Here is a 57671-nt window from a genome sequence, read left to right as displayed (position 1 = left end):
ATGGTGGAATCGTTAAACAACGACCAGCTACACAGTCTTTCGGCGTCGGCCAAACCGTTCTGATCGCGGGACAGGTCGATTGCAGAATCCAGAGAATCACCGCTAAGGAATGCCAACGGCTTCCATGACCCATCAGCTATCCTTGGCCTCCCTTTATGAAAGTTAACGCAATGCGTCAGCCACAAGAAGACCAACAACGCGCAGGTTCGTTCAGAAGCGATGGAAGTCAGCGCCGACGCCCCTTCAAATAAAAATCCATGAACTTCGACCTGGACCGCAAAGGATTTGGGCTTGGCTGTTGAGGATACCTCGACGCCCTCCCCAGCTGAGCTGCCTTTGTATACTAGGATCGAGCCCAGTGAGCCAAAGTCATGGGAAAGACCAGAGCCTTCGAATGAACCGCGAAAGAGTGGATATCGAAAGACGGCGACTCCAAGTCGATCTGAGAGCCTTTGCGATATCTTTCTCGCCGCATCATCGACATCAACCGAGAATTGTGCTCCGCCAGGAATCGGGGCCGGAAGAGGTCGCATCTCTGGAAAGATTTCCAACAGTGAATCTGCTATAAATCGATTCATATCCTCCAGATGGATTGTCCCGAGCAGTTCTGGACACTTATTCTTAATCTCATCCTCCAGGGCAACTTCAGTGGAGTGATCCGGCTCCCATCGGTCCCACCATGGATTTTCCAGTTTTTGCTTGACAAGTTTCTTGATCAGTCCTTGAAAGATCGGCGAATCAGTTAGTTTGTTTGGAGACTTTGTGGCCATCGCGGCTCCGATACTCTTGACTTGCGAACGAAGAACTTGGGGCAGAGCGCATCTTCCTCAAACGTTTGTAAGGCGACTTCCGCGGAAAACCCGTATCTGACGGCGACGCTATGGCTCAACGCGGGGGATAAGTCTGCAGTGCCGGTCGTGAAGGGTTCTGCCGCCTCTGGTCAACACTGAACCAGATTGATTCGGATCGGCTACGCCCGCGCCCCCCGGAGGAGTTTGGCCTCGGGTTCGCCAAAACGCGCTCCGGGCCCACCGCCCCTCCATCGCATAGAACCCCCGACACTGCTCCCGATACACCCGATGTATCTCCCCCAGATACCGAGCGTAGCCACCGACCGCATCGGCATCACCCCGCTCGCTCGCCCAAATCACCCCCGCAGCCCGCACACCCGTATACAGCGCATTCGCAATCCCCTTCGAAGACAGCGGATCAAACGCCATCGCCGCATCACCCACCGCAAGCCAACGCTCCCCGCCGGCGTGATCAAGCTCCGTGCTGCTCGCATCAGCGCCCTGCACCGGCCCATGCGGCCGCCAGCCGTGCTCGGCACACAGCGCATGCAGCTGCGGCGCTAAGCGCAGCGAATCCCACAGGCCCTCACCGGTGAGCAACGCACCGCGCTCAGCTGCCCCGTCTTCACCGCTGAAGTCACTCAGATATGCGATCAGGCGTTCGCCTGAGGGCAGCAGCACGCTGTACCACCAGCCGTTCTCCACGGATTCGACCCAGGTGCGGCCGTCGCGGTCGGTGACGGCGCCGCCGATCAGGCGCTGGTGGAAGGCGAGCAGGCGGTCGTGGGCGATGCGTTGCGCGCCGAGGGCACGGGCGAGCGTGGCGCTGCGGCCGCTGGCGTCGATCAGCCAGCGTGCCTGCACGCGCTGCGGTGCGGCTTCGCCGATGCGCAGTTCGACCGTGTGCGGTGTGTACGCATCGCCGCGCGCCAGCAGGCGCAGGCGTGCGCATTCATGCACCTGTGCGCCGGCTGTGTGCGCGGCTGTGCGCAGGCCGGCATCGAAGCGCGCGCGGTCCAGCTGCAGGCCGTCGCCGTGCAGGCCGAACAGGCTGTCCTCGGTGTGCGGGCTGTCCGAGCCCCAGAAGGCGACGGTGCCCGGGCTGCGGCGGTGGCCCTCGGCCAGCACCTGATCGAGCACGCCGAGTTCGCGCAGCAGCGCGCGTGCAGACGGCGGCAGGCCTTCGCCGATGCGCGGCCAGCGGCCGGTGCCGGCGTCGGCCAGCAGCACGCGCTGGCCCTGCTTGGCCAAGGCAATCGCGGCAGCGGCGCCGCCCGGGCCGCCGCCGGCGATGGCGACATCGACCGTCGTCACCAAGGCTGGAACCTCAGCGGCGCTTCGGGCCGTGACGCACCGGCAACGGTGCGGCGGCGGCCTCTTCGTGGGTGGCGAAGTTGGCGCCGCGCGGCAGGGCGCGCGTGCCCAGCTTGGGGTGCGCTTCGGCCGCGGCGGCCTTGAGCATCGGCGGGTGCGCTTCCGCGTGCAGGCTGGTCGCATCCGCGGGCGCGACCTGCGGCCCGTAGCTGGCCACCATCATCGTGGACGGAAACGCCGGGTCGCCCTGCACGCCCTCGCGCACTTCCACCAGGCCCATCGAGCCGAAGATCTGCACCATCTGCTCCATCTGTCCGGCGGTGCTGCCGTGCAGGGGTTTGTTCCAGTTGGTGCGGTTGACGAAGGCCTCGATACGGCGCTCGCGCGGCTGCGCGCTGTCGATGACGACCGCGTAGTCCGCTTCGGTGAGCACGTGGTTGGGCACGCGCGCGGGCCAGAAGGTGGGCGCGAAGGGGTCGTAGGCGGTGTCGTAGCCGGCGCGGCAGAAGGCCGTGTCGGCCTGCCAAGGCAGGCCCATCCAGCGGTTGATGTCGCCGGGCGACTGTGCGTGCAGCGGGCCGTTGGCCGACAGCGTGGTGGCTTGATCGAGTGTGGCGCCGTAGTTCGGCGGCTGAACACCCGGCGCCCGGCGGCGGATGCGGAAGGGCCGCGCATACATCGTCAGATGCCGCATGGGCCAGGTCATCTCGCAGCCCGGGTGGAAAGCATCGGCCAGGCAGAACTCCAGCGTCGCGCGATCGAGCATGGCCGGCTGCTCGGCCAGCGGCACGTCATCGATGCTCGCAGGCGGCGCGGGCCGCGTGGCCCAGTCGTTGACGAAGTCGCCGGCCACCCAGCGCTGCAGCAGGTTGTACTGGGTCTGGCTGACGCTGGCGTTCTGGCGCGGGCTCTCGCCCGCGGGCACTTCCATCGCATCGCCGTACAGCCAGGGCCAGGGCATCTGGTTGCCGTCGGGCGGCGTCGGCGGGCGGAAGCTGTTGAAGATCTGGCGGCGGAATTCGGTGTTCGGGTCGAAGCTGTTGGGCGGCGGCAGGCTGCACAGCCGCTCGATCAGCGCGGGGTCTTCGAAGTCGAAGCGGCCGCCGTGGCCGAACAGGGTGGCGAAGCCCTGGTTCACCCACTGCAGGCCGCTCAGCCGCTGCAGGGTCGGGTACACGTCCTGCGTAAACGACACCGTTGCGGGCGGTGGCAGCCAGCCGGCCTGCACGTAGAGATCGTGCAGCAGGTCGTACATCGTGCGCTCGGCCTTGACCTGCGGCGCGTAGTTCGGCGGCGCGGTGACCACCCAGGCCGACTCCACCGGGATGGCGCGGCCTTCGATGCTGACCGTGGCCTCGACCGTGCCGTCGCAGGTGTCGTCGTACCAGCCGTCGGCGTTGATGAAGGAGTTGCCGTCGCTGGGGATGAAGATCGGCGTGCCGGTGGGCGAGGCCGACACGCCATGGCCGCCGAGCACCAGCAGCCGGCCTTCGGCATCCGTGCGCAGCTCGCCGATCTTGACGGGTACGCCAGTGAACATGCCGCTGCAGTCCACCGCGGCGGCATTGCGCCCATGGATGCGCTGCGGGCCGGCGTCGATCACCAGCGTGTTGCGCTCGGTCACCTTGGCGTTGCGCAGCGGCAGAACGGTCGTTGCGGCCTCGGGGATGTCCATCGCGATCTGCCACTGGTACCAGGCGGCCTTGCTGTTGGCGAGGTGCACGGTCCAGGCGATGTCGGCCCAGTCGGCGGTGAGCTCGCGCACCACCTCACCCGCGGCGTTGTAGCCGTAGATGCGGAACTGCGCGGCTTCGCGCTTCAAGGCGCCGGTGGCGTCGCGGTAGAAGCCCGGCGCCTGTGGCGGCGGCTCGGCGACCTGCGGGGCGAGGTAGAAGTCGTGCTCGCTGTTGCCGACGCGGGCGACGCCGATCGCCGGATGGATGGCCGCGCGCACGATGCGGGTGTCGACCGCGGCCGGATACGGCACACCCGGCGCGTACTCCCCAGGGCGCGGCACGGTGGGCTCGGCCAGCGGCACGCCGTTGGTGTTGCGGCGGTTCTCGGACGACGCGCGATAGACCACGGCGCGCGCATCGGAAATGCTGCCGATCGGGCGATGCTCGGGCAGCGCATGCCAGGGGTTGTAGGCGAGGTTCTCGCCGTAGCTCGACTGGCCGCGGGCGCCGGCGTCCTGCTGCGGCAGCTCCAGAATGCCGACCTGCACGGGCGCGCTGAGCGCTTCGCTCCAAGCCACGGTGGCGGCATCGAGCGGCATGGCGGCGTCGTCGGTGCGCAGCTGCACCAGGAAGCGGAAGCGCGCCGGGCCGCGGCGCAGGCGCGCGTGCAGATCGGCGCGCAGATAGAAGGGGTCGTTGAAGTCGGGCGGCGCGTCGGGGGCGGCGGCGTCCAAAGGTTCGAGCTTGTACTTCACGTAGCGGCCTTCGCCGAAGGCATAGGGCAGCACGCTCCAGTAGGGCGTGGTCAGCGCGGAGTCGACCACCTTTTCCATCGCATCCAGCACCTGCTGGGTGATGGGGTGGTCCTTGAGGTACTGGTCGCCCTTGCCGTGCAGCGAGGCGCAGGTGAACTCGCACATGTCGCGCGCGGTGTCGACGAAGAAGACGTCGTGGTTCTGCAGGATGAAGTCGTGGGTGAGCGCGTGCTGATCGGGCGCCAGCAGCTTCTCGCCCTCGACGCCGAACAGCTTGATGCCGATGCCGGTGGTGCCCTTGAGGTCAGGCGCGCCGGGCTGGACATCGGCCGAGAAGCGCACCCACACCGGGTACTCGCGTGCTGGCTTGAACACGCCCACCTGCAGTGACTCGGGCAGATCCGGATCGACGATGAAGCGCCCCTGCGCCGCGCCGTGCAGACGCAGGAACACCGGCCGCGTGGCGGGATCGCGGCCCGCAGCCATGCCGCGGCCCTGGAAGTAGTCAACGAAGAGTTGTTTGAGGCCCTGGATGGGGTCATCGCTGCAGCAACAGGGCTCGGGTGGCAGCACCGGCGGCAGGCGGATCGGCGTGGTGCAGCCTGAGTTTGACGAGGGTGTAGCGGGCGAGGCTGCGGATGGATCAGACGAGCTCGACATGGATCTTCCCCAGTAACGCGCCGGCAAGGCGTGGCATGACCGGGCATCGCCCCGGCGACGGCGCGACGGTCCAAGGCCGTCGCTGCGGGAAGAAAGGAATTGGCGTGCGCCCGATGCGCGTCAGACCTGCGGCGCCGATGGCTCAGCGCAGCCGCATGGGCCGTGCTGCGTGCGGACGCTGCCAAAGCTGCCGTTTGCGCTGACGAAGCAGCCCCTGCGTTGCGCCTTCGCGCCCCCTGTTCCCCGACCGCAGAGTGCGAGCCACATCACAGTCGGTCAACCTGTCAGATCTGTCAGGCCGGGGGCAGAGCGGCGGCTCTCCTGCCCCGCAAGCTGGCGCGTACTCGCGCCTCAGTGTGAATGCTTCTCCTGGCCCCAACGGGCAAGGCTTGCGCTGCTCTCAGCTTCGTGGGGCCCGGCCACGTGACGGCTGCTGCCTGCAGCAGCGAGCTCGCTCGCGACACGCTGGGTAAGCTCGAAACGCAGTCAGCGATCGCCTGCGGGCAGGCTTATGGACGCAGCGGAGACAGCCCGACGGCTTGGGGACAAGGCCGCGTCGCAGCGGCGCGTCGCTCCACGAATCCCGAATCCCCAATCGCGGCTCTTGCAGGAGAGAGACCGGGGGCGCATGCGCCCCCGGTGCCAATCCTCAGAATCGAATCCGCGCACGCGGCTTGCGGCAGCCAGCTCCGTGGAGCGTGATCAACCCGGTCGTCGCGCCGGCCACAGCGATGTCGTTGCAGCCATCGCCAGTGAAGTCCCCGACAGCGAGCCCGTCGGCGTCGATGCTGCTGGTGAACGGCAGGGGGACCAGCTGCTGAGGCGACAGGCTGCCGTCGGGGCGCTGCCAGTAGATGCCGATCGCGTTCCAGCTGCCGTGGGCGACCACGATGTCCTGGCGCCCGTTGCCATTGAGGTCGACGATTCGCACGGTGCCCGGGATATCCAGCGCCGGCAGACGCAGGGGCGCTGCCAATCCGCCCTTCTCGGTGCCGGCATAGACCAGCACGCAGGCCGTTTGTCCGTTGCCGCCGCCGGAGATCACCAGATCGTTGATCCGATCGCCGTTGACATCGCCAATGCCAACACCGCCGGCACTGCGGAAGCTCGTATCGCACGTGGCGCTCATGCTCTTCATCAGGTCAAGACCGCCGATGCCGTTGTTGCGATACAGGTGAACGTTGTCGCCCAGGCCCTGACCGCTGACGGCCGCCGCATCGGCGCGGCCGTCGCCATCCAGATCGCCGCTGGCCATGCTGTTGTACCCGCGAACGGTCGCATTCCAGGGCCAGGCGTGGAACACGCCGGTGGCCCGGGTCGGGTGGTAGATGCGCCCGCCATCGGACCAGCCGAGAGTGACGATCTCGGCTGCGCTGTCGCCGTTCAGATCCATGATCTCCAGCTCCATCGCCTGCTGCCCGCCGTCGGCCAGCCACGGGGCCGACAAGCCGCCGGCTGGCGTGGAGAGGAACACCGAAAGCCCCGAGGCGCCGCCCACCAGCAGATCGAGGCCGTTCTGTCCGTCGAGATCGAGGATGCCGATCGAGTTGCGGTTCGCCCGCTGGTTGGCTTCGTAGCTGAAGCGCTCGCGCGGGTGCAGGACGCCGTCCGGCCCCTGGCGGAACAGGTGCACCGAATAGTCGTTGATCGCATCGAAGTAGTAGCTCGTGCCCACCGCGATGTCCCGTCGGCCATCACCCGAAAGATCGCCGATGGCCACGGCCTCCGCCCATGAGCCGGTGGCATGGATGCGAGCCGCGGCAAACGAGAAGCCCTCGGACGCCTCCAAGGACCATTGCTCGGCGTTGGCGGGCACCACGTCGGCCGCACTGCCCGGGACCGTCCAGCGATTGGGACGGTCGCCGTCGAACAGCGGTCGTCCATAGATGTCGACCTGGGCATGAGCGGCCTGGGTCATCAGCAAGCTCAGAAGAGTCCATCGAAGGGGAATTGCAGGCATGGTTGAGAATCTCCAATGTCGGGCCAGCGCGCCCCCTGCACGATGCGCGGAGGCGTGACCCGGCGGGGAGTCTGAGCGATCGACAACAGGCCTGAAAGGGGCCGATCCGTGCTGATGAAGCGCATCGCCGGCGGCAGACGCAGGAGCCCGCGACGAAGCGGAGGGCACATGCTTCAGGCAGGGTGGATCAGGCCGCTCCCGGCCTTGATCCGGGCGCGCGAGCCCGGCCCAGGTCCGGGCTGCATGGGCCGCTCCGCGGTGACGTTCCTGGCGTGCTCGCTGGGCTTGGATCCAACTTCGCATGCTCGATCCGCGGGCGTGCCCGCCACGGCGCGCAGCACACGAACGCTTCGGCGCGGTCCTAGCGGCCGTCGATCGACGCCGATCCTTGCCGGGCCTGTTCCAGGCGTTCAGACGGACGCTGCCGAAAGCGCGCGACAAACGCGCGGGTGAATCCATCGACGCTGCTGAAGCCCACGGCATAGGCGATCTCGCTGACGCTGCCGGCGCGTTGATCCAGCAATCCCGCGGCACGAAGCAGGCGCGCTTCACGCAACAGTTCCGAAGGACTCTGCCCGGTCTCGTCCTTGAGTCGCCGGAACAGTCCGGTGCGGCCGATCGCCATGCGTTCGGCCAAGCATTCAACGCTGAAGCCGGGATCGTGAAGTTCCGCGTCAATGACATCGCGAAGCTTGCTCAGCCACGTGCCTTCGCTGGCGGCTGCGGGGGGCGCGGATGCCACCGGCCGCGCTTCGAAGGCGCGCCGCAAACGCAGCCGCAGCGCGAGCAGTGATTCGATCTGGGCCAGCAGTAGATCGATCCGGAAGGGCTTTTGCAGGTAGGCGACGGCCCCGGAATCCAGGCCGCGGATGCGATCGCCGATTTCAGCGCGCGCGCTGAGCACGATCGCGGGCAGCCCGTCGAACACTTCGCTGCGGCGCATGCGCTCTAGAAGTTCGATGCCGTCCATGTCGGGCATCATCCAGTCGGTGACGACAAGGTCGGGCAGATGCGCCTCCAGCGCGGCGAGCGCATCCCGGCCGCTGGCGGCGACGTCGACCACATAGCGCCCACTCAGGCTGTGTCGCAGCCACTCGCGCAGATCGGCGTTGTCATCGACGACAAGCACCCGCGGCCGATCGGCGGGATCCCATTCGTTGTGGGAAGGCGCCGGGGCCGGGGCCGGGATCACGGCCGGCTCCGAGGGCGCCTCGATATCCGGCTGCTGTGCGTCGCACGCGCTCGCGCGCGCCGGCCAGCGGGCGGTAAAGCAGGCGCCCCCGGACTCAGCGTTCCGCACGGTGAGGTCGCCGCCGTGCAGCAGCATCAACTCGCGCGCCAGGGCGAGTCCGATGCCGGTGCCCTCGATGGGGAATCCCTTGGGCATGGCCCGGTAGAAACGATCGAACAAGCGGGGCAGATGCTCGGCCTCGATGCCCGGTCCGGTGTCGACGACCTCAACGCTGGCGGTCTCACCCTCGCGCACGACCCTGACGTCCACGCGGTCACCCGGGCGGCAGTACTTGATCGCGTTCGACAGCAGGTTCCCCAGCACCTTCTCCATCTGGGGCGCGTCGAACCAGGCCATTGCGCCGTCGTCGGGAGCGCTTGTCAGAAGAGCGATGTCGCGCGATTGCGCGAGCGGCTGGAACAGCGATGCGACAGAACGGGTCCATTCGACCAGATCGTGCCGCTCGGGCTCGATCCTGAGGCTGCCGCCTTCGATGCGCTGCAGGTCGAGGATCTGCTCGACGAGACGGTTCAGGCGGCGCGCATTGCGTCGCATCAGCGGCCACTGCTCGATCATGGCCTGCGGGTCCTGTTGCCCTTGTTCCAGCGGCCCCAGCAGCAGGGTCAGTGGCGTGCGCAGTTCGTGGCTGATGTTGGCGAAGAACGAACGCTTTTCCTGATCCAGGGATTCCAGCCGCTCGGCCTGTCGTGCGATCTGGTCGCGCGCGCGCTCGGCTTCGGCGGTGGCCTCGGAGAGTTCGCGGGTGCGCGCGGCCACCTCCTGCTCGAGTCGAAGGCGGCTGCGCTGCTGGCGCTGCTCGCGCCAGCGCCAGCCGATCAGTGCCAGCAGCGCCAACAGCAGTGCGGAAAGCGACCGGAACGCCGTGGTTTCATGCAGCAAGGCCGGCACTTCCAGATCGAGGGAGGCGATCGGCCCGAAGTCATTCGGCCCGGTTCGGGCGCGCACCTCGAAGCGGTAGGCCCCATGCGACAGGTTGGTGTAATCGACTTCGCGACGGGTGCCGATGTCCTGCCAGTCCCTGTCCAGTCCGATCAGGCGCGTCTCGAACTGCACGCTGCCGCCCGCCAACAGGTCCGCGGCGGTGTAGCGCAGGCTGATGCTGCGCTCACCCGCGTCCAGCGCGACTGGCGCGTTCTCAAAGCGTTTGGCGCCATCGGCTGTGGTCAGGTGTTCGATGACGGCGATGGGGGGCGCGGGCGGCTGGGCCAGGCGTCCGATATCCAGCGCGACGGGCCCCTTCACGGTGGGAAACCACAGCCGGCCGTCCGGGGCAGCCGTTCCCGCCGACTGCACGCCACCGTTGGCTTCGCGGTCGGGCATGCCCTCGGTCTCGGTGAGCAGCCGTGCGACAACGCGGCCACCCTCGAAGGCGGCGTCCAGTGCGGCTGCGGCAACCGAGAACACGCCGCCATTGGTGCTCATCCAGAGGCGGCCTTCGCCGTCGGCGAGGATTTGATGGATGCCGTCATGGGGCAGGCCGTCGCGCCGATCAAGGCAGTGGACCTGGGCCGAGCGCAGCTCCGCTCCGGGTGATTCCATTCGGCACAGGCCGCGATCTTCGGTACCGATCAGCAGGCGGCCGCGTGCATCGAAGTGCAGTGCGCGAATCAATCGTCCGGGCAGCGTCGCGGCGGGCGTCTCAAAGCCGATGCCGTCGCGGAAGCGGAGCAGCCCGTTGCCGTTGCTACCCATGAAGATGGAATCGCCGCGTTCGACAATGACCCGCACGCGCCCGCTGCCCAAGCCCGGCGGCAGGGCGATCGACTGCCATCGGCCCTCGGTCAGGCGCCACACGCCCTCGTCATCGGTACCCACCCAGATCCGCTCAAGACGATCTCGGTAGAGCGCCCGGATGCTTGCGTCCTTCAATGGCCCCGGAACCCCTTGCTGATGCGCCTGCCCCTGATCGATTCGCCACAGGCCTTCGCCAGCCACCCAGCCGTTCTCGCCGTGCTCCGGCAACACCGAGTAGACGACTCGCGGTGCCGAATTGGCCGCAATGCGCTTGGCCTCCTTGCGCCCGGGCAACACCGCGTACACCCCGTTCTTGAGGGTGCCCACCCAGATCGCGCCGTCGCCAGCCGTCACGATGGGATAGGTCGCCGCCTCACGCAGTTCGAGCGGTCCGCTCGGTCGCTCGAAGGCATTGGGGCCAAGCCGATAGAGGCCATCGCCGGCCGTCGCGACCAGCAGGCTGCCGCTGGAATCGACGATCCAGTCGTTGATCGCGAGTCTGGGCCTGAGGATCAACTCGTCGTCGAGCTGCAGGCCGTCTTCGGTGTTCAGCCAGATTCCGCCAGGCCCATGCGCCGCCAGGCGCTCGCGTCCACTGCCAAGAGACCACCCGCCGAGTTCGGACGGATTTCCGTTCACCCGCCGCAAGATGCGCTCGGTGCCAGCGAGGTACAGCGATGGGCCCAACCGCACGATTCGCTGCACGGCCGAGCCAGGCATGAGCTCGACCAGAGCACCCCCGCCGGTCGACCGTGCCAGTCCCGCATGATGGGCAATCCAGACCCCGCCCTCGCCGTCGCCCTCCAACTGCCAGATGCGTCCGCCAGCCTCGGTGGTTGCGTGTCCGCCGTCAGGATCGAGATGAAGCAGACGCCCCGATTCCGCGCCCAGCCAGACCCCTGCGGCGCCTGCATCGAGGACCGCCGTGGTGGCTTCGCTCCACACGGGGGCGGGCAGGGCTTCGAACCGGGCGCCGGTCCACCGCGCGGCGCCGCGCGAGGTGCCCACCCAGACCGCCGTGTCGCGGACCGAGAGCGCGATGACCGACTCGTGCGGCAGGCCGTCTTCGCGCCCCAAGGTGCGGAATGCCCCCTCGTGGTAGCGCACAAGGCGCATGTCTTCCGTCGCCATCCACAGCGCGCCGTCGCCATCGCGCTTCAGCACCAACAGCCGATTGCCGGCCAGTCCGGGCGAGTTGAGGCTGTTGAACACCTCGAAGCGGAGGCCATCGAAGCGCACCAGACCGTCCATGGTCGCCAACCACAGAAAACCCTTGCCGTCCTGCAGCAAGGCGTTGATCGAGTTGACGGGCAGGCCGTCCTCGACGCCCCAGCGCTGAGCGGTCCAGCCTGGGTGGACGACAAGCTGCCGGATGCCGGAGGCCAGCGCAGGCCCGCTCGCCAGCAGCAGGCACAGGCCGAAAAGCTGAACTCGTATCCGCACCGCTGACGTTCCCCGGCCCCGATGGCAGGCCGACATGCTAGTCGATGACCGGCGCACCACAGTGCCCCAGGCCACGCGGAGAGTCCGCCGGGCTTTGATCGGTGGCCGCGAGGCCGTCGCATGCGCCGGCTCGCCCGGGCGGCACGGAGCACTCGCGGGCCCGATCCTGCGGAGCCTCGGTTTCACAGCCCGCGCTGAGGGCTTCCGCCACGCCAGGCACCGCATCGGGCCTGCATTCGCAACCTGCGGTCGGACATCCGCAACGCCCGGTCGAGTGCCACGAACGCGCGACAGGCAGCCTGTAGACATGAACGGCATGCCGCAAACACCCAGCCCCTCGCGGGCCCTGACTGACGAACTCGCCGCCCTGGAGGCGCAGGTCGCGGCAGGCGAGTGCGCCGGGCTGCGCCGGCCGGTCGCGATCACTACGGCCTGCGTTCACGCGCCTGCGATGGGACAAGGCCGTGACCCCCCGACCACTCCGGACCGGGTCAAGCCATGAGCCTCCCGATCCGCCTACCGTCGCAATGCCTACGTCCTCAAGAAGATCCCTCCCGGGAGTGCCCGATGAACACCGTATCCGCCCGCTCGCCAGCCCGCGTCTCCGACGCCAGTTCCACTCCCGGGTCACCGCTCGACCGCGCGCCACGCCTGCACGCCAAGCGTCGCCGATGGCTGGTACGGGCAGCCGCGATCGTGGCACTGGCGTTTGGACTGTCAAACGCCGTTCTCGCCGGCTTCCCGGCGACGCGATTGAACCTTGATACCGAGTTGAACGGCCGCAACGGATTCTTCTTGCTCGGCGGCGTGAATTCGGGCTTCGGTACGGGGGTGAGCGCCGCCGGCGATGTGAATGGCGACGGTTTGGAAGACCTCATCGTCGGTGCCAGCAGGGAACTCCCCCCGCCGCAGGGCGCCGACAGTGCGGGCCGGGTCTATGTGTTGTTCGGGCTCCGGGAGGGATTCCCCTCGGTATTCGACGCCTCGACGCTGGATGGCAGCAACGGCTTCCGTATGGATGGCGAGACCAACAACCTCGCCGGCAAGTGGGTGAGCGGGGTCGGTGATGTCAATGGGGATGGCTTGGATGACCTCATGATCGCGCCGGGGCACTGGTTCGTCGGCGCCGGAATCAGTCCCTATTTGACCCAACCGGCTTATGTGGTGTTCGGAAGGCGAGACGGCTTCCCGGCGGTGCTGCCGCTGGGCAGCCTGGATGGCAGCAACGGTTTCAAGATTCTGGCCGCCGGCTCGCAAAGCAATTGGAGGTTCACCGCAAGCGGAGCCGGTGACATCAACGGCGACGGACACGGTGATCTCGTTTTTGGAGAGTCGTACTTTGAGATTGAGGGGGTTGCGACCGGACGCGCCCATGTGGTCTTCGGCCGCGAGGGAAACTTTCCGCCGGTGCTGTCGCTGGCGGATCTGGACGGCAGCAACGGTTTTGCCATCGCAGCCACTGGCGACAATAGCCAGTTGGGCTGGGCGGTCGCCGCCGCCGGCGATGTCAATGGCGATGGCCTCGATGATGTGATCCTCGGCGCACCCGGAGAGGTCGTGCCGCCTCCCAATGAGCAGCTGAACGGTCTGGCCTACGTGATCTACGGCAGTCAGAACCCGTTCCCGGCGGTTCTCGAAACGTCCGCCCTGAACGGTGAAGACGGCTTCTCAATCTCCGCCGATCTTTGGTTCGGGAGGAGCGTGGGGGGTATCGGTGACTTCAACGGCGATGGCCTGGACGACCTCGTGATCGGAGCACCCTTGGCCCGCACGGACATGGCCGGGGGGCTGGAGGGAGCGGCCTATGTCCTGCTGGGAAGCGATCAGGGCTATCCGGCGACGCAGCCGAATTACGTGCATCTTGGCCTCCTCAACGCGGAGTACGCCTTCAAGATTCAAGGCGTCGAAAACGGCTCCGCAGAGGTGGGCCATGCGGTCAGCGGCGCGGGGGACCTCAATGGTGACGGCCTTGCGGACCTGGTGATCACGGGCAGGCGCGCTGGGGTAGGTTCGGGCACGGGGTCCGCATACATCCTGTTCGGCACCCGCGGCGAGCTGACTGAAATCTACGACGCGACGGACAATCCGGCGTTCTTTCCCCCGTTTGACGGGATGCGCGGCTTCGTCGCCCAGGGGTGTTACAACCTTGGATTTTGCGGCGAGGACGTGCGTGGCGCCGGCGACCTCAATGGCGATGGTGTCGACGATCTGGTGATTGGCGGTCCCGGTCAAGGCGCAAGCTCCAATGAGCGCGGCCGCGCTTTCGTGCTCTACGGCGGCCTCACCGGCTTGGGCGAACTGCCGGTCGCGACGCTTTCGCAGGCCTCGCTGGACTTGGGCGCCGTGCGGCTCGGCGAGACCTCGGCCACCCAGACCCTCACCGTGACCAACACCGGCTATGTCGTGGCGCTGGAGCTCGGTGCCTTGAGCCTCAGCGGCGCGCATGCCGCCGAGTTCAGGCTGAGCAACGACGGCTGCTCCCACCGGACCCTCGCCCAGGACGCGAGCTGCAGCTTCGATCTCAGCCTGACGCCGGCCGCGCTGGGGCCACGCAGCGCGACGGTGGGTGTCCCTTCCAATGCCCCCTCCGGTCCCGACGTGGTGGCCGTGGACGGTGTCGGCGTGCAGTCGGGGCTGGGCATGTCGGCGACTGCCGTGGACTTCGGCGAGGTGTTTTTAGGCCGCAGTTCGGAAGCGCAGACGCTCACCCTGGAAAACACCGGCGGTGCTCCGCTCATGCTGGGCACCTTGAGCCTCATGGGCCCGGATGCGGGCGACTTCGCACTGGGCGCCAACACCTGCTCGAACCAGACCGTGGCGCCGGGGGCAAGCTGCAGTCTGGGCATCACGATGACACCCGCCGCTCTGGGCGCGCGCGCCGCGCAGCTGATAGTGCCTTCGGACGCACCCACCAGCCCCGACGCCGTGACGCTCTCGGGAACCGGCGTGGTGTTGACCGATGAGGTGTTCTTGAACGGCTTCGAATGAGGCACGGGCCGCGCCCGTCCACGGACATCGTGCGCGCAATCGGAGGCAGCCGCGGCGGGTCGCGCGTCAAAAGCGGATTCGCCAGCCCGTCGACCTTGAAGAGATCGCCTGGTACAGCGTCTGAAACTGCAGGCTGGGTGGGCGTGCACGCGGCAGCACTCTGCCGGCCACAAGGTATTCCGCTTCGCGCAGCGAGCAGGCTGTTGGCAAACAGCCTGCTCGCTTGGCCAAGCGGAGCCGAGTCGCCACGGCGCGCGCGCCAGCGAGTACCGCGTCAGCAGGCGGCACGGACCTGTCCACGACCGCCGACTGGAAGAACGTCCAGAGGGGGAGATTTTCGACAGGCCGCTAGTCCACCTGCCCCGACCGGACGCGCCCCACTGCCGCATCCGACACATACGGATTGCTCATGCGCTCGCGGCCCAGCGTCGACACCGGGCCGTGACCCGGCACGAACTGCACGCGGTCGCCCAGCGCGAAGAGACGTTCGCGGATCGAACGGATCAGGTCGGCGTGGTTGCCGAGCGGGAAGTCGGTGCGGCCGATGCTGCCGGCGAAGATGACATCGCCGACGAAGGCGAGGCCGACTTCGCGCAGGAAGAACACCACATGGCCCGGCGTGTGGCCGGGACAGTGCAGCACTTCAAGTTCGAGCGCGCCCACCTGCACGCGTTCGCCCTGCGCGAGCCAGCGATCCGGCGTGAACACCTGCGCCGGCGGAAAGCCGTATTCTGCGGCGCGGGTGGGCAGCTGCTGGATCCAGAAGTCATCGTCCGGGTGCGGGCCTTCGACCGGCACGCCAAGCCGCTGCTGCAGCTCGGCCACGCCCGAGCAGTGGTCGAGATGACCGTGCGTCACCAGAACCTTCTCCAGCGTCGCGCCGTGACGGGCGACCGCGGCGAGCAGGCGGTCGACTTCGCCGCCGGGGTCGACCAGGGCGGCCTTCTTGGTGCGCTGGCAGACGATCAGCGAGCAGTTCTGCTGGAAGGGCGTGACCGGCAGCACTTCGACCGCGACGGGAGGGTTGGCTTGGGCGTTCATCTCAGAGCCTGTGAAAAGACCCAGACGCCGTAGCGAGGGCGTCTCTGGGCGTTAGTGGCAAAGCGCGGGACGTGAATTCAAGGGAGTTTGGCGAGCCAAATGACCGCGGAATTCGCGGAGCGCGCTGCCGACACGGGCGGCCAGAGACGGCCGCAGTAGGCGGATGGTTCTCGCATGCTCTCAGTCCTCCGGCGCCGAGGCGTCGTCGTCGCTGTCGGCGGGAAGCTGCAGCAGGTCGGGGGCGCCTTCCAGGGTTTCCACGCTGCGCAGTTTGCGTTCGATGGCGCGGGTGCGAACGCCGGCGGCACCGATGCTCTTGCTGACCGTGTCGATCTGCTTCTGGGTGCGCTCCAGCACTTCGCCGAACTTGCCGAACTCGTTCTTGACCGCGCCGAGGATCTGCCAGACCTCGCTGCTGCGCTGTTCGATCGCCAGCGTACGGAAACCCATCTGCAGGCTGTTGAGCAAGGCCGCCAGCGTGGTCGGCCCGGCAAGCGTGATGCGGTAGTCGCGCTGCAGGGCCTCGAACAGGCCGGGGCGGCGGATCAGCTCGGCGTACAGGCCTTCGGTGGGCAGGAACAGCAGGGCGAAGTCGGTAGTGTGCGGCGGGCCGATGTACTTCTCGCGGATGCGTTTGGCCTCGTCGCGGATGCGCCGTTCGAGCGCGAGTGCGGCCACGCCGGCGGCCTCGGCGTCGGCGCGGTCCTGCGCATCGAGCAGGCGCTCGTAGTCCTCGCGCGGAAACTTGGCGTCGATCGGCAGCCACACCGGCGCGCCCGGCGTGCTGCCCGGCAGGCGGATGGCGTATTCGACGCGCTCGCTGCTGCCCGGCAGGGTGGCGACATTGCTGGCGTACTGTTCGGCACTCAGGATCTGCTCCAGCAGGGCGCCGAGCTGCACTTCGCCGAAGGTGCCGCGGGTTTTGACGTTGCCGAGCACGCGCTTGAGATCACCCACGCCCTGCGCCAGCGTCTGCATTTCGCCCAGGCCGCGGTGCACCTGTTCGAGCCGCTCGGAGACCAGCTTGAAGCTCTCGCCCAGTCGGGTTTCCAGCGTGGTCTTGAGCTTCTCGTCGACCGTCTCGCGCATGCGCTCCAGCTGCGCCGCGTTGTCGGTCTGCAGTTCCTTGAGCTTGGCTTCGAGCGTGCCGCGCACTTCGTTCATGCGCTCGGCGTTGTGCTGGGTCAGCGTCAGCAGACGCGCATCCAGCGAGGCGCCGAACTGCTTGAGCGCGGCCACCGATTCCTCGCGACTCTTGCGCGCATCGTCCGACAGCGTCTGCCGCAGGGTTTCGATGCGCTGATCCGAGCGCAGGGCGGCGGCATCGAGGCCGCGGCCGAAGGTGTCGAGGCGCTCGGCCTGGGCACGGCTGCCCTCGGCCAGGGCGGCGCGCAGCTGGGTTTCGAACCGTGACTGCTGCTCGGCCGCCTCACTGCGCGCTTCGCGCAGCTCCTCGCGCAGGGCGCGCTCGGTGCGCTCGGCGGTGGCGGCCAATGCGGCGAGGCGTTCGAGCAAGGCGGGGTCGGTCTGCGTGCGCTTTGTTCTGTGCAGCAGGATGGCCAGAAGTGCGAGCGCGGCGAGCAGGGCCCCCCCGGCGGCGAGCAAGGCCCAGCCAGGCACGAGGGCGGCCGTGCTCGCCGCGATCGGGGGAATGCTGGTGGCGATGGAAATCAGCAGCGGCATGCAAAGCCAGAGCGTGGTGCGAGGGCCGACAGTCTAGTGCGCCAGGGTCGAGGGCTGGCGAAGGCGGTGCATCGCTCCGGCCCCGCTGGCTGTCGAATGGCGGCAGGCGCGAGGCGGGAAGATCGGGCATGACCGCGCGCCAGGCAGCCGCCACCGTCGATCAAGGCGCGGATGCACGTCATCCGTGTTGCCCTAGACTGCAGGCATGAGCGCGCCCCTGAACGAAATCCCCGCCGAAGACTTCGCCGCCCTGCTCGGCGAGGCCCTGCCCACCGAAGCTGCGGGCCAGCACTTCGCGCTGCGCGTCGAAGCCGTCGAGCCCAACCCGCATTCCAGCGCTCGGGGCCTGCCCGGCTTTTCGCTGCAGCTGCGCGGCCCCGCCGAGCTGAACCTCGGCCAGGGCGTCTACGCGATCACCCATCCGCGTCATGGCTGCCTGCAGGTGTTCATGACGCCGATCCGCCGCGATCCGCAGGGCCTGCTCTACGAGGCGGTCTTCAACTGAAACTGCCGCGGCGGCTCCGGGCCGATCAGCCCTGCGGCGCGCGGCGCATGAAGTGGTAGACGCCGCGGACTTCGAGTGTGTCGAAGCCCAGCCGTAGATACCAGGCGTGGGCAGGGTTGAAGGGTTCGACGTGCAGAGTGATCGGCAGGCTGCGCTCGGCGCTCCAGTCGAGCATCTGCCGCATCAGCTGGCGGGCGACGCCGCGGCCACGCCAATCGGGCAGCAGGGTGATTTCCATCAGCCGCAGCTCCTCGCGACCCCAGTGCAGGTAAAGCCGCCCGATGCCGGCGCCGGCGTGCTCGATCACGAAGAACACTGCGCCCGGATAGTGCTGGCGGTAGTGGCTGCGCTGGGCGTTGAACTGCTGGTCGATGAAGGCCTGCTGCTGGATGTCCGTCCAGCCGCTGCGCGCCAGCTCCTCGCTGCGCGTGCTGGCGTAGAGACTGCGCAGCAGCGCGAGGTCGTGCCCGGTCTCCTCGCGCAGCGTGAGCGCCGCGGGGCGTTCACGCCAGTCGCCCGCGAACAGCTGCCGCAGCGCGGCCGTGCGCGCGGTCGGTTCGGCGCAGACAGGCATCGACATCAAGCGCTGGCGGGCTCCGCCGCCTGCTGCAGACAGGCCAGGTCGGCGCGTCGGCACAGGTCCGGGCTGTCGGCTTCGGCGATCAGATGCAGGTGGAAACCGTCGACACCCTCCGGCAGGCCATGCACGCCTGCACCGCAGGCCAGCGCCGCCACGCAGGGCGTGTCGAGGCGGACCAGGTAGTCGCCCTCGGGCCAGTGCGCCACGTCGATGCGCAGGTAGCGCGGCAGCGCCTCGCCCTGCGCTTCGAGCCGGAACTCCAGGCCGAGGCCCGCAGCCGGCAGCACAAGGCTGCTGCTGCCGCTGTTGCCGTGGGCGCGCGCGCTCTCGAAGCGCCAGGCGCGATGGCGGGCTGCCGTGCCGCCTGCCTCTGCGAACAGGGCATCCAGGGTCAGAGACTGCAGCCTCGACTGCGCCGCCCGCTGCAGCCCCAGCAGGCGCAGCCGCTGCACGCCTTGTTCCGCGCCGGCCGCGAAACCCGCCTCGAAAGGCCGCCACAGGGCGGCCGGGCGGTCCAGCCTGAGCACTTGTGCGGCAGCGTCGCCGGCGCCGGCACGCAGCGGAAGGATAAGGGCCGCGGCGGCGATACCGCCGGTGCTGCCCGCGAGAAAAGCGCGACGATCCATGAGGAATCCTGTGTGGAGTCCGCGGCCCGCGAGCGGTCGCGGAGAGAGCGGCCGGGTTCAGCTGCGCGGCGGAAACACGCCCTGCAGGGCGATGCAGAAGCTGAGGGTGAGGTAGGGCTGCATGTTGTTGTGCGGCTGGTCACCGCCGGCGGGCACCAGCGATTCGCTGGCCATGTCCACCAGCGGGCCCGGCGCGGCGTAGAGCTGTCCGCCGGTGGAGCGCGCCAGTGCTGCCGTGGGATTGACCAGACGGTCCTCGCCGACGTCGTTGTAGACGCGCAGCGCATGCGAGTGGGAGGGAATTTCGGACTCCAGCAGGCTGACCGTCTCCGAGCCTCCGGTCTCACCGAGATCGTGCAGGCTCAGGCCCGGCCCCTGGCCGGGATGCATCGGCGCCGATCCCTGCAGATCCGGCAGTGCGAAGTTGCTCTGGCCATTGCCGCCGTAGGTGGTGCCGAGCAGAGAGAACAGCGCGGTGTTCTGCGAAATGGGCAGGATCTGCCCGTCGCAGAAGGCCCAGCCGCGCGGCGCGAAGTTGAACGGGAAGATGCGGATTTCGGCAACGAAGGGGTCGGCCACGACGGCTACCTCAGGTGGGGCTCGGGAAGATCCCGAACAGCGAGATGATGAAGTTCACGCACAGGTAGGGCTGCATGTTGTTGTGCGGCTGGCTGCCGCCCACCGGGCTGATCGAGTTGCCCGACAGGCTCAGATTCGGCGGGGCCGCGAACAGCGGTGTCGCCGACGCGGGCGTGCCGATCACGTTGAGCCTGGGCTCGGTGGTGGTGGCGGGATCGGTGGAGCCCAGCAGCGGATGGCTGTGCGAGGGGATCTGGTTGATGTTGAGGGTGACCTCCTCCACGCCGCCGGTTTCGGCCAGCACGAAGCCATTGCCCTGATGGATCGGAATGCGTCCGCGTAGATCGGGGAGGGCGAAGGTGCTCTGGCCATCGCCGCCGTAGGTCGTGCCGATGAGCTGGAACAGGGTCTCGTTCTCGGAGATGGACAGCAGCTGGCCCTCGCAGAACATCCAGCCGGCCGGGGCGAAGTTGCCGGCAAAGATGCGGAGCTCGCCCACATAGGGTTGTGCCATGTCGATGCCCTCAGGTGGGGGAAGGGAAGATGCCCTGCAGCGCGATGCAGAAGCTGATCGTCAGGAAGGGCTGCATGTTGAGGTGGGGCTGCGAGCCGCCGACGTTTGCCACCGAGCCCGGCTGCAGCGACACCAGGGCCTGTGGCGCGCGGTAGGCCTCATAGTTGTTCGACTTCGCGAGCGCCAGGTTGGCGGCGGGTACGGCGGCCGTGCCGGTGGTGCTGGTCGCACTCAGCACATGCGTGTGGGTCGGCATCTCGGCGATCGACAGCGTGTGCGTCTGTTCGCCGCCGCGCTCGCCGAGGGTGTGGCCATTGCCGACATGGATCGGGGTGCGCCCACGCAGGTCGGGCAGGGCGAAGTTGACCCTGCCGTCGCCACCGTAGGTGGTGCCCAGCAGGGAGAACAGCCCCTGGTTCTGGTTGATCGGCAGGAGCTGGCCGTTGCACAAGGCCCAGCCCCGGGGGGCGAAGACGAAGCTCATCAGCCGGATTTCGGACAGGAAGGGTTCTGCCATGGGGATCTCCCGAAGGGCTGGGCGGCAGCCGCCCAGCCGCAATGGTGGAAGGTTGAAGACTCAGAGCGGGGCGGGCAGACAGGTCCCGTTGGCGCTGGGGCTGAGGGTGCCGAGGACGCTGGTCACCGTGCCGGGCGGATGGTTGTCGTCGAGCACGGTCAGCGGGTCGCTGGAGCCCGAAACGCCGCGTTCGAGCTGCACGGTCGCCGGAGCCGCCTGGCGGGCGCGCAGGCCGAAGGGGCCAGTCACGCTGTTGCCGCGGATGTCGAAGCAGCCGCTGCCGCGGCGGGCGGTGACGTCGGCCGTGTTGCCGAGGCCGGCATCCACGCCGGTCACCACGTTGTTGACGATGCGTGCGGTGAAGCTTGGCGTGGTGCTGGCATCCGGGGTGTCGACCAGGAAGGGCCGGGTCGTGCCGCTGTTGCCCGGGTGGTCGATCGTGTTGTTCTCGACCAGCACGTTGGCGCGGCTGGTCTGGCCGATGGTGCTGGTCAGGAACACGATCAGCGAGTGGTTGGTGGCGGTGACCGGAGCATTGATGGTGTTGCCGCGGACGATGGCGGTGAGGCCGGTGTTGGCGCCGAGGTCGTTGGCATTGCCGGCGACCTGGCCGACGAACAGGCTGGCGCCACCGAACTGGTTGAGCCGGTTGTTGGTCAGCCGCGCAGTCAGCCGGGCGTTGCCGCCGTTCTGCAGCAGGAAGCCCTCGTTGCCTGCGGTGAGGCGCCGCGCGACGCTGCTGTCGATGCTGATCTCGGAGAGCGCGTTCTCCAGCACCGAGTGCTGCACCGCCTGCGAGGCGTTGTCGCGGAACAGGCAGCGCTGGATGCTGATGACCGACGTGGAGCTGCCGCGGGTTTCGATCTGGATGCCGTCGACGCCGGCGCCGTCGATGCGGCAGTCGGCGATGTCATCGGCCGCGCTGTTCGGGTTCGCGCCCTCGCTGACCGCGGCATCGCCGTCGATGGTCAGGTTCATGCTGCCGGACTGGTTGTAGAACTCGAGGTTGTGCTCGACGCCGCCGCTGACCCGCAGGTTGCGCAGCAGGCCGCTGCCCTGCAGGCCGTTGGCGCCGGTCACGAGACCGAAGTTGATCGGCCCTTCGACCACGCCGGTGTTGTCGCCAATGACGCCGCCCAGCACGCTGTCGCGCAGGGTGAATCCGCTGACGTTGCGGCCGACAATGCCCGAGTTGCTGAAGTCGTTGAGCTGCATCCAGCGCAGGGCGACGTTGGCGGTGTCGAGCAGGACGATGCCGTTGCCGGTGGTGAGGCCGTCGGCGCCACTCTTGTTGGCGATGGTGCCACCCGAGCCGGCGCTGCCGCTGCCGGTGACGTTGAGACCGCCGCTGGTGCCGGTGTTGTCGAGCAGGATGCCGACGTTGCTGCCCGCGCCCGAACTGATCCGCTCGAACACCAGGCCAGCCGCGCCGATGGTGGTGTCGACCATGTTCAGCGCCGTGCCGCCGGTGGTGGTGAGGGTGTTGCCGCTGCCGGTGATGCCGAGGGTGCCGCCGCTGGCTGCACTCGGGCCGGCGCCGGTGGCCAAGAGGGCCGTGCCGGTGCTGGTGCTGACCGCCAGGCCGCCGCCGCTGAACTCCAGGGTGGCGCCGCTGTTGTTGGTCAGCTGCAGGCCCGGGCTGCTGCCGCTGCCGCTGAACACCTTGCTGCTGCCGCTGAAGCTGTAGGTGCCGCCCGTGCGGTTCTCCACGATCAGGCCGGCCGAGCCCGAACCGCAGCTGCCGGTGCAGCTCAGGTTGCCGCTCAGGCTGAGACCGGCGGCACCCGGCAGGCTGACCCGCAGCAGCGGGCCGGCCGTGGTCTTGGTGAGGTTGCCGCCGTAGTTGACCTGGCCGCTGGCGCCGCCCTCCAGCACGAAGGCGGGACCGCTGGCGCCGGACAGGGCGCCACTGCCGAGCGTGAGGTTGCCGCTCAAGCTGGCCAGGCGGACGTTGCTGCTGCCGCTGCTCGAACTCACTTCGCTGAAGGCGCTGCCGCCGACTTCGGTGATGCTGCCGTTGGCAAGATCCAGGGCCTGGCCGCTGCCGACGATGCGGTTCTCGCCCAGGCTCAAACTGCCGACGCCCGTGCCGAGCAGGCCGACGCCGGTGGTATTGCCGATCTCGATGCCGCGCACGCTGTTGCCGCTGCCCAGGGTGATGCCAGCGGTGTTCGCCGCCACGGTGGTGATCTGCGGACGCGCACCGCCCAGGCTGGGCCGCGCGACCGCGGTCGTCGGCGGGCTGATGCCGAACACCGCGTCGAAGACGCCGCTGGCGCCCTGGCCGATCAGCTGCTGGCCGTTCTTCAGGGTCACACCGCCGCTGTAGGCGCCGCTGAACTGGAAGATCTTGGCGTTCGCGCTGGCCGCAGCCACCGCTGCCGAGAGGGTCTGGAAGGGACGCGCGAGCGTGCCGTCGCCGCTGGCAGGCGCGTCGTCATCGACGAACCAGATCGCCTCGCCGCTGAGCGCCACCGTGGCGGTTGCAGTGGTGCAGGCGGCCGGCGCCGGAACACCGGCATCGCAGACCTCGAAGTTGAAGCTGTCGGCGCTGCCTGTCTCGCTGGCCGGTGGCGCATAGCTCCAGCTGCCGTCGGCCGCGGTGCTGACGCGGCCGCCTTGGGCGGTCAGCGCATTGGTCTGCACGGTCACGCTGAAGGGCGCGCCGCCGGCGCCGTCGACATCGCTGACGTTGGCCAGCAGGCTGGCGGCGTTGGCGCTGCCGATCGCGATGCCGATGTGGCGGTGCACGGCCACATTGGTGGGCGGCGTCACCGTCGGCGGGTCGTTCAAGGGCGTCACGGTGATGCTGAAGTTGACCGTGGTCGAGGTGTCGACGCCGCCGTTGGCGGTGCCGCCGTTGTCCTGCAGCCGCACGCTCAGGTTGGCCACCCCGTTGGCGTTGGCCGCGGGCTGAAAGCTCAGGTTGCCGCTTGTCGCATTGATGCCCGGCGAGGCCGTGAACAGCCCGGGGTTGTCATTGCTCAGGATCACGAAGCTGAGCGTCTGACTGATGCCGGCGTCGCCATCATCGATCGCGGTGGCCCAGACGGCGTTGTATGGGGCGCTGTCCTCGCTCACCGTCACGTTGCCGCCGCCGCTGAAGACCGGGGCGTTGTTCACGAACAGCACTTCCAGGGTGAAGGTCTGCGCGGCGCTGGTGTCGATGCCGCCATTGGCGGTGCCGCCGTTGTCCTGCAGGCGCACGCTGACCGTGGCCACGCCGAAGCTGTCGGCGGCCGGCGTGTAGCTCAGGGTGCCGGTGGCCGGATCGATGGACGGCGGTGCGCTGAAGGCCAGGTTGCCGGTGCTGCCGGTGACGCTGAGCAGGAAGTTCACGGTCTGGCCCGCTTCGTCGGCCGGGCCTGGGCTCATGCCCGTGGCGAAGCCGGCGACGGTCTGTGCGCCCGCGTTCTCAACCACGCTGGGCGCGCTCGCGGGAATCGTGAAGCTCGGCGCGTCATTGCGGGCTTGCACTTCGATCACCAGGGGCACCGCGGGGCTGACATCACTGCCGCCGAAGGCGGTGCCGCCGCTGTCGCGGAGAACGACGCTGAAGCTGGCGCTGCCGTTGCTGTCCGCTGCCGGAGTGAAGCTGAGGACGCCGCTTGGGCTGATGCTGGGCGGCGTGCTGAAGCTGAGCCCGCCCGTGACCGCACCGGCGGTGAGTTCGAAGCTGAGGGTCTGGGTGCCACCGTCGTTGTCGGAGATCGCGGTGGCCCAGCTGGCGCTGTAGGCGCCGCTGTCTTCGCCCACCACCAGCGGACTGGCGCCCGGGGTGAAGCTGGGCGCGTCATTGACGTTGACCACTTCGATCGTAAACACCTGCGCGGCGCTGCTGGCAACACCGCCATTGGCGGTGCCGCCGTCATCGTTCAGCACCACGCTCACCGTGGCGGTGCCCGAGGTGCCGTTCTGCGCGGCGAAGCTCAGGTTGCCGGTGGCCGGATCGATCGCCGGCGCCTGCGCGAAGGCCAGGTTGCCGGTGCTGCCGGTGACGGTCAGGGCGAAGCTCAGCGCTTGCCCGGCCTCGTCGACAGGGCCGCGGCTGATGGCGGTGGCAAAGCCCGCCTGCACCGTGGGGCCGGCGTCCTGGAACACCGGCGTCGAGCTCGCCGGAATATTGAAGCTGGGCGCATCGTTCACCGCCGTCACGTCCAGCACCAGGCTGACCGGGGCGCTCTGGTCGATGCCGCCGTTGGCGGTGCCACCGTTGTCGCGCAGGGCAAGGCTGAGCGTGGCGACGCCGTTGGCGTTGGCGGCCGGGGTGAAGCTCAGTACGCCGGTCGGGCTGATGGCCGGGCCGGTGCTGAACAGGCCCGGGTTCGAGTTCGACAGCACCACGAAGCTGAGGGTCTGGATGCCGCCGTCGTTGTCGTTGAGGTTGCTGGCCCAGGCGGCGCTGTAGGCGCCACTGTCTTCCAGGACTGCGATCGGGCTGGGCCCCGGGGTGAAGCTGGGGGCGTCGTTGACGTTGTTGACCGCGATGGTGAAGCTCTGCGGCGCGCTGCTGTCGACGCCGCCATTGGCGGTGCCGCCGTTGTCGCTCAGCACCACGCTGACCGTGGCGGTGCCGCTGGTGCCGGCCTGCGGGGTGTAGCTCAGGGTGCCGTTGGGCGCCAGCGCCGGGGCTACGGCGAAGCTCAGGTTGCCGGTGCTGGCGGTGACGTTGGCGGCGAAGCTCAGGGTCTGTCCGGCTTCATCGGCCGGGCCGGCGCTGATGGCGGTGGCGAAGGCGGCCACGGTCTGCGGGCCGGCGCCTTCCAGCACCGGCGGGGCGCTGGCCGGAATCGTGAAGCCCGGGGCGTCGTTCACCGGCGTGGAGGTGATCCGGAAGCTGACGACGGGCGAGACATCGACGCCGCCGTTGGCGGTGCCGCCGTTGTCGCGCAGACGCACATCGAGATCGGCGCTGCCGTTGGCATTGGGCGCCAGGGTGAAGCTCAGCACGCCGGTCGGGCTGATCGCGGGTGGGGTGGCGAACACGCCGGGGTTGGAGTTGCCGCTGAACTCGAAGCTGAGCGTCTGCGTGCCGCCATCGCCATCGCTGATCGCCGTCGCCCAGTTCTGCGAGTAGGGCGCGCTGTCCTCCAGCACCACCACCGGACTCGGGCCGGCGCTGAAGCTGGGCGCGTCGTTGACGTTGTTGACCGTGATGCTCATCGCCGCCGCTGCGGTCAGCGCTGGCGCGCCGCCGTCGCTGACCTGCACCTGCAGGCTGTAGGGCGAAGCAGCCAGGTTCAGCGCCGCGGCGTTGGCCACGGTGATCTGGCCGCTGCTGGCGTTGATCGCGAACACCGTCTGGCCGCTGCCGCCGACGACGCTGTAGCCCAGTTGGCCGTTGGCGCCGGCGTCGACATCGGTGGCGACCACGCTGCCGACCACGGTCCCGCTGGCGGCGTTCTCGAACACGCTGAAGCTCTGCGCGGCGATCTGCGGGGCTTCGTTGCGGTCGTTCAGGGTCACCGTCACCGTGCGGTTGAGGCTGAAGCCGGGCGCGCCCTGCAGGGTGACCAGCACGTCGAGGCTGAAGCTCGGGCGGGTCTCGAAGTCGAGCTGGCTGCTGTCGGCGATGCGGATCTCACCGCTCGCGCTGTCGACGCTGAAGCCGGCGCTGGGGCTCTGCGCCGACAGGGCGAAGCGCAGCAGGCTCGACAGCCCGCCGGGCGCCGCGTTGATGCTGCCCACGACGGTGCCGTTGGCGCTGTTCTCGTCGACGCTGAAACTGCTGTTGAGGAAGGACGGTACCAGCACCGGCAGGCGCATCTCGGCGACGTCGAAGCGGAAGAACACCGAGTTGCCTTCGCTGGCGGCATAGACGCCGCGCAGATCGACCTGCGGCTCCGCTTGGGTGGTGTCGCCGGCCGGATCGGTCAGCAGCGCGGTCGCGTCCCAGTCACCGATTTCGCCGTCGAGGCGGTAACCGGCGGCCCAGGCGACGCCGGCGCTGGAGACGGCGCCGAGCATCAGCGCCGCCAGCATCAGGCCGGGATGGCGGCGCAGGGTCCAGGCGGCGGCGAGGCCCAGCGCCAGGCAGAGCAGGATCAGCGCGCCGGCACCGGCGGCCGGGATCACGGCAGGGCGCGGCACCGGCGGCGGCAGGCCGAGTCCGGTGCCGAGCACCGGCCCGGCGGCATCGGTTGCGCCCAGCAGTGGGCTGCTGGCGAGGAAGGTCAGTCGCCAGGTGCTGCCGAGGCGATCGCCCAGCAGGCCGCGCGCCACGCCGAGCTCGACCACATCGGTGGCGCCGGGGCCGCGGTCCACGCCCACCGGATGTCCGGCCGGCACGCTCTCCGGCGCGCCGAAGCTGCCGCCGCTGCAGCGGCTGACGCTCTGGCTCTGCACCTGCAGCGGATCGAAGCTCACGCTCGCGTCGAGCCGCGCATCGATACCCGTCACGCTGCCGTCGGGCGTGCTCACGCTGCAGCCGGTGGCCGGATCGTTGTCCGAGTCGATCAGGACCGAGTACGAGTAGGCGTGAGCGGCCAACGGCGCGCCGGCCAGGGCCAACAGGCTGGACAGCAGGACGCGCCGGCCGTGGCCGACGAGATCGATCTTCATGGTGGAATCCCCTCAGGAGGTGCGTGACACGGCAGACTCGGCGTCCCTGGACCGGACCGCGAAGCGGCTCACAGTCTCTGCCTTCTTTGTAAGCGTGAAAAGTGCCGAGCACCCCTCATCCGGTCGCGGCGCGCGCGCCGGGCCAGCAGGAGCAAGAGGGCATACTGTCGGATCTGACAGCCATTCCAGCGGCCATGCACGGACACGGTTTCCTCGCCGACGCCCTCGTCTTCCTGATCGCTGCGGTGATCGCGGTGCCGCTGTTCCGGCGGCTCGGCTTGGGCGCCGTGCTCGGCTACCTCGCAGCGGGCGTGGTGATCGGCCCGCACGTGCTGGGCTTCATCAGCGATCCTGAGTCGGTGCTGGCGGCCTCGGAGTTCGGCGTGGTGATGCTGCTTTTCATCATCGGCCTCGAGCTTTCGCCGGCGCGGCTGTGGGTGATGCGCCGCCAGGTGTTCGGCATCGGCAGCCTGCAGGTGGGGGTGTCGGCGGCGCTGATCGGCGGTGCGATCGCGCTGTGGGGCCTCGGCTGGAAGGCCTCGCTGGTGGTCGGCATGGGCCTGGCCCTGTCGTCCACGGCGGTCGGCCTGCAGCTGCTGGCCGAGCGCAAGGCGCTGACCGCCGACTATGGGCGCACGGCCTTCGCCATCCTGCTGTTCCAGGATGCTTTCGCGATTCCGCTGCTGGCGCTGATCCCGCTGCTGGGCGAGGCCAAGGCCGCGGCGCAGTCGGCCCCCGGCCTCGACGCGGTGTTGAAGGCGGTCGGTGTGATCCTCGCCATCGTCATCGGCGGCCGCTACCTGCTGCGGCCGCTGTTCCGCGTCGTCGCCCGCGCGCAGGCGGTGGAGGTGTTCACCGCCTCCGCGCTGATGGTCGTCGCCGGCTCGGCCTTTCTGGTGCAGCAGGCCGGGCTGTCGATGGCGCTGGGCGCCTTCCTGGCCGGGGTGCTGCTGGCCGAAAGCGAGTTCCGCCACGAGCTGGAATCGCATATCGAGCCCTTCAAGGGCCTGCTGCTCGGTCTGTTCTTCATGGCCGTGGGCATGAGCATCGACCTCGGCGTGATCGTCGCCCAGCCGGGCCAGGTGGTGATCGGCACCCTGGCGCTGCTGGCGCTGAAGTTCGTCGTGCTGTGGGTGGTCGGACGCCAGGCGGCGAAGCTCAAGACCGGCGCGCCGCTGCAGCTGGCGGCGGTGCTGTCGATGGGCGGTGAGTTCGCTTTCGTGGTGTTTTCCGAGGCCGGCAAGGCCGGCCTGCTGGCGCCGGCCGAATCGAGCCTGCTGGTGGTGATCGTCGGCATGTCGATGGCGGCGACGCCGCTGCTGCTGATGGCGGTGGATCGCCACTGCGGTCGGCTGGAGAGGGCAAAGGCCGCCGCGCCCGCCTTCGACACCATCGACGACGCGCACGAGCCCAAGGTGATCATTGCCGGCTTCGGCCGCATGGGGCAAATGATCGGCCGCATGCTGCGTGCCCAGCACATCCCGTTCACCGCACTGGAGAACAGCCCCGAGCAGGTCGAGCTGTCGCGGCGTTTCGGCAACACGCTCTACTTCGGCGACCCCAGCCGGTCCGAGCTGCTGCGGGCCGCGCGCGCCGACCGCGCCGAGGTGCTGGTGCTGACCACCGATGACCCCGAGGCCAACATCCGCACTGCGCGCATGATCAAGCGCCTGTACCCGCATCTGAAGGTGTATGCCCGCGCGCGCAACCGCCAGCACGCCTTCCGGTTGATGGATCTCAACATCGAAGGGATCACCCGCGAGACTTTTCCGGCGGCGCTGGAGATGACCCGCAGCGTGCTGCTGGCGCTGGGCCAGGATGCCGCGGTGGTCGAATCGCGCCTGCGCACTTTCCGCGAGCATGACGAGGCCCTGCTGCGCGAGCAGCACCTGGTCTACGACGACGAGGCCGCGCTGGTGCAGAGCTCGCGCGAGGCTTTCGCCGATCTCGAACGGCTGTTCGAAGCCGATGCGGCCTCGGAACGCGCCCGCGGCGCGCAGGGCTGAGAGCCTGTGAGAACCCTCCGACTGCTGCGGCCGCCTCTGGCCGCCCGTGGCGGCAGCGCGCTACGTGAATTCCGCGGTCACTAGCTCGCCAAACTCCCTTGAATTCGCGCACGGCGCTTTGCCACGAACGCCCAGAGACGCCCTCGCTGCGGCGTCTGGGTTCTTTCGCACGCTCTGAGGAAACGTCTTCGTTGCAGCGGGCCGACCGCGCTTGAAGGGATGCCCTTCGGCTTGGGATCGCGGCGGCCGCTGGCGCAGCCCGCGCGGGCCGCAGCGTGGCTCCTGCGCTGGTGGCCTTCAGTCCGCCGGCGAGCGCAGTAAGCGCGCCATCGACGGCGGCGGCTTGGGGCCTTCCAACTCGCGCGCGATGTCGACATAGCCGCGGGTCAGTGCCACCTCAGCGGCGCTGCGCGCAAGGCTGTCGCGGCGGGTGGGGTCGGCACCTGCGCGCAGCAGGCGCTGCACCAGCGGCAGCAGACCGTGCTGGGCGCTCCAGTGCAGGGCCGAGAAGCCGCGCTGGTCCTGGGCATCCGGATCCACGCCGATCTCCAGCAGGCGCTCAAGCTGCGGCAGCAGGGCTTCGGTGCGCAGCGGCGTGCCGGCGGGTTCGGCCGCGCCGAGCAGCAGCAGCAGCGGCGTCTCGCCCAGCGCATTGACCTGGCCGAGGGCGGCGGCGCTGGGTGCGAGCGCGGCCCACAGCGCCAGCGCAGGCGCGGCTTCGGTGCTGCGGCAGCCGCGGCGGGCGGCATGGTGCAGTACGGTGTTGCCCTCGGCGTCGATGGCTTCACGGGCGGCGCCGTGCGCCAGCAGCAGGTGTACGCAGCGCGTCTGCCCCAGCGCGGCGGCCAGCATCAGCGGGCGCAGCGCGCCGGGCAGGGTCTGCTCGACATGGGCGCCGCCGGCCAGCAGCAGTTCGACCACGTTGGCGTGGCCCTGGCTGATCGCCGCAGTCAGGGCGGTCATGCCGCTGTCGGCGGCGAGCGCGGGGTCGAGCCCGGCCTTGAGCAGCACCGCCACCACGTCGGCGTGGCCGCTGCCGGCGGCGCGCAGCAGGGCGCTGCAGCCGCGGGCATCGCGCACGCCGCGATCAAGCCCGAGTTCGAGCAGGCAGCCGACTGCGACCGCATCGCCGGCCACCGCCGCGGCGATCAGGTCGGTATCGCGCAGGGCGCGGCCCGGGTGCGGCCAGCGGCTCCAGTCCAGCCAGCGCAGCAGGGCGGGATCACCGGCATGGATGGCCTGGCCCAGCGGACACTGGCCGTCGGGTCCGCGCCGCTGCGGGCTCGCGCCGGCGCGCAGCAGGCTGCGCACGCAGGCGAGATCGCCGCGTTGGGCTGCAATCGACAGCGCCGTCTGCCCGGCCCGGCCCGGCCGCGTCGGGTCGGCGCCGCTGGCCAGCAGGGCATCGACCAGGGTCGACCAGCCGAGTTGGACGGCGAGCACCAGGGGTGCCTCGCCTTCGTCCTCGCCGAAGGCATCGGCGCCGGCCGCCAGCAGGCGCAGGGCGCGCTGCTCGTCGGCGCCGGCCGGCAGGCGGGCATCAAGGCAGGCCCGAAGGTAGCGCGCCAGACCGCCGCGCCCCGCCGGCGAGGTGCCGAGTTCGAGCAGGGCGTCCAGCGCCTGCGGCGCCACCGCCGCGCGATCGAGCGCGCGCGCCAGCTGCGCTTCGCGGCCGTGCTCGCCGGCCGCCGGCAGGGCCGCGGCGAGCAGGGCCAGGGCGCCGCGCGGCTGGCTCACACCAAGGCTATCGAACAGTTCGCAGATGAGGTCGGCCGGCGGCGCCAGCTCGCGCAGCAGGGCGGGCAGCAGATCCGGTCGGCCGCGACGCAGGGCGCGGGTCAGGCGCTCGCCGAGTTCGACGCGCTCCAGACTTGCATCGACCGCCGCCGTCGTGCCCGGTGCATCGTCGACCGCCGCCGGCAGCGGATGGTCCGGGTCCATGCGCCCGACCAGGTCCCAGCGCTGCGCCGCGCGGGCCAGCTCCAGCGCGGTCTGGCCGCTGGCGCAGGCCTGGTCGGGCCGTGCGCCCATCTGCAGCAGGCGGGTGATGACCTCGGCGTCGGCGCGCGCCGAGCCGCAGGCGATGTGCAGGGCGCTGCGTCCGGCCGAGTCGAGCGCATCGACCGCCGGCGACTTGCGGCGCAGAGCCTCGACGCAGGCCAGCGAACCGGCGCGGGCCGCTTCCATCAGTGGGGTGGCGCCGTGGTCGTCGGCGCGCGCGGGGTCGGCGCCGGCCTTGAGCAGCGCCGCCACGATCGCCGCGTTGCCGGCGAGACAGGCCTCGTGCAGGGCCGTGCGCCCGAGCCGGCCGCGGGCATCGACCTTGGCCTTGTGGCGCAGCAGCAGTTCGACGCCGGCGGCATCGTCTTCACCTGCGGCCGCCGCCAGCAGGGCCGGCTGGCCGCCGTCGGGCTCGCTGCGGGCATGACGTTCGAGCAGGAAGCGCGCCAGCCGCCAGCTGCCGGCCGCGCAGGCCTCGAACAGCGGGCTGCGGCCGCCGCGGTCGAGCGCGTTGAGCTCGGCGCCGGCATCCAGCAACTGTGCCGCGACCTCGGGGTCGCTGCTGCGCGCCGCGTAGTGCAGGGGGGTACGGCCCTCGCCGTCGGCCAGGCGCGGGTCGGCGCCGTTGGCCAGCAGCATGGCCACCGCATCCGGACGGCCGTGGTAGCTGTCGCGGGTGCAGGCGAGCAGCGGGGTCAGCCCGGCGCGCGCTTCGTTCAGATCGACGCCGCGCAAGATCAGCGCGCGCAGCAGACCCAGGTCACCGAGCAGGCTCGCCAGCACCGCCAGGCTGCGCTGGTCGCGGCCCTCGGGGGGCAGCGGCGCGGCGGGCTCGGGCCCGAGCGCGGCGAGCAGGGCGGCCGCGCGTTCGACCTCGCCGCGCCGCGCCGCCGCGAACAGTGCGGCCACCGGCTCATCCGGCGTCGTCGCGGGCTGGCTGGGCGCGAGCGGGAGCTCGACCGCGGGAGCCGTTGGTTCGGCCGGGTTGGCGACCGCGGGCAGCGCCTCGGCGGCGGCGAGACAGGCCTGCACCCGCCGCGCCAGCGCGAGCGCGCACAGCGGCGCCAGCAGCAGCGCGTGCGCGGCCGCGGCCAGCGCCGGCAGGCCGCCGCTGCGGCCCACCTCGGTGCTGAGCGCCAACAGGGCGGGCCCCAGCTGCAGCACGCCGCAGGCGGCGCCGAGGGTGATGTCGCCGAAGTCGAAGTGCCCGCGTTCGAGCAGGCGCTGCCGGGTCAAGCGCGCGCGCGCCAGGTGCTGGCCAAGGCTGCGGCGGGTGATCGGCTCCGGCACCAGCAGCAGCACGGGATCGGGGAAGACGCGACTGGCCAACAGGCCGGCCAGTGCCACGCCTGCGCAGAACAGCAGCACGGCCCCCAGCGCGCCCGACTTCAGCAGCCCGGCGAAGGGCCAGGCCAGCAGCGGAACACCTACCAGCAGGGCGACCAGCAGGAGCAGTCCGCCCGCCAGCAGGCCGCGCTGCAGGGCCTGGCCCGTGCGTGGCACCGGCAGGCGCGCGCTGGCCAGCACCGCGCCCGCGGTCTGCAGGCCGAAAGCGCCGGCCAGCAGGGGCAGGCCCCACAGCGCGTCGAGCTTCAGCAGCGGTGGCAGGCCGTGCGCCGCGACCAGCAGCGGGGCGGACAGCGCCGTGGCCAGCGGCAGTGCCGCCGGGGCGGCCCGTACCGGGCGTTCAGCCGCCATGCGCGGGCATCATGTCCGGCAGGTGCTCGGCGGGCGGCGGCATCTGGATATGGAAGCCGCGCTCCAGCAGGTTGGCGCGCACCACCGCGGCATCCTCGCGGGCCAGGCGGCGTCCTTCGACCAGCTCGAAACTGAGCGCCGGCACCAGCGGACGCAGGCTGGCATGCAGGGCCTCGGGCAGGGCGTCGAAGGCGCCCTCCTCGCGCAGGTAGACGTAGGTGTCGGCGCGCTTCTCGCTGCGGTAGACGTAGCAACGCATGGGCGGATGGTGTCGAGGCCTGCGGGGATGGCGCGAAGGATAGCGCTCTGAAGGCCGGATCGGGCTTCGCCGCTGCGCGTGCCAACGCTGTCGCCTCGGGCCGTGCTGGACCGACAATGCGCAGCCGCGGGCGCCCGCCTGCGCCGCCCTGCCACCTGGAACCGCCGCATGTTCGATGTGCTGCTCTACGAGCCGGAGATCCCGCCCAACACCGGCAATGTCATCCGCCTCTGCGCCAATGCCGGCGCGCGCCTGCATTTGATCCGCCCGCTGGGCTTCGAGCTCGACGACGCGCGCCTGAAACGCGCCGGCCTTGACTACCACGAGTACGCCGAGCTCAAGGTCCACGACTCCCTGCCGGCCGCGCTGGCGGCGATCACGCCGGCGCGCCTGTTCGCGCTGTCGACGCGCGCGCAGCGCCGCTACGACGAGGTGGCTTACGGCGCGGGTGACGCCTTCCTGTTCGGGCCCGAGAGCCGCGGCCTGCCGCAGGCGGTGCTGGATTCGATTCCTGCCGAGACCCGGCTGCGCCTGCCGATGCGCCCGGGCAACCGCAGCCTGAACCTGTCGAACGCGGTGGCGGTGCTGGTGTTCGAGGCCTGGCGCCAGCAGGGATTTGTCGGTGGAATGTGATTCAAAGCACACTGCTCCCTGAACCCCGTTAACCCCGAGTTAAAAGGGCGGGCGCAGGAATTTCCTTTTGCAACAAAGGTTTGACGAAGGGAATTCAAGCTGGTTATGGTTCGGCGGTCCCAACGGCCGAGAGCCACCGCCAGTGCATCACGACGACTCGACGCCGCGCTCCGCGCCCGCCCGCCCTGTCCAGGCAGTCCGCCGCCCGCGCCCCGCCGACTTCGCCGATCCGGCCGCTACTGCCGACACGCCCGCCAGCTCGCCGCGCCTGCCGCTGTCCGCGCTGGCGCGCTTCCGCCGCGAGCACTGGTTTCTGGCCAGCCTGATGGCCACCGTCTCGACCTTCGTGGTGCTGACCATCCCCGGCTTTGCCGGCGCCAGCCTGGAGCCGCAGAGTGCGGCCCGCACCTATCTGCAGCTGGAGCTGCCGGCGCTGTCCGAAATCGCCGAGGCCGAGCCCTTGGAACAGACCGCAGCGGCGGCGGGTGACTGGACCACGGTCACGGTCCGGCCCGGACAGACGCTCGGCGCGATCTTCAGCGCGCAGGGCCTGTCGGCGACGCTCATGCACCGCCTGCTGGAGCACCCCGGCGCGCGCGAGCCGCTGACCCGCTTCCGCCCCGGCGCCGAGTTCGCCTTCCAGATCGAGGATGGCGAGCTGCGCGCCCTGCGCTTCGACCGCGACGAGGCCACCCGCGTCGTGCTGCATGTCGAAGGTGGGCACATCCGCGAGGAGAAGATCGAGCGCGAGGTGCAGCGCCGCGTGCAGATGGCCTCGGGCACCATCACCGAATCCCTGTCCGAGGCCACCGCCCGGGCCGGCATGTCCACCGCCAGCATGCTCGAGATGGCCAAGGTCTTCGGCTACGACATCGACTTCGCCCAGGACCTGCGCGTGGGCGACAGCTTTCATGTGGTGTACGAGGACATCTACCGCGACGGCGAGCGCCTGCGCGGCGGCGACATCCTGGCGGCGACCTTCATCAATCAGGGCAAGACCTACCAGGTCTTCCGCTATACCTTCGCCGACGGCAAGACCGAGTACTACGACGGTGATGGCAGGCCGATGAAGAAGTCCTTCCTGCGCATGCCGATCGACTTCGCGCGCCTGAGCTCGCGCTTCTCCAACGCGCGCCGTCACCCCGTGCTGGGCACGGTGCGCGCCCACCGCGGCGTCGATTACGCCGCGCCCACCGGCACGCCGATCAAGGCCGCCGGCGATGGCCGCATCAGCTTTGCCGGCTGGCGCAGCGGCTACGGTCGTACGGTCATCCTCGACCACGGCAACGGCGTCACCACCCTCTACGCCCACATGTCGCGCTTCTCCAGCTACAAGACCGGCGCGCGCGTCAGCCAAGGCAACACCATCGGCTACGTCGGCGCCTCTGGCCTGGCCTCGGGCCCGCACCTGCACTACGAATTCCGCGTGCACGGCGTGCACCGCGACCCGCTGACCGTGACCATGCCCAAGCCGCAGCCGCTGCCGGCCGGCGAGCTGGCGCGCTTCCGCGAGCAGACCCAGCCGATGCTGGCGCGCCTGCAGCAGATGCAGGCCACCGCCAGCGCACTCGCCTCGCGCTGATCGACCGCGCATGCCTGCGGGCGAGGATGGCCTCTACCTCGGCCTGATTTCGGGCACCAGCGCCGACGGCATCGATGTCGCCGCGGTCGAACTGCGCGGCGCGCGGGTCGAGCTGGTGGCCGGCCGCACCTATCCCTGGGACGAAAGCCTGCGCGCGTGGATCCTGCGCGTCTCCCAGCATGAGCCTCTGATCTCGCTCGACGAATTCGGTGAGCTCGACACCGCGGTGGCGGATGCCTTCGCGGCCGCCGCGCTCAAGCTCATCGACGACTTCGCGCTGGACCCATCCGCCGTGCACGCCATCGGCTCGCACGGCCAGACCCTGCGCCACCGCCCGACCGGGCCGCGGCCCTTCACTCTGCAGATCGGCGACCCCTCGCGCATCGCCGAGCGCAGCGGCTGCACGGTGGTCGCCGATTTCCGCCGCCGCGACGTCGCCGCCGGCGGCCAGGGCGCGCCGCTGGTGCCGGCCTTCCACCGTGCCGTGTTCAGCGCCGAGGGCGAGGCCCGCGCCGTGCTCAACATCGGTGGCATCGCCAACCTGAGCCTGCTCGGCGGCAGCGCGCACAGCCCGCTCGCAGGCGCGCCGGCGCCGGTGCTGGGCTTCGACTGCGGCCCGGGCAACGGCCTGATGGACGCCTGGTGCCTGCGCCATCTCGGCCAGGCCTTCGATGCCGGCGGCACCTTTGCCGGCGAAGGCGAGTTCCACGCCGAACTGCTCAAGCGCCTGCTGGCCGATCCGTACCTGACCGAGCCGCCGCCGAAAAGCAGCGGTCGCGACCGCTACCACCTGGCCTGGCTGGAACCGCAACTGGCGGGTCTGTCGCTATCGCCCGCCGATGTGCAGGCGACGCTGCTGGAGTTCACCGTCGCCAGCATCGCCGAGGCGCTGCAGCGCTGGCAGCCGCAGGGCCTGCGCGTTCTCGTGTGCGGAGGCGGAGTGCACAACGCCAGGCTGATGGCGCGACTGGCCGAGCGCTTGCCCGAACGAACGGTCGAATCCACCGCCGCTCACGGCGTCGACCCCGACTTCGTCGAAGCGATGACCTTCGCCTGGCTGGCGCGCGAGACCCTGGCCGGGCGGCCGGGCAATTTGTGCGAAGCGACGGGCGCGGCGGGTCCGCGCGTGCTGGGCGGGGTGTGGCCCGGCGCCTAGCCGAGCTTTCGCAGCGCCTCGATGGCTTCCTTGAGTGCGCGGCTCTCTTCGTCTTCCCAAGTGCCGGTGAGCCGGGCGATGTCGCCGGGCAGCGGCGGCTCAGGCTTCTCCATACCGAGCGCCTGGCGCAGCAGGCTCAGCACCACATCGTTGATCGGCCAGCCACGATCGCGCGCCATCCGCTTGATGCGATCGGCGATCTCGGAGTCGATGTCTTTGACGAGCAGGTCGGGCATGCAGGGGCGCACTGGCGATGGACACGTCCGCGCTGCGGCGGGCAAGGCCGTCGGCGGCGAGGAGACTGCGCGCGGTGCACCCCTGTATGCGCCGCGAGGACCCGGAACCCTAGCACAGGCCCCAGCCCGCCGAGAAATTGCTCAGCGGCCGGACTGGGCCAGCGCGGGCCGCGTCCACAGCCAAGCCAGCAGCATCAGCGTCGGCACCACCGAGAGGGTGCTGAAGACGAAGAAGCCCGAGTAGCTCCAGGCTTCCACCAGAAAGCCCGAGCCGCCGCCAATCAGCTTGCCCGGCAGGTTGGCCAGCGAGCTCAGCAGGGCGTACTGGGTGGCGGTGTAGCCGCGCTGGGTCAGGCCCGACATGAAGGCCACCAGCACCGTCCCGGCGAAGCCCTGGCTCAGGTTGTCCGCCGAGATGGTGGCGGTGAAGGCCCACAGCGCGCCGGGGTTCTGTGCCATCAGCAGGAAGGCGAGGTTCGACAGGGCCACCGCCAGAGCGCCGATCAGCAGGCAACGGCGGATGCCGAGCGCGGCCACCGCGAGGCCACCGAGGAAGGCGCCGGCAAGACCGATCCACACGCCGTACACCTTGGAGACCGTGGCGATCTGCGCCTTGTCATAGCCGCTGTCGATGTAGAACGGCCCGGCGACCACGCCAAGCATCTGGTCGGGCAGCTTGAACAGGCCGACGAACACCAGCAGGGCGAGACCCAGCCAAAGGCCGCTGTGGCTGAAGAAGGCCCGGAACGGCGCGATGAAGGCTTCGGCGAAGCCGGGTCGCGCTGCGCTCGTCGCCGGCTGCTCGGGTTCGGCGCTGAACAGGGTGGCGGCCAGCGGCGCCAGCATTGCCGCGGCCATGGCGAGATACGCCACCCGCCAGCCGCCGAACTCGGCGAAGTAGAGCGCACCGGCGCCGCCGAGGATCAGGCCCAGGCGGTAGCCGAACGAATAGGTCGCCGCGAGTGCCGCCTGCGCCTCGACCGGTGCGATCTCGATGCGGTAGGCGTCGACCAGGGTGTCCTGGGTGGCACCCGCGAAGGCGACCAGTGCCGCCAGCGTCACGAACAGCGGCAGCCCGCCTTCGGGGCCGACGATCGCCATGCCGCAGAGCGCGACGGCCAGCAGGCCCTGCGACAGCAGCAGCCAGGGCCGGCGCCGCCCGGCCATGGGCAGCGGTGCGCGCCAGCGGTCGAGCAGGGGCGCCCACAGGAACTTGAACACGTAGAACAGGCTGACGTAACTCAGCAAGCCGATGCTCGAAAGTTCAAGCCCGGACTCGCGCAGCCAGATCGACAGCGTGTAGCCGACCAGCAGGAAGGGGAGGCCGCAGCCGAAACCGAGCAGGAACAGGCTGAAGGCCGCCGGCTGCGAGAACGCCCGCAGGGCGGCGCGCAGGCCTTTCGCTTGCGCCTGTGGCACAGCCACGCTCACGCGTAGTCCACCACGTAGGGCGCGTGGTCGGAGAACTTTGGCTCGGCGTGGATGGCGCAGCCGCGCAGCGACTCGCGCAGCGCCGGCGAGACCACCTGGTAGTCGATCCGCCAGCCGACGTTCTTGGCGCGCGCGGCACCGCGCTGGCTCCACCAGGTGTAGTCCTCGCCCTCGGGCCGCAGGTGGCGATAGCTGTCGACCCAGCCCTGTTCGTGGAACAGATGGTCGAGCCAGGCGCGCTCCTCGGGCAGACAGCCGGAATTCTTCTGGTTCGAGGTCCAGTTCCGGATGTCTCGGCGCGTGTGGACGATGTTCCAGTCGCCGCAGATCACGTAGCGCCGCGAGGAGCGCACCCACTCGGCCAGGATCGGGCCAAACCAGTCCATGCAGCGGAACTTGAACTGCTGGCGCTCGTCGCCCGAGGAGCCCGAAGGGAAGTACAGCGAGACCACGCTGAGATCACCGAAGCGCGCCTCGATGTAGCGACCCTCTTCATCGAACTCGTCCCAGCCGAGCTCGGTCAGCACGGCGTCGGGCGCCTGCCGGCTGTAGATGCCGACGCCGCTGTAGCCCTTCTTCGTCGTCGCATCGCGGAAATGCGCCTGCCAGCCTGCCGGCCGCAGCGCCGGATCGGCCAGCTGTGCGGCCTGGGCCTTGGTCTCCTGCACGCACAGCACATCGATGTCCTGGGCCCCGAACCAGTCGAAGAAACCCTTGCTGGCGGCGGAGCGGAGGCCGTTGGCGTTGAAGCTGCAGATGCGCATGGAGAGCCGGGATTCGGGAGTAGGGATTCGGGATTCGAAAGAGCGGACTGGGGCGGGTTTGGGGGTGCGCGCTGTGCACGCGCCTTACGCAAACTCGCCTGCGCAGGCGTGGAGGCTGTGCTGCGCGTGGCCCGCCGGCGGCGAAGCTGGGATGATAGCGGGCTTTGGTCGGATGCCCGGAGTGCGCCCCATGCAGCAGGCGATGCAGGACTACCAGCGGCGGTTTCTTGAGCTCTCGATCGAGCGTTCGGTGCTGCGCTTCGGCGAGTTCACCCTGAAGTCGGGGCGGATCAGTCCGTACTTCTTCAACGCCGGGCTGTTCAACACGGGCGCTGCGCTGGCCCGGCTCGCCGACTGCTATGTCGAAGCGCTGCTCGCTTCCGGGCTCAAGTTCGACATGCTGTTCGGGCCGGCCTACAAGGGCATTCCGCTGGCCACCGCGGTGGCCACCGCGCTGTATGCGCGCGGCATCGACGTGCCGGTCGCCTTCAACCGCAAGGAAGCCAAGAGCCATGGCGAGGGCGGGCGACTGATTGGCGCGCCGCTGGCCGGTCGGGTGCTGATCGTCGATGACGTGATCACCGCCGGCACCGCCATCCGCGAGTCGCTGGGCTTCATCCGCGAGGCCGGAGCCGAGCCCTGCGGCGTGCTGATCGCGCTGGACCGTCAGGAGCGCGGTGCCAGTGAGTTGTCCGCGGTGCAGGAACTTGAACGGCAGGCGCAACTGCCCGTGATCGCCATCGCGCGGCTCGCCGAACTGCTTGCCTATACTGCCGACCGGCCCGAGCTGGGCGAGCACCGCAGCCGCCTGCTCGCTTACCGCGACACCTACGGCAGCGTTGCCTGAGCGCTGCCCCGCACCATCGAGGTCCGATCCATGCGCGCCACCGTCGTCGTCACCGCTGCCCTGGTCCTGTCCCTGCTGTCGGCGCCCGCGCTTGCGCAGAAGCTCTACCGCTGGGTCGACGCCGAGGGCAAGGTCCACTACACCGACACCCTTCCGCCCGAGGCGGTGAACCAGGCGCGCGAGGAAATCAGCCGCAGTGGCACCACGGTCAATCGCGTTGATCGGGCGCTCACTCCCGAGGAACGCGCGGCCAAGGAGGCCGAAGAGGCCGAGGCCGCGCGCCTGGCGGCGATCAAGGCCGAGCAGGACAAGATGGACGCGGTGCTGATGGGTTCGTATGCGACCGAGGCCGATCTGGAGCGCGCCTACCGCGAGCGCTTCGATCTGCTGGACCAGTCGCTGGAGGCCGCCCGCGTCGGCATCCGCAGCCAGGAAAAGAGCCTCGAAGACCAGCTCGCCCACGCCGCCTCGCTGGAGCGTGCCGGCAAGCCGGTGCCGGCGACCGTGCAGAGCACGATCGCGGCCGCGCGCAAGCAGGTCGAGGACCAGCGCGAGTACCTGCGCAAGCGTGAGACTGAGCGCCAGAACCTGCACGCCGAGTACGATGGCATCCTGCAGCGCTACCGCCTGCTCAAGTCTGGCGGTTGACTCACGCTGCTCCGCCCGCGCCAGGCAAGGCGCCGAGCACGGCGGCATGACGCGGTGCGCTCGATCCTGATCGACCTTTCCCGGCCGCGAGCGAAGAGCATGCCGCTGACCTTCGACAACGCCTTCCGTCGTGCACTGCCGGGCGACCCCGAAACCGCCAACTTCACGCGCCCGGTCAGCGGCGCGCTGTGGTCGGCGGTGCAGCCCACGCCGGTGCGTGCGCCGCGCCTGCTGGCGCTGTCGCCCGCCGTCGCCGCCGCCATCGGCTTCAGTGCCGAGGACACCGCCAGCGCACACTTCGCCGAGGTCTTCGCCGGCAATGCGCTGATCGAGGGCATGCAGCCGATCGCCACCAACTATGGTGGCCACCAGTTCGGCCATTGGGCCGGACAGCTCGGCGATGGCCGCGCGATCAGTCTGGGCGAGGCGATTGGTGTCGACGGTCGCCGTCACGAACTGCAGCTCAAAGGGGCGGGCCCCACGCCTTATTCGCGCCGCGCCGACGGCCGCGCGGTGCTGCGTTCGTCCCTGCGCGAATTCGTCTGCAGCGAGGCCATGCACGCGCTGGGCGTGCCGACCACGCGCGCCCTGTCGCTGGTCGTGACCGGTGAAGCGGTGGTGCGCGACATCCTCTACGCGGGCGATCCCAAGCCCGAGCCCGGCGCCGTCGTCTGCCGGGTGGCGCCGAGCTTCCTGCGCTTCGGTCACTTCGAGCTGCCCGCCTCGCGCGGCGAGCACCCGCTGCTGCGCCAGCTGTGGGACTTCATGTGCGCGCGCGACTTTCCCGAATTCGAGGGCAGAGCAGACCGCGATGCGCAGGTGTTCCGTGCGATCTGCGAGCGCACCGCGCTCCTGATCGCGCACTGGATGCGGGTCGGCTTCGTGCACGGGGTGATGAACACCGACAACCTGTCGGTGCTGGGGCTCACGATCGACTACGGCCCCTACGGCTGGCTGGAGGATTTCGATCCGGCCTGGACGCCGAACACCACCGATGCCGAAGGCCGCCGCTACGCCTTCGGCCGGCAGCCGCAGATCGCGCACTGGAACCTGTCCTGCCTGGCGGGCGCGCTGTCCTCGCTGTTCGCCGATCAGGAACCGCTGCGCGACGGACTTCGCGCCTATGCCGAGACCTTCAACCGTGCCCACGCCGAGTTCAATGCCGGCAAGCTCGGACTGCTCGATCCGCGCGGGGAAGACAATGCTCTGGCGCAGCGTCTGTACGGCTTGATGCACAGCGCCCAGCTCGATTTCACCCTGAGCTTCCGCGCCCTGATGGCCTTGGATGACGGTTCCTACGCGGTCGACCTGCTGCGCCCGGCGAGCTATGACGAAGCGGCGTTCGAGGCGCAGCGTTCCGCACTGGAGGCCTGGCTGCACGACTACACGCAGCGCCTGTACGGCGAATCCGCGACCGAGGCGCGCCGCGCGCGCATGGCCGCGCTGAACCCGCGGTACGTGCCGCGCAACTGGCTGGCCCAGCAGGCCATCGATGCCGCCGAGCAGGGCGATCTCGCCCCGCTGCACCGCCTGCAGACGGTGCTTGAACGGCCGTACGAAGAACAGCCCGGTGCCGAGGCCTACGCGCAGAAGCGCCCGGACTGGGCACGCCACCGCGCCGGCTGCTCGATGCTCTCCTGCAGCTCATAGGGCGGGCTCCGGCTCACCACGGGTCCGATGCTCGCATCGGCAAACAATCACGCGCCGCCCGCCCGCCTTGACGCGCGGCCCGTTCGCGTCGATCAAATCAAAGGCGCAAACAGCTCCGCCAGATCGTCCTCACCAAACGCCACGCGCGTGCTGGTGCCGCCATCCAGCACCGCCTGCGCCAGCTGCGCCTTGGCCTGCTGCAGGTTCTGGATCTTCTCCTCGACCGTGCCCGCGCAGATCAGGCGATAGACGAACACCGGCTTGTCCTGGCCGATGCGGTGGGCGCGGTCGGTGGCCTGCGATTCCACCGCCGGGTTCCACCAGGGGTCGTAGTGGATCACGGTGTCGGCGGCGGTCAGGTTCAGGCCGACGCCGCCGGCCTTCAGGCTGATCAGGAACACCGGCACCTCGCCGGCCTGGAAGCGTTCGACCAGGCTCGTGCGGTCGCGGGTCTGTCCGGTCAGCACCAGCGGCTGGATGCCGCGTTCGTTCAGCGCCTGCTCGATCAGCGCCAGCATCTCGGCGAACTGGCTGAACACCAGCACGCGGCGGCCTTCAGCCAGCAGGCTGTCGAGCAGGTCCAGCAGCAGGTCGAGCTTGGCCGAGTCCTCGACGCTGCGCGCGTGCGCCAGCTTGACCAGGCGCGGATCGCAGCAGACCTGGCGCAGCTTCAGCAGCGCATCGAGCACGATGATGCCGCTCTGGGCGAGGCCGCGTTCGGCGATCGCCTCGCGCACGCGCTCGTGCTGCACCAGGCGCAGGGTTTCGTACAGCTCGCGCTGTCGGCCTTCCAGCTCGACCTCACGCAGGATCTCGGTCTTCGGCGGCAGGTCGGTCAGCACGTCCTGCTTGCGCCGGCGCAGCATCAGCGGCGCGATGCGCCGGTTCAGCCGCTGCTGGCGCTCGATGTCGGCCTGCTTCTCGATGGGCGTGCGGTACAGGCGATTGAACTGGCGCTCGCTGCCCAGCACGCCGGGCTCGACCGCATCCATCTGCGCCCACAGCTCGCCCAGGTGGTTCTCCAGCGGCGTGCCGGTCATCGCCAGCCGGCGGCTGACGTTCAGCTCGCGAACCACCTGCGCGGCCTGGGTGCGCACGTTCTTGATGGTCTGCGCCTCGTCCAGCACCAGCAGCGAGAAGGGCTGGGCCACCAGCACCTCGCGGTCGCGCGGCAGCAGCGGGTAGGTGGTGATCACCAGATCGAACTCGGCCATCGACTCGAACAGGGCCTCGCGCTGGCTGCCGTGCAGCACCAGCACCTTCAGCTGCGGGCAGAAGCGTCGCGCCTCGTTGCGCCAGTTCAGCACCAGCGAGGTCGGTGCCACCACCAGCACCGGGTCGGGCAGGCGCCCGGCCTGCTTCTCCACCAGCACATGCGCCAGCACCTGAACGGTTTTGCCCAGGCCCATGTCGTCGGCCAGGATGCCGCCCAGCTTGGCGGCGGCCAGAAAGCCCAGCCAGTCCAGACCATCGCGCTGGTAGGGCCGCAGCTCGGCGCCGAAGTCGGTCGGCGGGTCGACCTGCACGCGTCGGCTGCGCAGCTGCTCCAGCTGCTGGTACAGCGGCGCCGCGCCGCGCCAGACCAGGCTGGCGCCGGTCAGCTCTTCGACAAGCGTGCTCTGCGCGCGGCCCAGGCGGATCGGCCCCTCGCGGTTCGAGCTGTCTTCCAGCCACTCAAGCAGAGGTTCGAGCAGGGCACGCAGGCGCTTCAGCGGCAGGCGGATGCGGCGGTTCGCATCCAGCGGCGCCACATAGGTGGCGTTGTCCGGCTCGCGCGGGCCGGGCCGGCGCGGAAAGTCCGGGTCGGCCAGCACATGCCGCAGCACCGGCATCAGATCGATGCGCTCGCCGCCGATCTCGATGCCCAGGCTCAAGTTGAACCAGGCGCCACCGGCGTCTTCATCGACCTCGGCCAGCCAGCCCTCGCTGCCGTCGAGCACGCGCGCTGGATAGTCGCGGGCGAAGCGCACCTCGAAGCCGGCGTCTTCCAGCCGCGGCAGCAGGGGCTGCCAGTGCTCGGCGTCGGCATGGCCGGCGCGACCGCGCGGCAGCACGAAATCCTCGGGGCTGAAGTCCTGGCTGGCGGCCATCGCCGCGCCGAACTCGTCGTCGGCGGCGCGCAGGCCCAGTTCGGTCAGGCGCTCCAGCGCGGCCAGTTCGGCCGCGGCCGAGCGATGCACTTCGTAGACCTCGCCCTGGAAGTAGTGACGCTCGACCTGTCGCGCGCCCAGCGGCGGCAGCAGCAGCGGCGGATAGGCGAAGGACAGCCGCGCGCTCGCCACCTGGCGATGGCCGTTGCGGCCGACCACGCGCTGCTCGCGCAGCTCCAGCACCGGAATCGGCGGCGCCTGCAGCAGCTGCACCGCGCCGCGCGGACGCGGCGGCGGCAGGCCGGGCAGCTGGCTCAGCTTCTTCAGGCGCTCGCCGACGTGATCGACATGTTCGGGCAGCAGGGCCGGCGCGCTGGACAGCAGGCCCGGCAGCTTGGGGTCGGCGTCGAGCGCGCCGAACTCGCCGCGCTGGCGATCGAGATAGAGCAGGGTCTCGCCCTCGAGCACCAGCGCGCCGGGTGCGTCGATGACCCGGCAGTACAGGCGCTGGCTGCCGTCTTCCAGATCCAGCCAATCGAGCTCCAAACCGCGCTTCGGCCCCAGCGTGAGGCGCTGGCCGGAGGCGCGCTCCAGCAGCAGCGGCCACTCCGCCGCCAGCGCCAGCAGCGCGCGTGCCTGATGTGCGGAGCGCACCGGCAGAAAGTGGCGCTCGGCGCGGCTCAGCCCGTATACCGGCTCGGCGCCCAGGCCGAGTGCGGCCAGCCGCTCCAGCTGTTCGGCCGAGTAGCCACTCGGCGGCTTGGGGCTGGGCCCACCGACCTGGCCGAGCTCGATCGCCACCGGGTTGGCAAAGCCGCCGCGCTTGCCCGCGCGCACCAGGCTGGGCTGCACCAGCAGCACCGGCTGCGGCAGCTCCATCACCTTCAGCAGCAGGGCCGGTGCGCGCTCGGGTTCGGGTTCCGGGTCTACCTTCGGCAGCGGCCGCGGGCCGACGCCGTCGACCTTGGCCATCCAGCGGTCCCAGGGCCGCAGTGCGGCCTCGGGCGAGGTGTCGGTCAGCGCCAGCAGCAGGGCGGCGGCGTGCAGGCAGCGCGTCTCGCGGCACTCGCAGATCCAGCGCGCCTGCAGGCCCTTGTCGCGGCCGGTCTGCATCAGGCTGATGCCGGTCGAGCCCAGGGTGCGGCCAATCGGCAGGCGTCCTGCGATCAGGCCGCCGGGGCCGTAGTCGAAGAAGTTGATGTTCTCGACCGCCCCGGCCAGCTCGGCCCCGCCGCGCAAGGCGGCCGGATCGAACCAGCGCTGCCAGTCCTGCGACTGCAGCAGGGCGATGAACTCGGCTTTGGTCATGCGGGATACGCGCTCGCGAAGCGGCCGACCCCGGTTCCGCGCCAAGCGGAAGAGGGGCCAAGCCCGACCCGCGAGCGTAGCAGGATGGATCGGAAATCCGAATGGCTGGGGGTGGGGGAGGTTGGTGAGCGGGGCGCAGCCGTTGGGCGATACTCCGCCGCCATGAAGACCGTCGTTTCGCTTCCAGATCCGGTCTGCGCGAAAGCCGAGGAGCTTGCGAAGGCGCTGGGCGTGTCGCGCAGCAGGCTCTATGCCGAGGCGATCACTGAGTACCTCGCCCGGCGCGATGGCGCAGCGATTACCGCCAAGTTGAACGTCGTGTTTGCCGAGCAGGGGTCAGCCCTGTCAGACGAGCTTGCTCGCGCTCAATCGAGCGTCCCAAGCAAGGACGTCTGGTGAATTTTGGCGTGCGCGGCCCGGACGACGGCGGTGTCAAAAACGGGGCGTGACTCTACATCGCGCAGAACGGCAAGCGCCTGCTCGGCTCCTTCGAGTTGTGTTCCATCTTTGGCTGAGCCAGTCTTATATCGATAAACGCGTGAGAACGCCGAGGGTGCTCGAATATTCGGTGAGTCTAGGTGAAGCGATCTACTCTCACCTGTATGCTAAGGCTCCTTGCTCACATTTCTTTTACTGTCAGGCAGGAGGGGGTTATGCAGGTCACTCTTAGATGCGTTGCAGCATTCACACTTGCATGCGCGGGGTTACCAGCCATCGCAGGATGGGTGGAAGGGAGCAGCTTGGTGGCCGCTATGGAAGGGCGGGATAGAGACGATTCTGGCTATCGCTCAGGGTATTTCGAAGGCTACGTGAAGGGTGTCGCGGATGTGACTGTAGATCGGTTGTGGTGCCCCGACCCTGAAGTCAAAGGGGGTCAACTACCTGAGATAGTCGCTAATCATCTCAGAGCCAATCCCAGTACGTGGCATCTTCCAGGAGACATTTTGGTTGTCAACGCCCTCAGGGCTGCGTATCCATGTGATGCGGAGTGATCTGCTGCGAGTTGTTGCCTGAGCCTACTCTAGAGGCCATTTGGCCCCCCGGGCCAGCAGTGCCCTGAGACGGATTCTTGCGCAAGGAGAACAGTGTTTTCGCGCGGCGAATCAGGTGGCCCCTTGTAGTGGCTATGGTCCAGGAGAAATGATGAATACGAAGGTCCTTTCTTACCTCCTCACGGAGCGACAAGAACTAATCGAAAGCCGCCTGCAGGGTACGGCTTATGATTCAAGGGCAACAATCGGAGTCGCAAAGATTTTAGCTGCTAACGGCGGAAAAACCTCGTCCCTTTCTGCTGCTCAGCTTTATCACTACGAAACGTTCTTGAAGCCCCTTCTCCATGTCTACTGCGAAGGCCCTGTTGGATTCGTCGGCCCTGACTCGGAAGCGAGTAGTTGCGTTGGTTCTGGGGTTATCGACGATGAGACCCTTTTGCTTTGCTATCAGGAGGATGATTTCCTGTGTCAAAGCTGTAGACATGATCGGTCGAGATTTGACGCAAATTGAGTTGTCTTTTCTGCAGTCTCGCGGCGGATATTGACGAGACTAGTGGCCGTCTAACGTCAGCCGCTGTAGCTCGTTAGAAAACGCGTCGATATTGTGCGATCACATCGTTGGGCCGGGGACTACTAGTCATGATGGGGTTCAGCCTCACCCCACCTGCAAGTTCGCATAAGACACCACCAGCCACTTGCTGCCCGCCTCCTCGAAGTTGACCTGCACCCGCGCATGCGGGCCGTCGCCTTCGAAGTCGGTGATCACGCCGGCACCGAACTTGGCGTGGCTGACCAGGGCGCCGAGCTTCAGGCCGGCGGGGGTGGGTTCGGCGGCGAAGCGGGCGCGTGGGGCAGGCGATGAGAAGGCCGGGCGGCTGACCTGCACGCGCGGGCGCACCTCGTGCAGCACGTCGCCGGGGATCTCGCGCAGGAAGCGCGAGGGCGCGCCGAAGGTGTCCATGCCGTGGATGCGGCGGGCTTCGGCGTAGCACAGCACCAGCTTCTGGCGGGCGCGGGTCAGGCCGACGTAGGCCAGCCGACGCTCTTCTTCGAGGCGGCCGGCTTCCTCCATCGACTTCTGGCCGGGGAACAGACCTTCTTCGAGCCCGACGATGCAGACCAGCGGGAACTCCAGGCCCTTGGCCGAGTGCAGGGTCATCAGCTGCACGCAGTCCTGCCAGGCCTCGGCCTGGCCCTCGCCGGCTTCGAGCGCGGCATAGGCGAGAAAGCCGACCAGCTCGGGCAGGGGCTCGGCACCTTCTTCCACCTCGACGCGGGCGAAGCGGCTGGCGACGGTGACCAGCTCGTCGAGGTTGTCGGTGCGCGCGTCCAGGGTGCCGCGCGATTCCTCGGCGTAGTGGGTGCGCAGGCCCGACACTGCCAGCACGTGGTCGATCTGTTCGGCCAGCGTGAGCGTGCGCGTGTCGCGGTCGAGCTGTTCGATCAGCTCGATGAAGCCGCGCAGCGCGTTCTTGGCGCGGCCGGGCAGGACACCCTGCGTCAGCTCGGCCAGCACGGCCTCCCACAGCGAGAGGTTCTCGGCCTGGGCGCGGGCGCGCACCTGTTCGATCGTCTTGCCGCCGATGCCGCGCGCCGGCGTGTTGACCGCGCGCTCGAAGGCGGCATCGTCGGCGCGGCTGGCGATCAGGCGCAGATAGGCGAGGGTGTCCTTGATTTCGGCGCGCTCGAAGAAGCGCAGGCCGCCGTAGACGCGGTAGATGACGCCGGCCTGCATCAGCGCTTCTTCCAACGCGCGCGACTGTGCGTTCGAGCGGTACAGCACGGCGCAGTCCGACGGGCTGCCGCCATCGCTGATCCAGCGCTGGATGCGCTGCACCACGTGCTGGGCTTCGTCCATCTCGTTGTAGGCGGCGTAGAGGTCGATCGGCTCGCCCTCGCCGTCGGCCGTCCACAGCGTCTTGCCCAGCCGCTGCGGGTTGTGGCCGATCACCGCGTTGGCGGCCTTGAGGATATTGGCGGTGGAGCGGTAGTTCTGCTCCAGCCGCACCGTGTGCGCACCATCGAAGTCGCGCAGGTAGTGCTGCACGTTCTCGACCTTGGCGCCGCGCCAGCCGTAGATGGCCTGGTCGTCGTCGCCGACCACGAAGGTCGAGCCGGTGGCGCCGGCCAGCACGCGCACGAAGGCGTACTGGATGGTGTTGGTGTCCTGGAACTCGTCGACCAGCAGGTGGCCGAAGCGCTGCTGGTAGTGGTGCAGCAGGCCGGCGTGGTTCAGCCACAGCTCGTGTGCGCGCAGCAGCAGCTCGGCGAAGTCGACCAGACCGGCGCGGCGGGCGGTGGTCTCGTAGGCCTCGTAGATGCGGATGAAGGTGTCGGTGGCCGGGTTGCCGCCGATCACATGCTTCGGCCGCTTGCCTTCGTCCTTCGCGGCATTGATGAACCAGGCCGCCTGGCGCGCGGGCCAGCGCTTTTCGTCGAGGCCCATGTCGTTGATCACGCGCTTGAGCAGACGGATCTGGTCGTCCGAGTCCAGCACCTGGAAGGTTTCGGGCAGGCCGGCTTCATGCCAGTGCAGGCGCAGCAGGCGGTGGGCGATGCCGTGGAAGGTGCCGATCCACATGCCGCGCCCGCCCTGGCCGCCAAGCTGGCTGATGCGATGTCGCATCTCGCCGGCGGCCTTGTTGGTGAAGGTCACCGCCAGCACGCCGTAGGGCGGCACGCCAAGGACTTCGGTCAGCCAGCCGATGCGGTGCACCAGCACCCGCGTCTTGCCGGAGCCGGCGCCGGCCAGCACCAGGGTGTGCTTGGAGTCGGTGGTGACGGCCTCGCGCTGGGCCGTGTTGAGCGCATCGAGCAGGTGGGAAACATCCATGCCGCATTGTAGCGGCGTGGGGTGTCGTGACCGATTGAACAGGGTGGGCCCTGGCCCAGCATGGTCTTGAGGCTCGCGACGATCAGGGTGACCTGAGCGGTGATGCCGGACCGTCACGGCGAGACGCGGCTCACTGCTTCGACGCGGTTGCAGCGATACGCCTACGACAGGCAATCGTGAGACCGGAGCGAGATTCGAGGCCACAGTGGACCAGGGCCCGCCCTATGCAAACGCGCGCTCGCCTCGCGCGTGCACGCATCGCCTTTCATCGTGTGGGCCCTGGCCCAGCGTGAGACCCGCGATCGCCCCTCTCATCGCTGCGGCACCCGCGGACGCCGGCTCTCACCCCGTCCGCTCCACCCCCGGCAAGGTGGTGACATAGCTCGCCCCCATCAGCTGCGAGGCCGTGTGGAAGCCACTCGGCACATCGCCCTGCGCCAGTCGCTCGATGATGCCCAGCGCGGCATCGACGGTGAGCGTGTAGCCGTTCGGCGTGCGCAGGCGGCGCGCGACGCGCTGGCCGCGAGCGTTGGTGGCCTCGCCCCAGACCCAGGTGGCGCTGCGCTCGCGCGAGTCGTTCGAAGGCCCGCGCACCTTGCGCTCGACCTGGCGCTTCAGGAACTCCTGCACCGGCTTCAGGCCCAGCAGGGGCCCGAGCAGGCGCAGGCGGCGCACGCGGCGGATGGTTGCCGGCGGCACCGCCATGTAGACCTCGATGTTGGGAATGCCGGTGCTGAACCAGGCAGTGCAGACATCGCCCCAGGGAATGGTCATCGCCGAGCGCTGCACGCCTTCGCGCTCGAAGTAGCGCACCTTCCAGGCCAGCGGCACGCGCTTCAGCTCGCCGTTCTCACGGACGCGGCCGCCCTTGCCCAGGCCTTCGACGCTGGTCTTGGCCGTACCCGGGCTGGGCCCGCCGCCGGCCTCGAAGGCCAGCACCAGATGGGTCGCATCGGGGAGGTCGCGCTTCAGCTGGGCAGCCAGGCAGTCGGTGGGCACCACATCGAAGCCTGCACCCGGCAGCACCAGCACGCCGGCCTGCTTGGCGCGCGCATCGTTCGATTGGCAATGCGCGAACACGTCGATCTCGCCGGTGATGTCGAGGTAGTGCGTGCCGCTGGCCAGACAGGCCTCGAGCATCGGCGTGCAGGTCGCCGAGAACGGGCCGGCGCAGTGCATCACCGCATCGACCTCGCGCAGCGCTTCTTTCAATGCAACCGAGTCGGAAAGCTCGATCGCCTTCCATTCGAGATCCAGCGACTCGGCCAGCGTCTTCAGGGCCTCGGCATTGCGACCGGCCAGCAGCGGGCGCAGGCCGCGCGCCACCGCGGCCTCGGCCATCAGGCGCCCGGTGTAGCCGTTGGCGCCGTAGAGCATCCAGCGCAGGCTCATGCCTTGTCTCCGCTGCGCTGGCGCATCAGTTTCTGCACCTGCTTGTAGTAGAACTCGGGAAACCAGCGCTTGATCCGCCAGCGCTTGCGCTCGGTGGCGGTGGGGATGATCAGGAACACGCCGCGTTCGGCGGCCTCGACGATCGCCTTCGCAATGTCGTCCGCGCTTTCGCGCGCCTCCTCCATCAGCTTGGCCGCGGTCTTGCGCATGCGCTCGGAGCCGCGGAAGTTCTCCAGCAGATTGGTCTTGAAGAAGGCCGGACAGACCACCGATACCTTCAGGCCGCGCGGCTCGAACTCGCCGCGCAGGCCTTCACTCAGGGTGACCACGCCGCCCTTGGCCACGCCGTACGAGGACAGCCCCGGCGCGCCGGCGAGCCCCGCGAAGCTGGCGATGTTGATGATCTGGCCCGAGCCGCGCGCCAGCATGTCGGGCGCGAAGGTCTTGCAGCCGCGCACCACGCCGAGCAGGTTGACCTCGAGCATCCAGCGCCAGTCCTCGATGCTGGCCTCCAGCGTGGCGCCGCCCGAGGCGACGCCGGCGTTGTTGATCAGCACGTCGAGCCCGTGCCAGGTCGAATTGACCTGGTCGCGCAGCAGGGTCCAGGCCTCGTCGCTGGTGATGTCCACCGGAAACGCCAGCGCGCGGCCGCCGGCGGCTTCGATCTCGGCGCGCACGGCTTCGGCGCGTTCGAGGTTGAGATCGGCGATGCCGACGCGGCAGCCCATGGCGGCATAGCGCAGGGCCAGCGCGCGGCCCAGGCCGCTGCCGGCGCCGGTGATCAGGACGGTCTTGCTCATGCGTGGGCATCCGCGAGAGGGGAACTCGCGATTCTAGGCGCTGCCTGTGGATGTTCCGAAATCCGGCCGCAACTTCCGCAATGCAGAACCTCGCTTGCACGCGTAGGCTCGACTTGCGCCCGGCACCACGCTTGCGGGTGGCGCCGATCGGGACGACCTGAATGTCGTGGGCTTCCCTTCTCCCTGCCGTGCGCCGCGCTTCGCTTGGGCTGATCGGGCCTCCCGTGCCCTGAATCGCGCCGTGAGGGGAGCCGCGGCCCGGAACGAAATGTGCACGCAGAATCGGGATACACAAGGAGGCGCCATGATCCTGACGGTCGGCAACAACAAGGGTGGCGTGGGAAAAACCGCGCTGGCGGCGCATCTGGTGTTCCGTGCGGCCGAGCAGCTGCGCGTGCTGGCGGTCGATCTGGACGGTCAGGCCAACCTCACCGCGACCCTGATCGAGCGCAGCGAAAAGCGCGGGCACGACGGCAGCGACCTGCTGTTCACCGGCGACGAAGCCCCGCAGCCCATGCGTACGCCCGATCCGAACATCGACCTATTGCCCGCTGGCAAGGGCCTGAACAGCACCGATCGTCTGAATCTGTCGGCGGCCTTCGAGGCCATCGGACATCTCAAGAAGCTGGCTGGCACCTACGACCTCGTGGTCATCGACACGCCACCGGCGATCGGCCTGCGCATGACTGCCGCGCTGGCCTGCGCGCGGCAGGTGGTGGTGCCACTGGTGCCGGAAAGCTACTCGGTCGACGGCGTCTCCGCCGTGCTGGCCGAGATCGCGAGCATCGCCGAAAACCTGAACACCGCCATGCGACCGGCGCAGTTCGTGCTGAACCTGGTCAACCCGCAGGCCCGCCAGCACCGCCGCATTGGCGAGCAGATCAGCGAGCGCTTCCCGGTTGTGCAGCCCTGGCTCAACCGCAGCGTCGCGGTGGCCGAGGCCTTGGCCGAACGTCGCCCGGTGTGGAAGCGCCCGACATCGACCAAGGCGGCCCAGCAGTGGCGTGCGCTCACGGGGCGCCTGCTGGTTGAGCAAGGCCTGCTGCGGGAGGTCTAGCGACCGGGCTCGGGCTGGCGACCGGGGGCACTCGGCCTATACTCCGGCCCCCTCGTAAAACAGGTCAGTCGCTTCGATGAGCTCCAGCGCTTCCGAGATCAGCCGCAACCCCGCCCAGATCGCCCAGCGCATCAGCGCCCAGATCGCCGAAGAGATCGCTGCCCAGCCCGCCCAGGTGCGTGCCGCGGTCGAGCTCCTGGATGGCGGCGCCACCGTGCCCTTCATCGCGCGCTATCGAAAAGAAGTCACCGGTGGCTTGGACGACACCCAGCTGCGCACCCTGGAAGAGCGCCTGATCTATCTGCGTGAGCTTGAAGACCGCCGCGACGCGATCCTCGCCAGCATCCACGAGCAGGGCAAGCTGACGGATGCCCTGCGCGCCGATATCGAAGCCGCCGACACCAAGGCGCGGCTGGAAGACCTCTACCTGCCCTACAAGCCCAAGCGTCGCACCAAGGCGCAGATCGCGCGGGAAGCGGGCTTGGAACCCCTGGCGCTGGGCCTGTTGGACGACCCGTCCGAGGCGCCGGAAGCGCGCGCCGCTGCCTTCGTCGATGCCGACAAGGGCGTGGCCGACATCAAGGCCGCACTCGAAGGCGCCCGCGCCATCCTGATCGAGCGCATCAGCGAAGATGCAGCGCTGGTCGGCGAGCTGCGCGACTGGCTGTGGAGCAGCGGCGAGATCGAGGCCAAGGTCATCGAAGGCAAGCAGCAGGAAGGCGCCAAGTACAGCGACTACTTCGATCACGCTGAAGCCGTGGCAAAGATCCCCTCGCACCGCCTGCTGGCGCTGATGCGCGCGCGCAACGAGGGCGTGATCAGCATGGACCTGCTGCCCAAGGCACAGGTCAGCGCGGCCAGCGAGGACCCGCGTGCGGCTGCAACTTCAGCGGGTCACCTCGAAGCCGAGCGCCGCGTTGCCCTGCGCGCAGGCGTTGCCGAGCGCGGCCGTCCGGCGGATGCCTGGCTGCGCGAAACCGTGCGCCACGCCTGGCGCTTCAAGCTGCATCTCAGCCTGTCGCTGGACCTGCTGCTGAAGGCGCGCGAAGCCGCTGAGGAAGAGGCCATCCGCGTCTTTGGCGACAACCTCAAGGACCTGCTGCTGGCCGCGCCCGCGGGCCCGCGCGTGGTGATGGGCCTCGACCCCGGCCTGCGCACGGGCGTCAAGGTCGCCACCGTTGACCGCACCGGCAAGGTGGTGCAGACCGGCACGATTTTTCCGCATGCGCCTTCGAACCGTTGGGATGCGTCAATCGCTGAACTGGCGCGCGCCTGTGCGGCGCATGGCGTGGAGCTGATTGCCATTGGCAACGGCACCGCCTCGCGCGAGACAGATCGCTTGGCGGCCGAGCTGATCAAAAAGCATCCGGAGCTCAAGCTGCAGAAGATTGTCGTCAGCGAGGCCGGAGCGTCGGTGTACTCGGCGTCGGAGATCGCATCAAAGGAGCTGCCCGAGTTGGACGTGAGCCTGCGCGGTGCGGTCTCGATCGCGCGGCGTCTGCAGGACCCCTTGGCCGAGCTGGTCAAGATCGATCCCAAGTCGATCGGCGTCGGCCAGTATCAGCACGATGTGAATCAGACGCGTCTCGCCCGCGCCCTGGATGGCCGCGTCGAGGACTGCGTGAACGGCGTCGGCGTCGATGTGAACACCGCTTCGCCCGCCCTGCTCACGCGCGTGGCCGGCCTATCGGCCAGCGTCGCTGAAAACGTTGTCCGTTTCCGCGACGAGCACGGCGCCTTCGCCAGCCGCCGCGCCCTGCTCAAGGTGCCGCGTCTGGGCGAGAAGGCGTTCGAACAATGCGCGGGCTTCCTGCGCATCAACGGCGGCGAAAACCCGCTGGACGCCTCCAGCGTGCACCCTGAAGCCTACCCGGTGGTCGAGCGCATCCTCGCCAAGTGCGGTCGCGAGGTGCGCGAGGTGATCGGCGATGCGCCCTTCTTGCGCAGCCTGAATCCGGCCGAGTTCACCGACGAGCGCTTCGGCCTGCCGACCGTGCGCGACATCCTGCGCGAGCTGGAGAAGCCCGGCCGCGACCCGCGTCCCGAGTTCAAGACTGCGCGTTTCGAGGACGGCGTCGAGGACATCAAGGACCTGAAGCCCGGCATGGTGCTGGAGGGCGTGGTCAGCAATGTCGCCGCCTTCGGCGCCTTCGTCGATCTCGGCGTGCACCAGGACGGTCTGGTCCATGTGTCGGCGCTGTCGGAGCGCTTCGTCAAGGACCCGCGCGAGGTGGTCAAGGCCGGCCAGGTGGTCAAGGTCAAGGTGCTTGAGGTCGATCTGCCGCGCAAGCGCATCGCCCTGACCATGCGCCTCGACGATCCGATCGGCGAGGAGCGCAGCGCACAGCGCGGACCGCGCCGGGAGGATCGTCCGACCCAGGCCGCGCAGAAGCAGATGGCGCGCAACCAGCCGCCGGCGCCGGCGGGCGCGCTGGCCGAAGCGCTGCTGCGGGCCCGCCGAAGCTGAGATCGCAGATTCCCGCGTCATTGCATCGATGCCGATGCGGGGACGCACGGCGCCGCGCCACGTCTGGACGCAGGTTGCCCGCGCATCGGCTAAGCTCGCGCTCCGCCCGCGCGATCGTTCACGCGCCGGCCTATCGGGAACACACACGTCCATTGAGGTCGTCGCATGAAGCGCAGGGATCTGTTGAAGGGAGCGGGTCTGGCGGCTGCGGGTTCTGGCCTGGCCCTGGCCGGCTGCAGCCAGGGCCAGCCGTCGAGCGAGACTGCGCCGGCGGCCTCCGCGAACGAGCCCGTGCGCAACTGGAAGATGGTGACGGCCTGGCCGGCCGGATTTCCCGGTCTCGGCACGGCGGCGGCGGATCTCGCGGCGCTGATCACCCGCGCCAGCGGCGGTCGGATCAAGGTCCGCGTCTATGGCGCTGGCGAGCTGGTGCCGGCCTTCGAGGTCTTCGATGCCGTCAGCCGCGGCACCGCGGAAATGGGCCACGCCGCCGCCTACTACTGGGGTGGCAAGTCGCCAGCGGCGGCCTTCTTCTGCACCGTGCCCTTCGGGCTCACCGCCACGGAGATGAATGGCTGGTTGTACTACGGCGGCGGGCTGGAGCTATGGCGCGAGCTGTACGCCCAGTTCGGCCTGGTGCCGTTCCCTGCCGGCAACACCGGTGTGCAGATGGCCGGCTGGTTCAAGCGCGAGATCAACAGCGTCGCCGATCTGGCTGGCCTCAAGATGCGAATCCCGGGCCTCGGCGGCGAGGTCATGTCCAAGCTCGGCGCGACCCCGGTGAACCTGCCCGGCGGCGAGCTGTTCAGTGCCCTGCAATCGGGTGCCATCGACGCCACCGAGTGGGTGGGGCCCTACAACGACCTCGCCTTCGGCCTGCACCGCGTCGCCAAGTACTGCTACTACCCGGGCTGGCAGGAGCCGGGCCCGACCCTGGAATGCATGATCAACAAGGCTGCCTTCGATGGCCTGCCAGACGATCTCAAGGCCGTGGTCGAGTCCTGCTGCCGCGCGGTCAACGATTCCATGCTGGCGGAGTACACCGCGCGCAACCAGGCTGCGCTGGAGACTTTGAAGGGCGAGCATGGCGTGGAATTCCGGCCGCTGCCGGCCGATGTGCTCGACGCTTTGCGTCAGGCCAGTGTCGAGGTGTTGGAGCAGACCGCGGCTCGCGATTCCTTCGCCGCCAAGGTCCATGCCTCGGTGAAGGCCTTCCGCGCCAACGGCAGGTCCTGGGCCGCGGTGTCCGAGCAGGCCTACCTCCAGCAGCGCGGCGACTGGGGCTGAGTTCGCGGGCACTGCCGCCCCCCGCTTTTGCGCCCGCCGGGTGCCTGCCCGATAATCGGCGGCCCTCGCGCCACGGCGCCCCCTCGGAAGCTTTCCGTGTCCCAGTTTCTAGAACGCCTGCCGGAGTTCATCGGCAACCACCCCATCCTGTCGATGGCGTTTGTCGGCCTCACCGCCGCCATCGTCATCAACGAGATTTCGCGACTGCGCCGGGGCTACAAGGCCATCAGTCCGGCCCAGCTGACCCTGCTGATGAACCGGGAGAACGCCCTGGTGGTGGATGTCAGCGCAATCGCCGACTTCGAGAAGGGCCACATCCTCGGCTCCAAACATGTGGCCATGAGCCAGTTCGACCCTGAGAACAAGACCTTGGCCAAGGTGCGCGAGCTGCCGGTGGCGGTGGTCTGCCGCAGCGGCATCACCGCCTCGAGCGCCGCCCAGCGCCTGGTCAAGGCCGGTTTCAAGAACGTCTTCCTGCTGGAGGGCGGCGTGCAGGCTTGGCAGGCCGCCGATCTTCCCTTGGTCCGCGGCAAAGCTTGAAGCGCGGGGCCCGCGCCCCAAACCCCTCATCCCCCAGCCGGGACGGATTGCTTCCGCGCCCGTGGGATACTCGCCGGCTTCCGGCACACCCCAATCATTCGGAGTACACCATGAGCGAAGAGAACCAGATGGCCGCCAACGGCGCAGGTGAACAGGCCCAGGCGCAGCTGGTGCTGCAGAAGATCTACGTGAAGGACGCGTCCTTCGAGGCGCCGTCCGCGCCGCAGATCTTCCAGGAAGAGATTTCCCCGCAGCTGCAGCTCAACATGAACCAGAAGGTCACCGCCCTGGCTCAGGACGTGTTCGAGGTCGTGCTGACCCTGACGCTCACCTGCGGCGCCGGCGACAAGACTGCCTACCTGGTGGAAGTGCAGCAGGCCGGCGTGTTCACGATTTCGGGCTTTGATGCCCGAAACCTGGACGCCGTGTTGGGCACCTACTGCCCCAACACTCTGTTCCCCTACGCGCGCCAGCTGGTCAGCGACCTGATCCAGGCCGGTGGCTTCCCGCCCTACTTCCTGCAGCCGATCAACTTCGACCAGCTGTACGCCGAGACTCTGCGCCGCCGCGCCGAGCAGGCCGGTGGCCAGCTTGCGGGCGAGCCCGCCGGCAACGCTTGAATCCACTGATGAGGCGGTATGCATGAGCGACACGCTGAAGATCGCCGTGCTGGGTGCGGGCTCCTGGGGCACCGCACTCGCCGCCCAGATGGCACGCAATGGGCACGCCGTCACCCTGTGGGGGCGTGACCCGCGGCAGATCTCCGAGCTGCGCGAGCACCGCAGCAACGAACGCTACCTTCCCGGCATCCCCTT

At 69.2% G+C, this 57671-nt stretch carries 40 protein-coding genes (2 of these 40 cut by a window edge); 18 read left to right on the top strand and 22 right to left on the bottom strand.

Annotated features, from left to right (window positions below; translation table 11 throughout):
- The 5 genes from BLP83_RS18460 to BLP83_RS16705 form a co-directional block, all read right to left on the bottom strand.
- Positions 1–770, bottom strand: the 5' portion of a protein-coding gene (locus BLP83_RS18460) for a HEPN domain-containing protein (protein ID WP_143006748.1). It extends 484 nt beyond the left edge of the window; the window shows 770 of its 1254 coding nt (coding positions 1–770); its start codon is at positions 768–770; the stop codon falls past the left edge of the window.
- Positions 771–878: 108 nt separating this feature from the next.
- Entirely contained in the window at positions 879–2105 is a 1227-nt protein-coding gene (locus BLP83_RS16720) for an NAD(P)/FAD-dependent oxidoreductase (protein ID WP_176764259.1), read from the bottom strand.
- Between the two features lie 13 nt (positions 2106–2118).
- Complete coding sequence (locus BLP83_RS16715; RefSeq protein ID WP_218121266.1) at positions 2119–5196, bottom strand: LodA/GoxA family CTQ-dependent oxidase; 3078 nt, start codon at positions 5194–5196, stop codon at positions 2119–2121.
- A 649-nt stretch (positions 5197–5845) separates the two neighbouring features.
- Positions 5846–7114, bottom strand: a complete 1269-nt coding sequence (locus BLP83_RS16710; protein WP_176764258.1) for an FG-GAP repeat domain-containing protein — start codon at positions 7112–7114, stop codon at positions 5846–5848.
- A 403-nt stretch (positions 7115–7517) separates the two neighbouring features.
- Positions 7518–12011, bottom strand: a complete 4494-nt coding sequence (locus tag BLP83_RS16705; protein WP_143006747.1) for an ATP-binding protein — start codon at positions 12009–12011, stop codon at positions 7518–7520.
- Between the two features lie 141 nt (positions 12012–12152).
- Between BLP83_RS16705 and BLP83_RS16700 the strand changes: the two genes are divergently transcribed.
- The gene (locus tag BLP83_RS16700; RefSeq protein ID WP_176764256.1) at positions 12153–14573 is read left to right on the top strand and encodes a choice-of-anchor D domain-containing protein; all 2421 of its coding nucleotides are present in this window, start codon (positions 12153–12155) and stop codon (positions 14571–14573) included.
- Positions 14574–14921: 348 nt separating this feature from the next.
- Here BLP83_RS16700 and BLP83_RS16695 read toward each other — a convergent pair whose 3' ends face one another.
- Positions 14922–15614, bottom strand: a complete 693-nt coding sequence (locus BLP83_RS16695) for an MBL fold metallo-hydrolase (RefSeq protein WP_091245519.1) — start codon at positions 15612–15614, stop codon at positions 14922–14924.
- A gap of 180 nt (positions 15615–15794) precedes the next feature.
- The gene (locus tag BLP83_RS16690; protein ID WP_091245517.1) at positions 15795–17297 is read right to left on the bottom strand and encodes a DNA recombination protein RmuC; all 1503 of its coding nucleotides are present in this window, start codon (positions 17295–17297) and stop codon (positions 15795–15797) included.
- A 205-nt stretch (positions 17298–17502) separates the two neighbouring features.
- Here BLP83_RS16690 and BLP83_RS16685 point away from each other — a divergent pair, with 205 nt between their 5' ends.
- On the top strand, positions 17503–17802 hold the full coding sequence (locus BLP83_RS16685) for a DUF6916 family protein (protein ID WP_091245515.1): 300 nt from the start codon (positions 17503–17505) through the stop codon (positions 17800–17802).
- Between the two features lie 25 nt (positions 17803–17827).
- On the opposite strand, the gene BLP83_RS16680 is transcribed toward BLP83_RS16685, so the two are convergent.
- Genes BLP83_RS16680 through BLP83_RS16655 form a run of 6 tightly spaced genes read right to left on the bottom strand, consistent with a single transcriptional unit; the run spans position 17828 to position 27179 of the window.
- Entirely contained in the window at positions 17828–18382 is a 555-nt protein-coding gene (locus BLP83_RS16680; RefSeq protein ID WP_091245513.1) for a GNAT family N-acetyltransferase, read from the bottom strand.
- Positions 18382–19008, bottom strand: coding sequence for a hypothetical protein (locus BLP83_RS16675; protein WP_091245511.1), 627 nt, complete (start codon positions 19006–19008; stop codon positions 18382–18384). Before BLP83_RS16675 ends, BLP83_RS16680 begins: the two co-directional genes overlap by 1 nt.
- Positions 19009–19065: 57 nt before the next feature.
- Positions 19066–19587 carry a phage tail protein gene (locus tag BLP83_RS16670; protein WP_091245509.1) on the bottom strand — a complete coding sequence of 174 codons (522 nt, stop codon included), beginning with the start codon at positions 19585–19587 and terminating at the stop codon, positions 19066–19068.
- 10 nt (positions 19588–19597) lie between these two features.
- The gene (locus BLP83_RS16665; protein WP_091245507.1) at positions 19598–20101 is read right to left on the bottom strand and encodes a phage tail protein; all 504 of its coding nucleotides are present in this window, start codon (positions 20099–20101) and stop codon (positions 19598–19600) included.
- A gap of 10 nt (positions 20102–20111) precedes the next feature.
- Complete coding sequence (locus BLP83_RS16660) at positions 20112–20618, bottom strand: phage tail protein (RefSeq protein ID WP_091245504.1); 507 nt, start codon at positions 20616–20618, stop codon at positions 20112–20114.
- A gap of 60 nt (positions 20619–20678) precedes the next feature.
- Complete coding sequence (locus tag BLP83_RS16655) at positions 20679–27179, bottom strand: Ig-like domain-containing protein (RefSeq protein ID WP_091245502.1); 6501 nt, start codon at positions 27177–27179, stop codon at positions 20679–20681.
- Between the two features lie 194 nt (positions 27180–27373).
- Between BLP83_RS16655 and BLP83_RS16650 the strand changes: the two genes are divergently transcribed.
- Complete coding sequence (locus tag BLP83_RS16650) at positions 27374–29185, top strand: monovalent cation:proton antiporter-2 (CPA2) family protein (protein WP_091245500.1); 1812 nt, start codon at positions 27374–27376, stop codon at positions 29183–29185.
- Positions 29186–29482: 297 nt separating this feature from the next.
- On the opposite strand, the gene BLP83_RS16645 is transcribed toward BLP83_RS16650, so the two are convergent.
- Together BLP83_RS16645 and BLP83_RS16640 are read right to left on the bottom strand one after the other, a co-directional pair.
- The gene (locus BLP83_RS16645; RefSeq protein ID WP_091245498.1) at positions 29483–32884 is read right to left on the bottom strand and encodes an ankyrin repeat domain-containing protein; all 3402 of its coding nucleotides are present in this window, start codon (positions 32882–32884) and stop codon (positions 29483–29485) included.
- A complete protein-coding gene (locus BLP83_RS16640; protein ID WP_091245496.1) occupies positions 32874–33143 on the bottom strand; it encodes a YcgL domain-containing protein in 270 nt (89 codons plus the stop codon). Before BLP83_RS16640 ends, BLP83_RS16645 begins: the two co-directional genes overlap by 11 nt.
- A gap of 168 nt (positions 33144–33311) precedes the next feature.
- Between BLP83_RS16640 and BLP83_RS16635 the strand changes: the two genes are divergently transcribed.
- The 3 genes from BLP83_RS16635 (at position 33312) to BLP83_RS16625 (ending at position 36514) form a co-directional block, all read left to right on the top strand.
- Positions 33312–33776, top strand: a complete 465-nt coding sequence (locus BLP83_RS16635; protein ID WP_091245543.1) for a tRNA (cytidine(34)-2'-O)-methyltransferase — start codon at positions 33312–33314, stop codon at positions 33774–33776.
- Positions 33777–33918: 142 nt separating this feature from the next.
- Complete coding sequence (locus BLP83_RS16630) at positions 33919–35358, top strand: OapA family protein (RefSeq protein ID WP_245680067.1); 1440 nt, start codon at positions 33919–33921, stop codon at positions 35356–35358.
- Positions 35359–35368: 10 nt separating this feature from the next.
- Positions 35369–36514: an anhydro-N-acetylmuramic acid kinase gene (locus tag BLP83_RS16625; RefSeq protein WP_091245494.1), complete on the top strand. Its 1146-nt coding sequence runs from the start codon at positions 35369–35371 to the stop codon at positions 36512–36514.
- On the opposite strand, the gene BLP83_RS16620 is transcribed toward BLP83_RS16625, so the two are convergent.
- The 3 genes from BLP83_RS16620 to BLP83_RS16610 all read right to left on the bottom strand — a co-directional run bounded on the left by BLP83_RS16620 (position 36511) and on the right by BLP83_RS16610 (position 38945).
- A complete protein-coding gene (locus tag BLP83_RS16620; RefSeq protein ID WP_091245492.1) occupies positions 36511–36750 on the bottom strand; it encodes a hypothetical protein in 240 nt (79 codons plus the stop codon). The two genes, BLP83_RS16625 and BLP83_RS16620, sit on opposite strands and share 4 nt — an antisense overlap.
- Positions 36751–36891: 141 nt before the next feature.
- On the bottom strand, positions 36892–38175 hold the full coding sequence (locus BLP83_RS16615; protein WP_091245539.1) for an AmpG family muropeptide MFS transporter: 1284 nt from the start codon (positions 38173–38175) through the stop codon (positions 36892–36894).
- Between the two features lie 2 nt (positions 38176–38177).
- Positions 38178–38945, bottom strand: coding sequence for an exodeoxyribonuclease III (locus tag BLP83_RS16610; RefSeq protein WP_091245491.1), 768 nt, complete (start codon positions 38943–38945; stop codon positions 38178–38180).
- 202 nt (positions 38946–39147) lie between these two features.
- Here BLP83_RS16610 and pyrE point away from each other — a divergent pair, with 202 nt between their 5' ends.
- The 3 genes from pyrE to BLP83_RS16595 all read left to right on the top strand — a co-directional run bounded on the left by pyrE (position 39148) and on the right by BLP83_RS16595 (position 42090).
- Complete coding sequence (pyrE, locus tag BLP83_RS16605) at positions 39148–39792, top strand: orotate phosphoribosyltransferase (RefSeq protein ID WP_091245537.1); 645 nt, start codon at positions 39148–39150, stop codon at positions 39790–39792.
- Between the two features lie 30 nt (positions 39793–39822).
- A complete protein-coding gene (locus BLP83_RS16600) occupies positions 39823–40440 on the top strand; it encodes a DUF4124 domain-containing protein (protein WP_091245490.1) in 618 nt (205 codons plus the stop codon).
- 99 nt (positions 40441–40539) lie between these two features.
- On the top strand, positions 40540–42090 hold the full coding sequence (locus tag BLP83_RS16595; protein WP_091245535.1) for a protein adenylyltransferase SelO: 1551 nt from the start codon (positions 40540–40542) through the stop codon (positions 42088–42090).
- Between the two features lie 92 nt (positions 42091–42182).
- Here the strand turns inward: BLP83_RS16595 and BLP83_RS16590 are convergent, their stop codons facing one another.
- On the bottom strand, positions 42183–45488 hold the full coding sequence (locus tag BLP83_RS16590) for a DEAD/DEAH box helicase (protein ID WP_218121265.1): 3306 nt from the start codon (positions 45486–45488) through the stop codon (positions 42183–42185).
- A 162-nt stretch (positions 45489–45650) separates the two neighbouring features.
- Here BLP83_RS16590 and BLP83_RS16585 point away from each other — a divergent pair, with 162 nt between their 5' ends.
- The 3 genes from BLP83_RS16585 to BLP83_RS18455 all read left to right on the top strand — a co-directional run bounded on the left by BLP83_RS16585 (position 45651) and on the right by BLP83_RS18455 (position 46991).
- On the top strand, positions 45651–45887 hold the full coding sequence (locus BLP83_RS16585; RefSeq protein ID WP_091245532.1) for a CopG family ribbon-helix-helix protein: 237 nt from the start codon (positions 45651–45653) through the stop codon (positions 45885–45887).
- Positions 45888–46090: 203 nt separating this feature from the next.
- Entirely contained in the window at positions 46091–46480 is a 390-nt protein-coding gene (locus tag BLP83_RS19440) for a Rap1a/Tai family immunity protein (protein ID WP_425389026.1), read from the top strand.
- Positions 46481–46631: 151 nt separating this feature from the next.
- Positions 46632–46991, top strand: a complete 360-nt coding sequence (locus tag BLP83_RS18455) for a hypothetical protein (RefSeq protein ID WP_143006746.1) — start codon at positions 46632–46634, stop codon at positions 46989–46991.
- Positions 46992–47135: 144 nt separating this feature from the next.
- Here the strand turns inward: BLP83_RS18455 and uvrD are convergent, their stop codons facing one another.
- The 3 genes from uvrD to BLP83_RS16570 form a co-directional block, all read right to left on the bottom strand.
- Positions 47136–49313: a DNA helicase II gene (uvrD, locus tag BLP83_RS16580; protein WP_091245487.1), complete on the bottom strand. Its 2178-nt coding sequence runs from the start codon at positions 49311–49313 to the stop codon at positions 47136–47138.
- A 342-nt stretch (positions 49314–49655) separates the two neighbouring features.
- Positions 49656–50705, bottom strand: a complete 1050-nt coding sequence (locus tag BLP83_RS16575) for a saccharopine dehydrogenase family protein (protein WP_091245485.1) — start codon at positions 50703–50705, stop codon at positions 49656–49658.
- Entirely contained in the window at positions 50702–51505 is an 804-nt protein-coding gene (locus tag BLP83_RS16570; protein WP_091245483.1) for an SDR family oxidoreductase, read from the bottom strand. Before BLP83_RS16570 ends, BLP83_RS16575 begins: the two co-directional genes overlap by 4 nt.
- Before the next feature lie 304 nt (positions 51506–51809).
- Between BLP83_RS16570 and BLP83_RS16565 the strand changes: the two genes are divergently transcribed.
- The 6 genes from BLP83_RS16565 to BLP83_RS16540 all read left to right on the top strand — a co-directional run.
- A complete protein-coding gene (locus BLP83_RS16565; RefSeq protein WP_176764254.1) occupies positions 51810–52562 on the top strand; it encodes a ParA family protein in 753 nt (250 codons plus the stop codon).
- Positions 52563–52638: 76 nt separating this feature from the next.
- On the top strand, positions 52639–55029 hold the full coding sequence (locus tag BLP83_RS16560) for a Tex family protein (protein WP_091245477.1): 2391 nt from the start codon (positions 52639–52641) through the stop codon (positions 55027–55029).
- A 165-nt stretch (positions 55030–55194) separates the two neighbouring features.
- Complete coding sequence (locus BLP83_RS16555) at positions 55195–56316, top strand: TRAP transporter substrate-binding protein (RefSeq protein WP_091245474.1); 1122 nt, start codon at positions 55195–55197, stop codon at positions 56314–56316.
- Between the two features lie 153 nt (positions 56317–56469).
- A complete protein-coding gene (locus tag BLP83_RS16550; protein ID WP_091245530.1) occupies positions 56470–56856 on the top strand; it encodes a rhodanese-like domain-containing protein in 387 nt (128 codons plus the stop codon).
- Between the two features lie 110 nt (positions 56857–56966).
- On the top strand, positions 56967–57476 hold the full coding sequence (secB, locus tag BLP83_RS16545) for a protein-export chaperone SecB (protein WP_091245471.1): 510 nt from the start codon (positions 56967–56969) through the stop codon (positions 57474–57476).
- 22 nt (positions 57477–57498) lie between these two features.
- Positions 57499–57671, top strand: partial view of an NAD(P)H-dependent glycerol-3-phosphate dehydrogenase gene (locus tag BLP83_RS16540; RefSeq protein ID WP_091245459.1) — the 5' portion only. Its footprint extends 853 nt past the window's final position; 173 of the gene's 1026 nt are visible here — the first part of the coding sequence; the start codon lies at positions 57499–57501; its stop codon lies beyond the right edge, outside the window.

It is taken from the genome of Aquimonas voraii (assembly GCF_900101825.1).
Taxonomy (GTDB): Bacteria; Pseudomonadota; Gammaproteobacteria; order Xanthomonadales; family Xanthomonadaceae; genus Aquimonas; species Aquimonas voraii.
This window is presented reverse-complemented; position numbering and strand designations above follow the sequence as displayed.

Excerpts from the sequence above, each read along its gene's own strand:
- BLP83_RS16715 (WP_218121266.1), bottom strand. The coding sequence starts at position 5,196 with ATGTCGAGCTCGTCTGATCCATCCGCAGCCTCGCCCGCTACACCCTCG.
- BLP83_RS16710 (WP_176764258.1), bottom strand. The coding sequence starts at position 7,114 with ATGACCCAGGCCGCTCATGCCCAGGTCGACATCTATGGACGACCGCTG.
- BLP83_RS16700 (WP_176764256.1), top strand. The coding sequence starts at position 12,153 with ATGAACACCGTATCCGCCCGCTCGCCAGCCCGCGTCTCCGACGCCAGT.
- BLP83_RS16695 (WP_091245519.1), bottom strand. The coding sequence starts at position 15,614 with ATGAACGCCCAAGCCAACCCTCCCGTCGCGGTCGAAGTGCTGCCGGTC.
- BLP83_RS16690 (WP_091245517.1), bottom strand. The coding sequence starts at position 17,297 with ATGCCGCTGCTGATTTCCATCGCCACCAGCATTCCCCCGATCGCGGCG.
- BLP83_RS16685 (WP_091245515.1), top strand. The coding sequence starts at position 17,503 with ATGAGCGCGCCCCTGAACGAAATCCCCGCCGAAGACTTCGCCGCCCTG.
- BLP83_RS16680 (WP_091245513.1), bottom strand. The coding sequence starts at position 18,382 with ATGTCGATGCCTGTCTGCGCCGAACCGACCGCGCGCACGGCCGCGCTG.
- BLP83_RS16675 (WP_091245511.1), bottom strand. The coding sequence starts at position 19,008 with ATGGATCGTCGCGCTTTTCTCGCGGGCAGCACCGGCGGTATCGCCGCC.
- BLP83_RS16665 (WP_091245507.1), bottom strand. The coding sequence starts at position 20,101 with ATGGCACAACCCTATGTGGGCGAGCTCCGCATCTTTGCCGGCAACTTC.
- BLP83_RS16660 (WP_091245504.1), bottom strand. The coding sequence starts at position 20,618 with ATGGCAGAACCCTTCCTGTCCGAAATCCGGCTGATGAGCTTCGTCTTC.
- BLP83_RS16655 (WP_091245502.1), bottom strand. The coding sequence starts at position 27,179 with ATGAAGATCGATCTCGTCGGCCACGGCCGGCGCGTCCTGCTGTCCAGC.
- BLP83_RS16650 (WP_091245500.1), top strand. The coding sequence starts at position 27,374 with ATGCACGGACACGGTTTCCTCGCCGACGCCCTCGTCTTCCTGATCGCT.
- BLP83_RS16645 (WP_091245498.1), bottom strand. The coding sequence starts at position 32,884 with ATGGCGGCTGAACGCCCGGTACGGGCCGCCCCGGCGGCACTGCCGCTG.
- BLP83_RS16640 (WP_091245496.1), bottom strand. The coding sequence starts at position 33,143 with ATGCGTTGCTACGTCTACCGCAGCGAGAAGCGCGCCGACACCTACGTC.
- BLP83_RS16635 (WP_091245543.1), top strand. The coding sequence starts at position 33,312 with ATGTTCGATGTGCTGCTCTACGAGCCGGAGATCCCGCCCAACACCGGC.
- BLP83_RS16625 (WP_091245494.1), top strand. The coding sequence starts at position 35,369 with ATGCCTGCGGGCGAGGATGGCCTCTACCTCGGCCTGATTTCGGGCACC.
- BLP83_RS16620 (WP_091245492.1), bottom strand. The coding sequence starts at position 36,750 with ATGCCCGACCTGCTCGTCAAAGACATCGACTCCGAGATCGCCGATCGC.
- BLP83_RS16610 (WP_091245491.1), bottom strand. The coding sequence starts at position 38,945 with ATGCGCATCTGCAGCTTCAACGCCAACGGCCTCCGCTCCGCCGCCAGC.
- pyrE (WP_091245537.1), top strand. The coding sequence starts at position 39,148 with ATGCAGGACTACCAGCGGCGGTTTCTTGAGCTCTCGATCGAGCGTTCG.
- BLP83_RS16600 (WP_091245490.1), top strand. The coding sequence starts at position 39,823 with ATGCGCGCCACCGTCGTCGTCACCGCTGCCCTGGTCCTGTCCCTGCTG.
- BLP83_RS16595 (WP_091245535.1), top strand. The coding sequence starts at position 40,540 with ATGCCGCTGACCTTCGACAACGCCTTCCGTCGTGCACTGCCGGGCGAC.
- BLP83_RS16590 (WP_218121265.1), bottom strand. The coding sequence starts at position 45,488 with ATGACCAAAGCCGAGTTCATCGCCCTGCTGCAGTCGCAGGACTGGCAG.
- BLP83_RS16585 (WP_091245532.1), top strand. The coding sequence starts at position 45,651 with ATGAAGACCGTCGTTTCGCTTCCAGATCCGGTCTGCGCGAAAGCCGAG.
- BLP83_RS19440 (WP_425389026.1), top strand. The coding sequence starts at position 46,091 with ATGCTAAGGCTCCTTGCTCACATTTCTTTTACTGTCAGGCAGGAGGGG.
- BLP83_RS18455 (WP_143006746.1), top strand. The coding sequence starts at position 46,632 with ATGAATACGAAGGTCCTTTCTTACCTCCTCACGGAGCGACAAGAACTA.
- uvrD (WP_091245487.1), bottom strand. The coding sequence starts at position 49,313 with ATGGATGTTTCCCACCTGCTCGATGCGCTCAACACGGCCCAGCGCGAG.
- BLP83_RS16575 (WP_091245485.1), bottom strand. The coding sequence starts at position 50,705 with ATGAGCCTGCGCTGGATGCTCTACGGCGCCAACGGCTACACCGGGCGC.
- BLP83_RS16570 (WP_091245483.1), bottom strand. The coding sequence starts at position 51,505 with ATGAGCAAGACCGTCCTGATCACCGGCGCCGGCAGCGGCCTGGGCCGC.
- BLP83_RS16565 (WP_176764254.1), top strand. The coding sequence starts at position 51,810 with ATGATCCTGACGGTCGGCAACAACAAGGGTGGCGTGGGAAAAACCGCG.
- BLP83_RS16560 (WP_091245477.1), top strand. The coding sequence starts at position 52,639 with ATGAGCTCCAGCGCTTCCGAGATCAGCCGCAACCCCGCCCAGATCGCC.
- BLP83_RS16555 (WP_091245474.1), top strand. The coding sequence starts at position 55,195 with ATGAAGCGCAGGGATCTGTTGAAGGGAGCGGGTCTGGCGGCTGCGGGT.
- BLP83_RS16550 (WP_091245530.1), top strand. The coding sequence starts at position 56,470 with ATGGCGTTTGTCGGCCTCACCGCCGCCATCGTCATCAACGAGATTTCG.
- secB (WP_091245471.1), top strand. The coding sequence starts at position 56,967 with ATGAGCGAAGAGAACCAGATGGCCGCCAACGGCGCAGGTGAACAGGCC.